This is a genomic window from Sulfitobacter sp. (assembly GCF_036961165.1).
In the GTDB taxonomy this organism is placed as follows: domain Bacteria; phylum Pseudomonadota; class Alphaproteobacteria; order Rhodobacterales; family Rhodobacteraceae; genus Sulfitobacter.
Genome location: NZ_JBALVJ010000032.1, coordinates 1 through 43,804 on the forward strand (window position 1 = coordinate 1; position 43,804 = coordinate 43,804).

Below are 43,804 nucleotides of genomic sequence, written 5' to 3' on the forward strand. Positions count from 1 at the left end.
TTCGGGTTGGATACATCTTAGCACGCTGTCCAATTTTGCCGGACCACTTCAGACATGGTTGATGCCGCTGACAACGCCACTGGAACAAATGCAGATAGCATCGTTGTGGGGGCCGGTAATGATACCGTGTTCGGGGGGCTGGACAACGACACCATCAGCGGCGGCAGCGGTGCTGATGTGCTTCATGGTGAAGAGGGCAATGACAGCATCATTGGCGGGACAGAAAATGACTCGCTTTATGGCGGGACCGGAGCGGATACGCTAATTGGCTCGGAAGGCGATGATTATCTGCAAGGTGACGCCGGCGCTGACTCGCTGATTGGTGGGGGCGGCAACGACAATCTTAACGGTGGTGAAGATAACGACACGCTGCTGGGTGGCGACGGCAACGACAATATGACTGGAGGCGCCGGAGCTGACAGTATGCTCGGCGGCACAGGCAACGACAGCATGTGGGGCGGAACCGGCAACGACACGATGGCTGGCGGAGACGGCAACGATGCCATCTACGCCGGCGAAGGCAATGACGCTGTCGTAGCAGGGGCGGGCGCCGACTATATTGCGCTTACGTCTGGCAACGACACTGTTTTTGGTGGCGATGACAACGATAACATCAACGTCATTGCGGGCAGCTATGCTGATGGCGGCGTCGTAACGGTTGATGGCGGCACGGGCGGTATCGACGACGATATGCTTAATCTTGCTTCATGGACCTATTACCGCGCACTGACCGAAACTCCGGATGTCGATGCGAACAGCACCTCCGGCAGTGTCGAGGTGCAGGACGCAGCCGGCAATTGGATCACCATCAACTTTGCCGAGATCGAAAACCTGATCCTGCCGCCTCCGGCGCCTGACTATATCGTCGAAGGCACATCGGGCGACAACAATATCAACAGCTCATATCTGGGCGATCCAGAAGGGGACATGATCGACAATAACGATGCCCTTGATGGCTCCAACGATGACAGCGTCGAGGCCGGTGCCGGCAATGACACGGCGTCGAGTGGCGCGGGCGACGACACTATTCTTGCGGGCGACGGGAATGACTTTGTGCTTGCCGGCGCAGGTGATGATCTGGTTCTCGGTGAAGCCGGTAACGATACGATGTTCGGTTTTGACGGTTCAGACACCCTCAACGGCGGGGATGGCAGCGACGTCATCAATGGCATGACCGGTGCTGATCTGATCGACGGCGGCGCTGATAACGACAGAATTGTTATCGAAGGCGCCTTTGGCGCAGATACTATCTATGGCGGTGAAGCTGTCACCACCGGCAGCGACTTTGACATTATCAGCCTGAATACGTCCTCGGTCGTGGACCCCGTGACGTTGACCTTTACGGGTAACGAAGAGGGTACGCTGAGTGATGGAACTGACACGTTGGATTTCCTCGAGATCGAACGGATTGAGCTGAGCGATAATAATGGCACCGTAAACGGCACTGCTACGACAAGCGGCATTAACGTCAGCACCAGAGACGGTGATGATAGTGTGCTGGGCGGCAGTGGCGATGACACCGTCGATGCAGGCAGCGGAGCCGACACAATTGTCGGTGGGTTGGGTGCGGATTCCGTAATTGCCGGTGCGGGCGATGACATCATTCAAGCGGCCCAAGGCGACACGCTCAGCGGTGGTGACGGCGATGACACCTTTACGCTGGTCGATCTGGGAGAGGCGGCCGCAGGCACGATCACGATTACAGGCGGCGAAGGCGGAGAGGCCGACGGTGATACGCTTGATCTCGCCGGGCAGGCAGACGCTCTACGCTCAACATCACCGTAGCAAGCGGTGAAGCGGGGGGCCAATCCGGTACGGTGCAACTGCTGGACGGCACCGTTGTCAGCTTCTCCGAGATCGAGAATATCATCTGTTTCGTGCCGGGTACGCTGATCGCCTACTCTCAGGTCTTCGAAAGATCGAAGACCTGAGAGTAGGCGATCCGGTTATCACCCAAGATAACGGCATGCAGAAAATTGGCTGGATTGGAAAAACCACGGTCAGCGGTCAGGGCCGCTTTGCGCCAGTGCATTTTGCAAAATCTGTCTGGCCCGGTGCAACAGGCGGCCTCACGGTGTCACCTCAACACCGGATGTTGGTGAAGGGCTATCAATCGGAATTGCTGTTCGGTCGATCCGAAGTGCTGGTTCCAGCCTTGCATATGATTGATGGTAAAAACATCGTGCTTCAACCATGCGAAAACGTGACCTACATCCACATCATGTTCGAACAGCACGAGATCATCTTTGCCAACGGCATCCCCGCCGAAAGCTTCCACCCTGCAAGTTACGGGGTTAGCAAGCTGGCACAGAATGCCCGCGAAGAACTGTTTGCCCTATTTCCCGAGTTGCGCAGCAACATGGGCGGCTACGGTGATACGGCGCGAATGTCGATCAATGCGAAAGAGGCAAAGGTGCTTAATGCGTTCTCGGCCACACAGATCAACGGGTTGCAGGGGATGGTTGGTTGAGGTTCCAGATTTGCCGACTGGTGCGGGGATTATGCCTTAAGTACCTCGACCAAAGCCCCCGGTGACCGGATGACATGCGCCGCTAAGGATGCGCCCGCGCGGATCGCCTGAGCGACGCTTTTTCCTTCAAGTGTAGCGGCCAAATAGCCTGCATTGAAACTGTCACCTGCGGCAGTGGTGTCGTGGGGATGCTCCACAATCTCCGGCTTGTGCCACGACGTCTCTGCGCCGACGCCGCCAAGGATCGGTTTCGCGCCATCTTTTACGATAACGTTGAGCACGCCGTGACTTACGTATCGCGCTGCGGTCGCCTCACTGTCGCGGTCGCCGAACCATTCGGCCTCATCTGCGTGGGATGGCAAAACCGTTGTGCTAACCGCAGCCGCCTGTGTGATGATATCGGTCATCTCTTGCGCGCATGTCCATAGTTGCGGGCGCAGGTTTGGGTCAAAGACGACCATGCCCCCTTGAGTGCGGAACGCGCCAAGCGTTTGCAGCAGGTTTCGGCGGTCTTCTTGTGATAGGATCGCGATGGTAATGCCCGAAAAATATACTACATCGGCATCTTTCAGCGCTCTTTCCAGCACGCCAATATCACGGGCAAGGGTGCGCGCCGCGCTTTGCTCCCGCCAATAGGCAAAGCTGCGTTCGCCCTGATCAAGCTGGATCACATATAGACCGACAGCTAGGTCTGCGCGCCGTTGGATGTGATCGGTTCCCAGACCCGATACGCGCATAAATTCGATCATCTGATCCGAGGTGCTGTCGCGCCCCACTGCTGTGAGATAATCAATGTCAAAGTGGGCGGGCAGCAGGCGCCGGAGACCCCGACCGGTGACATCTCGACCATGCATTCTCCGATCGAAACAATACGGGTCATGTCGGGATGTCCTGAAAAAAAACCGAGGTTCTTGCGCTGTTCTGTCGCGCTAGGCCGATCAGGGATAGGGGCCTTACAACCCTCGTCGGACTGAGTTACCGCCAAGTATGATCTTGTTGATCAGTACAGCAACCGCTTTATGCGTCTGAAGTTCGGCCGTTGATCCGCTTGCATTTTCATGCGCTGCGGCGGCGTCTTTAAGGATGCCGACGATCTCGCGCTCGGGTAGGATCTTCGCATCATTTAGCGCCAGCAGCATAGCTTCACAGATAGACAGAGCAGCCATCCCTGAATTTGTGTTGTGGTCAGACATATTATTCCAGCCTTTCAGATTTTTTACATGCCGTGACTTGGCCCGGCGCAGCGAATGAAGCAATGTATGCAGATTATTCAGTCATTCGCGCTGATCGAAATTAGTTTAGGCAGTCAGTTATTCGATAAGGAACACATATGGCGCAAAAAAAGGGGCACCTAATTCAGAGCAGATCACTTGCCCGTAAACTGGGGGCATTTGTTGCGCTCTCGGATGCGGAGCTGACCGTTCTTGACGGATTATATAAACGACGGCGCACCGTTTGCGTCGGGCGTGATTTGATGCATCAGGGGCAGTCGGAACAGGTCGCGTATATCCTCGTTTCCGGATGGGCGTGTTCGTATAAGATCCTGCATAACGGTGAACGCCAGATCGTAGATTTCCAGATACCGGGTGATTTTCTCGGTCTGCGCAGCATCCTCCTTCATATGTCTGACCACAGCATCGAGCCGGTGACCGATATCGAAGTGATCGAGGTTTATATCGCTGATCTTCTAGCTGTTTTTTCGGACCAGCCACGCCTTGGCACGGCCGTGCTTTGGGCTGCCTCGCGGGATGAGGCGATGGTCGTCGAGCATCTGGTCGGCATCGGCCGGCGCGGCGCAGCAGAACGTATGGCGCATTTTCTGCTCGAACTTGAGGCGCGGCTGGCTCTTATCAATATGGGTGGTAGAGACGGTTACGCCTGTCCACTGACCCAGTACCTGTTGGCCGATGCTCTTGGCCTTAGTGCGGTGCATGTTAATCGGGTGCTGCGCCAACTGCGCGAGGCCGGATTGGTCACGTTCCGCGACGGATTTGTCACGTTTCATGACTATGATCAGCTGGTCGAGTTTGCGGACTTTGAAAAGACATATCTGGATCAGGTCGGGCCACTGATGCTGTGATTGCGGTTTTCGCCCGGCCCCTAAGAGCCGAGCCCTTGTGTCACCCGCGTTCCGGCGCGCCCTTCCAGTATTGCGCGGGCATCCGTCAGCTGCCCTATGCCGCACAGCTTGCCGCCGCCCTGAACGAACACCGCGGCGGCATCCACTTTTGGTCCCATCGACCCCGCGGGTAAATCAAGCGGCTCAAGCTCCTGTGGTGAAATCGCGCCGATCAGGCTTTGCTCCGCAGCGCCGAAGTCGCGGTAAACGCCCGCCACGTCTGTCAGCAGCAAAAGCGCATCGGCATGAAGCCCCAAAGCCAAAAGCGCCGACGTGCGATCCTTGTCGATCACCGCCTCAACGCCTTCCATATCACCCGCCGCGTTGCGCATGACGGGAATGCCGCCGCCACCAGCGCAAATCACCGTGTGGCCAGAGTTCAACAGAACCTCTACTGCATCCAGTCCAATGATGCGCTGTGGCAAGGGGGAGGGGACAACGCGGCGCAATCCGCCGGTGGCTTCCTTCACCATCTCCCATCCGTGGGAACGGGTCGCCTCTGCCGCCTCTTTTTGCGAATAGACGGGACCAATGGGTTTGCTAGGCGCGTCGAAGGCAGGATCTTTGGCATCCACTTCGACACGGCTAAGCAGGGTGGCGCAGCGGCCTCCGTCGGGGAGCGCGTTCATCAGTTCTTGTTCTATCAGGTAGCCGATCATGCCATCGGTTTCGGCCCCCAGAACATCAAGAGGCCAGGGTTTTTCAGCGTCATACGCCGCCCCCTGTAGGGCAAGCAGCCCCACTTGCGGCCCGTTGCCATGCGCCACGATGATCTGATGATCCGACGCCAAATCCGCAAGCGCAGCAGCCGCAATGCGCACATTAGTGCGCTGTACGTCTGCTGTCATCGGCTCCCCCCTACGCAGCAATGCATTCCCGCCGAGGGCGACAACCACGCGCATATCAGGGCCCCATCGTGGCGACGAGAACCGCCTTGATTGTGTGCATCCGGTTTTCAGCCTGATCGAAGACGATCGAAGCACCGCTCTCAAATACTTCCTCCGCCACTTCCATACAGTCGATCCCGTATTTCTGGAACGTCTCCTCGCCAACTTCGGTCTCGCGGTTATGAAAGGCGGGCAAGCAATGCATGAACTTGGTATAGGGATTACGTTTTTTTTCCATGACCTTAGATGTGACCTGATACGGGGACAGCAAGGCGATACGTTCTTCCCAAACGCTGTCGGGTTCCCCCATGGAGACCCAGACATCGGTATAGATAAAATCCGCGCCCTCCAGCCCTTCGGCATGTTTTTCAGTGAGGGTAATGCGCGCGCCAGTGGTCTCGGCTATCTTCCGGCAGTGGGTCACAAGCTCCGCGTCCGGCCAACAGCTTTGCGGGCCGCACAGGCGGACATCCATGCCGATCAGGGCTGCCCCTGTTAGCAGGGAGGCAGCTGTGTTGTTGCCCACATCTCCCATAAAACACACCGAAATGTCGGAGAGGTGTTTATGGGTGAACTCGCGCATGGTCATCAGGTCAGCAAGGATTTGCGTTGGGTGGAAATCATCTGTCAGGCCGTTGAAAATTGGCACGCCAGCGAATTCGGCCAGCACCTCGGCGTCCTTGTGGCCAAAGCCCCGGTATTCAATCCCATCATAGAACCGTCCAAGAACGCGGGCGGTGTCCTTCATCGTTTCCTTGTGGCCGATGTGACTGCCTGATGGCCCAAGGTAGGTGACATGGGCGCCTTGGTCATAAGCGGCCACCTCAAAGCCGCTGCGTGTACGGGTACTGTCCTTTTCAAAGATCAGCGCGATGTTCTTGCCTTGAAGGCGGGGTTGTTCATATCCGCCAGTCTTGGCCATCTTCAGAGAAGCAGCAAGGCTCAGCAGGTGACGGATTTGGTCGGGCGAAAAATCGAGCAGCTTGAGAAAGCTTTGTCCGCGCAAGTTCTGTGGCATGGGATGGTCCTTAAATAGGGTCGCGGATCAATGGGCAGGTCATGCAATGCGACCCACCGCGTCCGCGGCCAAGTTCTGATCCGGGAATGGTCCGGGAATGGTAATGACTTCGACCCCTGCTTTACGCAGTAGGGTGTTCGAATAGACGTTGCGCTCGTATCCGACGACAACACCGGGTTCGAGGCACAGCAGGTTGTTGGCATCGTCCCACTGCTCGCGCGCGGCCTCATAGGAACCGCCGCCGGTGGGCACGGTGCGCAGTTTCTTAAGACCAAGCGCCGAGGCGACAACCTCAAGAAATGGCTTTGTTTCAACTTCTGCTGCTATGGTGTCGCCATCGCCGGGGCGCAGGCTGGTGCAGCGGATGGCGTCAGTTACTTCGCTGAAGACAGTGACTAGGTCGCGGTCACAGAAGGTAAAGACGGTATCAAGGTGCATCGCGCCGCGTGATTTTGGGAACTGGCAGGCGATGACCCGTGTGGCGCCGCCGCCTGCGATCAGGCCGCGTGCAATCTGACCAACAGCTTGCGGAGTGGTGCGTTCGCCCATACCGATCAGGACCACGCCATTGCCAATTGGCATGACGTCGCCGCCCTCTACGGTTGCGGGGCCGTGATCAAGGGTTGGATCGCCCCACCAGACCGGAAAGCCTGCATCTTTGAAATCGGGGTGAAAGCGGTAGATCGCAGCAAGGTTCAGCGTCTCCAGCCGCCGCGCAGGCCAATGCATGGGGTTCAGCGTGACACCGCCGTAGATCCAGCAGGTCGTATCGCGGGTAAAGATATGGTTGGGCAGAGGAGGCAAGATGAAATCATCAGGCTCAAGCATCGGGGCCAGAACACCTTTTGCTTCTACCGGTATTTCCGCCCGGCTCATCCCGCCGATCAGAATGGTTGAAAGAAGATCGGCGTCGATCTCCATCAGATGCGCCAGCAGGTCATCGGCAAGGCCGACGCCAACGCTGTTGTCATTGATCCGCGCCTCCAATAGCCAGCGGCGGGCTTCCATATCCTTGAGTGTCTCGGTCAGCATCTGACGCAGGAACACCACTTCGACACCTCGATTGCGCATGGCATCGACAAAAGTCATATGCTCGATCCGTGCCTGCTTGACCCAGATCACGTCATCAAACAGTAACTCCGCACAGTTCGCGAGGGTAAGCCGCGCCATCGCCGCGCCGGGTTTGTGGACCAAGACACTGCGCAGTTTGCCCGCCTCGGAATGAACACCGTAGGTGAGGGTCATGCGGGTGCTCCTTGTAAGTAGACGCCAATGCTGAGCGCTGCCATGATGATGAGAGTGAGATATAACAGGACTGGCCAGACGAAGCGCAACCAGCGTTCATAAGGGACGCGGGCGATCGCAAGGCCGCCCATCACAACCGCCGAAGTGGGGGTGACAAGGTTGACGACGCCCTCGGCTGATTGGAACGCTGTCACGATCAGGCTGCGCGCCACACCGGCAAAATCGCCAACCGGTGCAAGGATGGGCATCGACAGAACTGCAAGGCCCGAGGTGGAGGGCACTAGGAAGGACAACACCACTTCGATCCAGTACATCACATTGATGAAGAGAATTGCGTTCAGGCCGGTCACGCTGCCTTCGGCCCAGTGCAGGACGGTATCGGTCATGTGACCCGCGTCCATGATCACCACGATGCCACGGGCAAGGCCAATGATCAGCGCCACGCCAAGCAGGTCACGTGCACCGCCCACAAAAGCATCGGTCAGACCCTTTTCACCCAGACGGCCAATCAAACCAATACCAATGCCGGCAGCAAGGAAAAGCGCGCTCATCTCGGCCATCCACCAGCCGCCAAAGGACACGCCCCAGATCATCACCGCAAAGGTGGCGCCAAAGAGGGTTAGCACAAATTTGTGCAGGCCGGTGAACTCGGACGAATCGGATGTGCTGCGGAAATGCGCCTCGTTCGCTTCCTTGAGGTCAAAGACAAGCGAGCGGGAAGGATCGCCTTTACCCGGGCGGCATAGCGCATGACGTAGGCCACGGTTGCAACGAATGTCAGTACCAGAATGACAACGCGCAGCATGAGCCCGTCCGTAAAGGGGATACCTGCCGCGTCCGAGGCGATCACCGTCGAAAAGGCGTTTACGGTTGAGCCAAGCACACCCACGCCAGCCCCCAAAAGGATTACCGCCACTGCGGTCAGCGCATCATAGCCAGCCGCAATCATCACGGGCGTCAGCAGCACATAAAACGCCAGCGTTTCTTCGGCCATGCCTTCGGTCGTGCCGCCAAGGGCAAACAGACCCATAAGGATCGGGATCATCCATTTCTCGCGCCCCTTCAGGCGGACCATGGCGCGCTTTATCCCTGCATCAATGGCTCCGGTCGCGTTGACGACGCCAAGAAAGCCACCAATCATGAGGACAAACAGGGCCACGTCGATGGCGTTCGCGCTATAGCTGCCCGGATCATAGAAACCCGCGATGGGGGCGAGGAGGACGTCGAAAAACCCCTGCGGGTTCGCCTCGGTCAGCGCGTAGGTGCCAGCAACGGGCAACTCTTTACCCATCGCCTCTGACGCCACACGTTCATATTGGCCCGCGGGAACCACCCACGTCAGCGCGGCGACAATAACAATCAAGGCAAGCAGGATCGTATAGGCCGACGGAAAGTGAAAGCGAGAGGTGGGTTCGGGAGGAATCGATGCTGGATCTGCCATGTGCATAACCTTTGCCTGCGCAGCCCGCGACATGTGGCTGCATCGTCTAGACTTAGCTTATTCGGGGGCGACGGCGGGCGGACTGACCGAGGTTAGCCGCGGCGCAGAATTCCGCAGATATGCCCTAGGTTTCCTCGGTATCTGCTATCGGCGTCTGTTGGTGCATCATTCGCAGCCAGCCGTCTTCATCCTTCACATAGGTTGAGGTGCATAGCGCCTCATAAATCGCCTCGGCGTCCCGTTCGGCGGAGGCTTGATAGGCAAGAACAGCAATATTGCCCTTACGCAAATAATACCGATCACTCATCACGACCGAGCGCCAGCGTTGCGCCACTTCGGCCTCGCGCCATAGGTTGTTGCCGCTCAGAATGCCGACAGGGTAGGGGAACACGAACACCGCGCCTTTTGCGGTCATGCTGCGCGCACTATCCGCGCCTTGCGTCCAGAATTTCTCTTCTAGTTCCCAGAGGGTGGCCTCAGCAGTCATATTGGTTACCTTTCGGATAAGGGCTGTGGGGGTAGTGCAAGTCAGTTCACTTGTGCCAGTGACGTGACCCAGATGAAAAGAAGCACAGCAGCGACGCCCCAGAACATGACCATGCCGAAGGGCAGTTGACGTGACTGCACGGCACCCTCTTTGGCGGCTGTTTTGGTCTTGGGACGGCGTTCCGGCAGATGCGCCAGCAACGCCAGCGCCACGCGGCTGCGGTCAGTAACAAGGGTGGGTACGTCCTTAAAGCGGCCAAGCAGTGCCTCCAACCGTTTGCGCGCAGTTATTTCCTTCATGTCGGCCAGATCGCTCCAAGGATCAATCTCAAGTCGGGCAAGCATCGACAGAACGGAGACATTGGCACCGCGCTGGTCCTGTCCCATTTGGGCACCCAGAAAAGGTTCAAACTCCGGATCGCGGCTTAGCTTCATCGTAGAAAGTGTCATGGCAGCTCCTGTCATGCCGGAGCTGGGGGCACCGATCAGAAGCAGGTTAGCAAGTGTGGCGCTGGGCGGCGCTGACCTAGATCAGGCTCCGGCCGAAACGGTCAGCGCCTGAGTGGCCCGTGCGATGATGGCTTCCTCATCAGTCGGGATAACAAGAACGTCTATGATGGCCCCTTGCGGGCTGATATGCAACGCGTTCTGCGCATTCGCATCGGGGTCTAGATCAACACCCATCCATTTGAGGTGCGCGCAGATGTCCGCACGTGCCTTGGCCGAATTCTCGCCAATGCCGGCGGTGAAAACCAGCGCATCCAGCCCGCTGATGGTCGTCGCAAGCGAGGCTACTTCACGCGCTGCACGAAAACAGAAGAGATCAATCGCCTGTTGTGCATGTGGTGCGGTGCTGGTTTCCAGCACGCCCATGTCATTGCTGATCCCCGACACGCCCAGCAGACCGGATTCGCGATACAGCAATGTTTCGATTTCTGCCGCGCCCATGCCCTTTTCCTGCATCAGATATAGAAGGACGCCAGGATCAATCGCGCCGCAACGCCGACCCATCATCAACCCGTCCAAGGCAGTGAACCCCATGCTGGTCGCGACGCTGCGCCGGTCCTTCATGGCACACATGCTGGCACCGCTGCCCAGATGCGCCACAATCACGCGGCCCTCAGCTTTGGCTCCTATGTGTTCGGGCAGGACATCGGCCATATATTCATAAGACAGGCCGTGGAAACCGTATCGTATCACTCCCTCATCGGTCAGGTCGCGCGGCAGGGCAAACATTTTTGCAAGAGGGTCTTGGGTGCTATGAAAACTGGTGTCAAAGCAGGCAACTTGCTGCAGGCCGGGCGCCGAGGCCGCGACATATCCGATAGCCGCCAGATTTTGCGGCTGGTGTATGGGGGCGAGTGGCACCAATGCTTTGAGCTCTTCCAGCAGCGCATCTGTGACCAGCGCGGGCCCTGAAAAATGTAGGCCGCCGTGCACCACACGGTGTCCTGCCGCTTTGATCTTCAGTCCGGCAAAGTGGGTGTGCAGCCAGTCCAGCAACATTCGGATCACATCGTCAGATCCTGTCGCGCTATCCATCTGGGCAAAGCACCCCACAGGCACTCTGTTGCCCGCAGCATCGTGCGCTGAAAAAGTAGGCTCTGTAGCGATCCCCGCGACCTGACCGCGCAAGAGTGCCCCCGTTGAAAGCGATGCTTCAGGATAAACCGCAAATTTGAGGCTTGATGAGCCTGCGTTCAGCACAAGTATCGCTTTGGTCATAGGGTAATTCTGTCCGATATCTGATGAAACGCAGTGCTTTGCCGCGCAGGGTCCGCTGTGAGGTTGCATTATCGGGCCATCGGGTCAAGCTCCCGGGCTTTTGATCAACCAGCCACGCGTGGCAGGAACATCAGAAACTCGCCCGATTTAGCCGTCTTAACGCTGCATCACATAGGTGCCGGGCGCATCGCATAGTTGGGCATATTTGCCTGTTTTCGTGCCCATCGGTGGGGGCGCTACAGGTTTTGCGGACCGCGCCTCAAGCCAACTCGCGAAAGGTGTCCACCATGAGCCTTCTTCGACGGCGTTTTCGTCGGTCCAGTCACATGGGTCGCGGTATGTGGCATGCGCCGACGTTTCTGCAATCCGGAAGTGTCGGTTCGGGTGGCCCGGCTCTGAGACGATGCCTGCATTATGCCCGCCGCTGGTCAGCACAAAGGTCACGTCTGTGTCGGTGAATAGGTGGATTTTGTAGGCTGATTGCCAAGGTGCCACATGGTCGTCTTCGGTGCCGACGGCGAAAATCGGCGCGCGGATATCCGACACGGCAATCGCTTTGCCTGCGACACGATAACGCCCCTCGGACAGATCGTTGTTCAGGAACATTTTGCGCAGGTATTGAGAGTGCATGCGCGCAGGCATCCGCGTCGCGTCGGCATTCCATGCCATCAGATCAAACGCATCACCGCGATGGCCCAACAGGTAATCGCGGATCGCCGGTGCCCAGATCAGGTCACGTGCGCGCAGGAGGGCAAAAGCGCCAGCCATCTGCTCGGATGACAGATATCCTTTCCGCGCCATCATATCCTCGATCAGCGTGACTTCGCTATCATTGATAAACAGACGCAGTGGACCTGCTTCGGTAAAATCGACCTGAGCGGCGAGCAGGGTGACTGAGGCAAGGCGTAGATCCTTGTCACGTCCCATTGCTGCAGCTGCGATCGACAAAAGCGTACCGCCAAGGCAGTAGCCCACAGCGTGAAGCTGTGGCGCTTTGGTGACTGAAAGCGCTGCATCTATGGCCGCCATGATACCAAGATTGCGGTAGTTCTCCATGCCCAGTTCGCGATCCGACGCGTCGGGGTTTTTCCAAGAGATCATGAACACGGTGAACCCTTGCCCCACAAGGAACGCGACCAGAGAGTTATGCGCGGATAGGTCGAGGATATAGTATTTCATAATCCATGCCGGAACGATCAGGATCGGCTCTGGCCGGACCTGTCCTGTTGTGGGCGCATATTGGATTAGCTCGATCAGGTCGTTTCGAAAGACAACTTTTCCTGGCGTGACAGCCATATTGCGCCCGACTTCATAGGGCTGGGGGGCTGTCGGGGGCGTATTGTTGGTTTTGGCAACTACATCGTCGATCAGGTTTTTTGTCCCGCGCACGAGGTTCTGGCCTTTCTCTGCGAGAGTGGCTGAAACGACATCGGGATTGGTCAGAGGAAAATTCGATGGCGCCGTGGTATCCGAAACCAGACCTGCCACGAAGGCCAGCAGGTTTTCATGCTCGGGGGTTACGCCGTGGACGCCGGTCATGGCGTCCTGCCACCATTGCCAAGACTGCTGATGCGCCTGGCTCATCACGTTAAACGGATATTTCTGCCAGCCCTCGCCGGCAAAGCGGCGATCATCGGGCGTCTCTGGTGTCGTCATGCTAAGACTTGCCGACCAGAGTGTCTGGGCATTCTGCAAACACTGTTGCATCAACTTCAACCGTTTGCCCGGTGAGACAGCCAGATGGGTCGCCCAATCCATCCATGCTTCGGCTAACACAGAAGGCGAAAGACCAGACGTGGCCGTGGCGACGTTTGCGTGGGCGACACTGTCAATCTTGTCATAGATGTTGCTTGAGCCTGTATCAGTCTTTGATTCAGGCACTGTTTTGCTGGGGTGTTTGCTGTCCAAAACGATGGCTCCTTAGCTGGAGGACGGATCACCGCCCTGCTTCCGTTCCAATCTAGCTCTCCCGCTGCGGCGCTGAATTAATCTGGGTTAGTGTCGCGCAGCATTCGCACAAATTTATCGGCTATCGCGCTGGTTCTGCTGACGCCGTGCCGGTACCAAGCTCGATAATCTCTGCGGTGATGGCTTCTTGGCGCACGCGCCGCATTTTGGCCTGAAAGGTCAGCAGTTCGCTTGCGATTTGACTGCCAGCGGCGGTCATGGCTTCCATGCGGGCCTCATTCTCGGCGGCAAAGGCGTGCAGCGCTGACTTGCAGACCTGCGCGTTGAAATAGTCTTGTCCCAACGCGGCGATCAGCGGCTCTTCGGGCAAATGGGTCAAGGGATGAGTGGCGGTGGCCGGGGGCAGGTTCTCCAGATCGATCGGAAACAGCCGCTGCCGGACAAGCGCAGGGCGTCCTTTGATCCAACCGGTGAACAGGGTATCTAGGCAGGTGATGCGCCCTTCGGCAACAGCCTGATAAATCGCCGTTGTGATCCGGTGGGCCAGCTTTGGAATGCCGGGCGTGTGTGAGGGCAAAGGAGCCGTCCAATGCGGCTCCAGCCCGCGTTCCTGAGCAATGGTCGCACCGCGCGTGCCGATAAGGAACAACAACTCCGGTGCGCCCTCGGCCGCGAGAGCATCGAGAACCCGCTCGCTGAAAGCGCCGGCAAAGCCTTGCTCGGCCGTAAATACCAGCATCCCGCGTTTGTTCATACCTGTGTCAGAGCTGTTCTGTTTGCTCGTTGCCGTCGGATGCAGGACAGACGCCATTGCTCCTGCAATCGTGGCGGCATAGCGATCCACGGCCTGAACCTGACCGCGGGCGACATGCGCGCGCGCACCGGCAATCCCCTTCATTGCGTTAACCACTGCGCCCAGTTGGCGGATGCCCTCAATCCGCGCACTGATGTCGGCCAACCGCTCTGTCATGGTGCTTGGGGCGCGGTTGCGTCGCCAGTTAGGGTGGTGGCGAGTTGTTTGAGCGCCTCCAACACCTTTTCACGCATTTCATGCTCAAGCTGCCCAGTCTGGTCCAGAGCGACTTCCAGTTCGGGAACCTCTTTGTCCAGCGTGAGGGGAAGTGCCGCGCGAAAGGCGGGGATCACGCCAAGCGGCACGCTGTCCAGCACCCCTGACTGCACAGCAACCATGAGCGCGACCTCATCACTCAAGCGGTAAGGCGTATGCTGTGACTGGCGCAGCGCTTCTCTGATCCGCGCACCACGGGTCAGCTGTGCGCGCACGCGGCCATCGGGCATGCCACCAAAGCGGGTGAAGACTTCCAGTTCCAGAAACTGCGCATAATCGAGCCGGAGCGTGCCCGCTGCCTTTCGCAGCACGGGCGCTTGGGTTTTACCGCCCACACGGCTGACGCTGAGCCCGACATCTACTGCCGGCTTTTGGCCCTGATGAAATAGGGCGGAATCCAGTACGATTTGCCCGTCGGTGATCGAGATCAGGTTGGTTGGAATATAGGCTGACAGGTTTCCAGAATCCGTCTCGGCGATAGGCAGCGCGGTGAGCGAGCCGCCCCCGCGTTCTTTGGACAGCTTGGCTGCACGCTCCAATAGTCTGGCGTGGATATAGAACACATCGCCCGGATAGGCCTCACGGCCCGGTGACTGACGGGTTAGCAGCGCGATTTCGCGGTGAGTGGCGGCGTGTTTGGACAGGTCGTCGATCACGATCAACGCGTGCTGGCCCTTGTCGCGGAAATGCTCGGCCATCGTCATACCGGCATAAGGCGCGATCCATTGCAGGCCTGGCGCCTCGGCAGAGCCTGCGACAACGGCGATACAGCGTGCGAAATTACCCCGCGCCTGAAGCGCGTCTATGGCGCGTCGCACGCTAGATGTCTTTTGCCCGACAGCGACATAGACGCAGATCATGTCACTGTGTGCTTGCGCGATGATCGCGTCGATCGCAAGGGTAGTCTTGCCGGTCGAATGGTCCCCGACGATCAACTCCCGCTGACCGCGACCAAGTGCAAACAGCGTGTCCACCACGACGACCCCTGTCTGCACTGGTTCTGTCACCAGATCGCGCTCGATGATTGAAGGGGCCGGCTGTTCAATCGGATTGAACAGGTCGCTGTCAATGGGTCCTTTATTATCAAGCGGACGGCCAAGCGGATCCACGATACGGCCCAGTAACGCCTCACCGACCGGAACGCGCGTAATCTCGCCGGTGCCGAATACTGAATCCCCCGATTGCACATCTGTGACGGCATCCAGCAGGACACACCCGACCAGGTCAGCGTCCAGCACTCGGGCAAAGCCGACCTGACCGCCTTCAAAGCGCAGCACCTCGTCCAGGCGCACATTGCGCAAGCCCGAGATCATCGCCACACCGTCGCCGATTTCTTCTACCCGCCCGCGGTGCTCGGTCCGAGGACCGATTGCGGCACTTTGCAATGCCTTGTTGGTTGTGCTGATCCAGTTTGGGATGTCAGGTGGCATCGGTCACTACCTTTTGAACCTGCATCAGGTCGGCTTGCCAACTGTTGCGCAGGACGAAATGCGCGCTGCGCAGTTCAAGCCCGCCAAGCAATGCAGGCTCGACGACAAAGCGCACATCCGGTTTGCTTCCGAGGGCTTTGTGTACTGCTTTCACGATATTGTCCCGCTCTGCACTGGCATCCTGAGCGGTGACAATTTCGATGTCGGATTGAGCGTCCAACAAGGCCGCACGATCGGTGGATGGCATCTGGGTGATCGTATCGACAAGCTGGGCCAGAAAGGCAGCGTGCACAGCCGGCCCGTTCAACCGCTCCAACAGTTTGCCTGCAATCTTGAGCGACAGGTCAGCGGCTTCGACGGCATTGGCCTTTTGCGCGGACAGAGTTTGCTTATCGATGGAGGCTTTTGCCGCTGCACGCAGCTTTTCGGCGTCAGCCTGTGCGCTTGCCAACGTTGCCTTGGCTGCAGTTTCGGCCTCTGCCCTTGCAGCATCCAGCACTGCGGCGCGTTCGGCTTTGATGCCGCCGCGTGCCTTGGTGACCTCTGCCAAGGCGGCGTTGGCCTCGTCCTGTTTGGCTTGGGCTGTTTCCATCACCGCTTGGGCGGTTTCCTGACGTCTGGCGATGGCCGCAGCGACAGGGCGCCAGAAGACGCGGCTTAGCAGCCAGACGAGGATCAGCACGTTGATGGCTTGTAGCCCAAGCCCCCAGAAGTCGATTGTCATAGTTCTATCCCAGCAACGGGTTGGCAAAGAGCAACAGCAGCGCGATCACCAGACAATAGATTGCCGTGGTCTCGATCATCGCGAGACCGACAAAAAGCGTGCGTGAGATCGTGTTTGCAGCTTCGGGCTGGCGCGCGATGGCGTCCATCGCAGCAGCGACAGCACGTCCTTCGGCAATCGCAGGGCCAAGCGCGCCGAACGATACGGCAAAGGCGGCACCAAGAATGCTGGCTAGTGCAAGATAGTCCATTATATATCCTTTTGGTTTTCAGAGGGGGATTGCTCGGAAGAGCCATCGGTGACGGTGGAGGCGATGAACACCATGGCCAGAACCGCAAATATATAGGCCTGCACCAGACCCGTCAGCAGATCGAGTGCCATCAGCGGGATCGGTACCAGCAACCCCGCCAGCGAGGCGACAATGCCGATGATGAAAACGCCGCTCATGACATTGCCGAACAGGCGCACGAACATGGAAAATACCCGCGTCAGGCTTTGCAGGATGTTAAGCGGAATCATCACCGGATTAGGCGCAGCAAAAGATTTGAGATACCCGCCAACCCCGTCACCACGCACGCCGAACCAGATCACAGAGATGAAAACCAGCAGCGCAAGGGCGGCGTCGGTTTCCAACTGGGCGGTCGGCGGCTCTATTCCGGGGATGAGAGAGGACCAGTTGGCGGCAAGGATGAAAATGAACAGCGTGCCGATGAAGGCGCGGTAGGGGGCGGGCCGCGCGCCGGTTGTTTCGGTAATCTGGGCGTCGAGCGTGGCAACGATCAGCTCAAGCGCTGCCTGCCATTTCGTCGGGATTAGCGCCAGCTTACGGGTAAGCACAAAGGCCCCCGCGACCAGCACCGCCATGATCACCCAAGTCGTCAGCACCGCTTGCGTGATCGGCACAGGACCTAGCTGGAACAGGGCCACAGACTCCAGCGGGGAGTTCATGGCGCTTCCTTTCGCATCTGCCGCATCATCAGCGCTTTGGCACAGAGTAGGCCTGCCAATGCGGCCAGCAAGGGGGCACCGCCCGCAAGAACTGCGATGAAAAAACCGGTGCCCACCAGCGAGAGGCGGCCAAGCGTCAGGGCAAGCGCCTTGAGCGGCGCGCCTTCGCCAACAATCAGGTTGGTCGTCTCGCGCAGAGCGCGGAAATAGCCGTACCCGATGATGAGGCCGCCCAGAAAACCCGTGGGAAGGGTGACGGAAAGAGGAAGGGTCGTAAGATCAATCATCGTGCATTCATCCATTTCCATGCGGTCCAGCCACCAAGGCAAACACCTAGAAACATCAACGGCGCGCTCCAGAAGATACCGCTTTCAAAACGCGCATCAATCATTCGGCCCAGAAACAGACCCGCCAATGTCGGCACCACGAATATCCAACCCAGCACTCCGATCTGCGCCAACCGGCGGCCCACTGACATGTCGCCCTGACGTAACCACCGCGCGCGGCGGTCGCGGCGCAATCGTGTCTGTTTAACCAGCGGATCTTCGTCTGCGTCATCTTTGTGTTGGCGGGTCACCGGAACGCTCCTCCGTCGGCGCCTGATTTCAAGCGGCTGACCATGTGTCGGATTGCATTGAATTGTAGGCGCATTGTCTCGATATGTTCCACCCGCTCGCTATCGGCGTCTGCTTGAAAGCGGGCCAGGACATCGCTGTCCAACGTGCTGAGGTGCTCTCCTGTCACCGCCTCGCGGGTCGCGATTTTAATGTCGGAGGCATCCCCCACAGTCATCACGCCACCGCGCAAAGCGCAAAAATGCTCTGCGCTAGCGGTGCGCCAGCTCACGATGGAGATCGCAAGCGATGTCACAAACGGGGCATGGCCGGGCAGAATACCAAAGCCGCCGGTGGCATCCTCGGCACGCAGGCTGTCAATGTCTTCATCCACCACAACGGCCAACGGCGTATTTATCTTCAACCTCATGCCGCGTCTTCCTTGGCACTGGCAGCGGCCTCTTTCTTGCGCGCATCTTCTAGCGTGCCGACCATGTAAAGAGAGCTTTCTGACCAATCATCGGCCACGCCGTCCAGTATGGCGCGGCAGCCGCTGAGCGTCTCGGCAAGCGGAACAGTCGCCCCCGGCGTGCCGGTGAAGGCTTCGGTTACCATGAAGGGTTGGGTCAGGAAACGCTGTAAGCGACGTGCGCGCTTGACGATCAAGCGGTCCTCGGCGCCCAGCTCTTCAACGCCCAGCAAAGAGATGATGTCGGTGAGTTCCCGAAACCGTGCCAGCGCCTGCCGCACTTCTTCGGCGGCTTTGTAGTGCACATCCCCCACCACCAACGGATCCAACAACATTGAGGAGGAACCAAGCGGATCAATTGCGGGATAGAACCCCTCGGCTGCCTGTGCGCGGCTTAGCACGATGACGCAGTCCATATGGCTGGAAATAGTCGTGACAGCCGGATCGGTGAAATCATCGGCAGGCACATAGACCGCCTGAATGGCCGTAACCGCAGACCCCGCCACCGAGGCGATGCGTTCTTGCAGCCCTGCAACTTCGGTGGCGAGGGTCGGTTGATATCCCACGCGTGAGGGCAGGCGACCCAGCAGGCTGGACACCTCTGCACCGGCCTGCACAAAGCGAAACACATTATCCATGAGCAGCAGCACATTCTGGTGCTTTTGGTCACGAAAGTACTCCGAGATCGTTAGCGCCGTCATCGGGGCACGCCAGCGCGCACCAGGAGGTTCGTTCATTTGGCCGTAAACCATCACGGTGCGCTCAAGCACGCCTGAATCCTGCATCTCGGTCAGTAATTCATGTCCCTCGCGAGAGCGCTCTCCCACGCCGGCAAATACCGAAATACCCTCGTACTTTTCGACCATGGCGCGGATCAGTTCCATTACCAGAACAGTCTTGCCCACGCCCGCGCCACCGAACATCGCGGCCTTACCTCCCTGCGCCATAGGGGTCAGCAGGTCGATCACCTTGATGCCTGTCTCGAACACTTCGGTGGTTCGGGTCTGGTCGCTCAATTTTGGCGCATGCGCATGAATAGAACGTCGCGGGGTATCTTCGGGTAAATCGGGCCCATCGTCTTTGGGGGTACCCACCACGTCCAACAAGCGCCCAAGAACTGCTGTGCCGACGGGCACCGCAACCGGCCCGTCTGTCGCGCGGACGGCAACCCCGCGCGCAAGTCCGGCGGTTGATTGGAACGCCACGGCGCGCAGGCAGGTCAGGTCCTGATGACTATGAACCTCGAGAATCAGGGGGGTGGGGCGGTCCCATTCTACAATCAACGCTGTGTTGATCGCGGGCAAATTGCCACCAGCAAAGACCACATCCACAACCGCCCCCCTGACCGCGTGAACAACGCCGACGGACTGCTGCGTTGGATCGGGGATCTTGACAGGTTCTGGCATTTGTTCGGCGGGCTTTCTAAGTGGAATTGGTAGGACTATGTTAACGGTACTGCAATTTTCACGTACTGATCAGTGTTAGCACTGCGCGCTTTTCCGCAGGTTTTTATAACGGATGATAGGCCGCTAACCCCGATCAGTGCACCCAATGTTACAGTGGGAGAAGCTAATATTCGCAGTTGCCTTGCTGGCGGCGCTTTTTGAGGAGAGAAACATGAATGGATACTTTGGAAATATCGAAGAACTGGCCGAAGAGAACACCAATTTTCGGCAGGTGCTATATTCGGGGACCAAGCTGCAACTGGTTCTGATGTCGCTTGAGCCAGGTCAGGAGATCGGTGGAGAGATTCACGCAGACACCGACCAATTTTTTCGCATCGAAGAAGGCAAAGGTCGCTTTGTGATAGACGGCACCCCCCACAAGATTGGCCCCGGCGACGGGATCGTGGTTCCGGCTGGCGCGCATCACAATGTGTTCTGCACAGGCCATGAGCCGCTCAAGCTTTACACGATCTACGGCCCTCCACATCATGAGGACCAGCTTGTCCAGAAGACGAAAGCCGAAGCTGACGCCTCCGAGGAGAGTTTCGAAGGGCAAGCCACTGAAAAAACCGGGGGCGTGGTACAAGTATAAACGTCGCCGAGGAGCGGCGCAGTTTTCATTGTCGACTAAAAGTGCGCGCCGTCCGCTTGGTCAAGCGAGGCGCGCACAAGCAGGTCAGAGCGGCACATTGTTAAACAGGTCATCGTCGTCAGAGTCAGATTTGTTTTTTGCCGTAGCCGCTTTTTCCTGAGCGGGCTTTTTGGGATACGCCTTCGCTTGTTTTTTGATCTCCTCAGAGGATTTTGTTGAAGTGTCCTGTGCGGTTTTATCTGTATCTGTCATGGCAGTCTCGCTTCTGTCAAAAGTTGTAGGTCACCACCTTCCGGCAATAACTGTCCGCAAAGTAGCAGTGACGAATGTCATGCATGTGACACGCAGAAAGTCGGCGTATCGTTAGGGTGCGATCATAGCGTTTGCAGTCGAACGTGATCGCCGCAATGCCGTGATAAAGGAGGGCTGGTGTCCTCACACTGATTTAGTTTAGCTGGAATCGAGTTCGGCTGAAAGTACCTACAAGCGCAGCGGTTCGCCGGTTTTTCTCATTATGCGTCCTCTATCAGTGGTTCTGTGTGCAAAGTGCTTTTCAGACCCCCCGCAGAGCAACCGCGCAAACGATGCGGAAATCCACGTGCCGCAAACTAACATGGATCAGTGAAATGGCCGACGGTGGCGTGGCATTTAGGCGAAACAGGCCTTGTGCAGACAACAGGTTTTGCTGGTAGACTTAGGTCAAAGTGAAGGAATCCGAATGTCCAACGACCCATACGAAGCGCTTGGCCTGGCCAAGACTGCCTCGGCAGACGAGATCAAGAAAGCCTACCGCAAGCTGGTGCGCACCAGCCACCCCGATCTGCATCCCGATGACGCAGGCGCAGAGGCGCGGTTCAAAGCGATATCAGCAGCCTACGACATACTCAAAGACCCAGAAAGCCGCGCGCGATTTGACGCCGGAGAAATCGACGGGTTGGGGGCCGAACAGCCTCAGCGCCAGTACTACCGTGATTTCACGGATGCGCCCGAGAACAGATACCAGCAAAGCCACGGTTTTGGTGCGGATGCTGACCCCGCTGATATCTTTGCCGATATCTTGCGCAATCGCGCCCGTCAGGGGGGCCGTGAAGGATTTGATTCGCGCGGCTTTTCTGCTGCGGGCAGGGACGCAAGTTATACTTTGAGCGTGCCTTTTCTGGATGCTGTGCGCGGCGCTGAGACTGGCATCACCTTGCCTGATGGCGCGCGGTTGTCGGTGAAAATTCCGCGCGGCACAGAGGACGGTCAGACGTTGCGATTGCGCGGCAAGGGTGCGCTGGGTTTCGGCGGAGGGCCTTCCGGTGATGCGCTGATTACGATTTCCGTGCTTCCCCATGCCGTGTTTACCCGTGACGGGGACGATATAGTGCTGACATTGCCGATCACGATTGATGAGGCCGTTCTGGGCGGGAAGGTCACGACGCCGACCATCGATGGCCCCGTGGGGCTGACGATTCCTGCGAACGCCAGTTCGGGCCGGATACTGCGTCTGCGAGGGCGCGGGGTTGCACGGGCGGGCAAGAAGGCTCAGGGCGATCAGCGGGTGGAACTAAAGATCGTCGCGCCGCCTAATGCCGATGAAAGCTTGAAGGAATTTCTGACAGAGTGGCGCAAGTCCCAAACGTTTGATCCAAGGGCCGATCTGATGAAAGGAGCATCAACATGACAGAACGGTATTCTCAGGACGATGTCGTTGCGACCGTCACACGGCTGACGCACACGCAACTGGTGCGCTTTATCGACGGGGATCTTGTCAAACCGCGGCGCGAGGAGGGCGTATATGTCTTTCTGCCAATCGATATCTCGCGGCTGGAACTGTTGTGTGATCTGACGATAGACATGGAGATGGACGATATTGCACTTGGCGTTGTGGTCTCGTTGCTGGACCAGTTGCATGCCGCACGCAGGGATCTTGCCGATATGGCGCGCGCTGTCGATGGTCTACCAGCTGACGTGCAGGAGAATATTTTCGCAGCACTGAAGCAAAGCTAGATGAAGCCCACGTCTGTCGTGTTAGGGCCGCTGTTTCAGGACCGCCTGAAGGTCGCCCTTTTGGCTATCGCCTTGGCCGGACTTGTTATCGGGCTCTGTCTGTTGCTCGCCGGACTGTCAGATGTAGCCAAGCTGGTTTTCGCGGCGGGCGTTGTGCCCGTGCTGGTGGCGCTTGTCTTTGAGGTATTACGCAGTGTTGGACGCGGTGAGTTCGGGCTTGATATCGTCGCCGCCTTGTCGATGTCCGCAGCGCTTGTGTTTGGGGAAGCGCTGGCGGCGGCGGTGGTCGCACTCATGTACTCCGGTGGTACTTTTCTGGAAAGCTTTGCCGAAGGGCGCGCCCGCCGGGAGATGAGCGCTCTTTTGTCGCGCGTGCCCAGGACGGCTACGCGGCACGAAAACGGCGCACTCTGCGAGGTGCCGCTGGATGATCTTGCGCCGGATGATTTGATCCTGATCCGCCAAGGGGATGTGGCGCCGGTGGATGGAAAGGTTGAAAGCGATGCCGCGATGCTTGACCAGTCGGCCCTGACTGGTGAGGCGATGCCGGTGCGCCTGATGCGTGGCAATGACGTCATGAGCGGCTCTACCAATGCAGGGGATGCCTTTGATCTGCGGGTGACACGGGCCGCAGCCGACAGCACCTATGCAGGCATTGTGCGGTTGGTGGAAGCGGCACAGGCGTCCAAGGCGCCGATGGCGCGCCTTGCTGACCGCTGGTCGCTTCTGTTTCTTGTAGTCACCGTTTGTCTGGCATTTGCCGCGTGGTGGTTCACTGGCGATCCTATCCGGGCTGTCGCCGTTTTGGTGGTCGCGACACCCTGTCCCCTGATCCTCGCTGTGCCGGTCGCTTTGGTGGCGGGGCTGTCGCGGGCCGCGCATTACGGTGTGTTGATTAAGGGCGCCAAGCCTCTTGAAACGCTGGCGCGGATCAAAACCCTAATCCTCGACAAGACTGGTACGCTCACCGACGGGCGGCCGCAGATTGTATCAATCCAGACCTTTGGCGACTCGGGGGAAGGGGAAATACTGCTGGTAGCAGCCGCGCTTGATCAGGCGTCAAAACATCCGATCGCGCAAGCGATTGTCGCAGCTGCCCAAGCGCGTGGCCTTACCTTGCCCCCACCTGAAAACATGGTCGAGACTGCCGGCGAAGGGGTTACAGGCACTGTCAACGGACGCGCAGTTGCCGTGGGTGGGATTACCTTTGTCACAGCGCACACAGAAGTTGCGACACCTGATACTGACGCGCTTGAAGAAGGGGCCGTTGTTGTCGCAGTGGCCATTGAGGGGCGTCTTGCAGGGCATATCGTCATGGCCGATCCTCTGCGTGAAGGCACGGGCGCGCTGTTGTCCGGTCTGCGCCGTCTCGGGATTGTCCGCATCCTGCTGGCTACGGGAGACCGCCTTGCTGTGGCGAAAGAGGTTACAGCGGGGCTGGGTTTGGACGCCGTCCGCGCTGAGCTGACTCCTGACCAAAAGGTGTCACTTGTCCTGACGGAGCGCACTAACGGGCCGGTCATGATGGTGGGGGACGGTGTGAACGATGCACCTGCGCTGGCCGCTGCGGACATCGGGGTTGCCATGGGCGCACGGGGGGCTGCAGCCTCGGCCGAAGCGGCGGATGTTGTGCTGCTCGTCGACCGCCTCGACCGTCTGCTGCCGGGCATTGAGATCGCCATCGGCGCGCGCCGGATCGCGTTGCAAAGCGTTGTAGCAGGTATTGGTCTTTCGATATTGGGTATGATCGCCGCTGCGTTTGGTTATCTGACACCGGTGCAAGGCGCGGTTTTGCAAGAAGTTATCGACGTGGCAGTCATCCTGAACGCGTTGCGGACCCTCAGGATTAAACCGCAATTCTGACATCAAACAGGGCCAACTCTAGCGCGGCAGATACGCTAGGGGAATGATGGCATGACCAACGCCGCACAAAACACCTGAACACCCTGGAACGAAGCGACCCCTGCGTTTGCTATGCCGCACAACGCCGCAAGACCGCGGTGGAAAAAGGCTGATCTTGGTTTCCGGCCCGACGGATTTCACTCCGGTTCGCTGGTCGTCCTGCAAACAGCCGATGAAAAAAATCTGCCATGCCAGAGAACTGAAAGCCGGGTGGCAACGTTAGTCTTCTGACACCTGCCACACCCGAAGCCGCACTGGGCTGTGGGAGTGGCGGCCAGAACGGCATGGATTGGTGATTTCCCATCCGCGCCCTCGAACACCCCTGATGGCGGACTAATCCTGTCCGCCACGTCGTTGAAACTAAGGGAGCTTTTATCATGTCTACCGAAGTTAACAAAAACGTCGCCTCTCTGAACGCTGTGCTGGGTGAGACTTTTCGTCTTTATGTCCAGACACACGGGTACCACTGGAACGTTGAGGGCCCGAATTTTCGTCAGCTGCACGCAACCTTTGAAGCGCAGTATCAAAACCTCTGGGCTGCGCTGGACGAAATAGCCGAGCGTATCCGCGCGCTTGGGACCTATGCGCCGGCCAACGTGGCCGCATTGATGGCTTTGGCCGATCCGGAGGAGGAGGCAGCTCAATCAGCTGATGATATGGTTGCCAAGTTGATCAAAGGGCACGAGGCTTTGGCCAACACTCTTCGCAAGGCCATCAAGACGGCTGCTTCTGCTGAAGATGAAGTATCCGCAGGTTTCTTGACCGATCGTCTGGAATGGCACGAGAAAGAACTGTGGATGATGCGGGCCAGCGCGCGCTGAGCCTTCGATATTAACACATCAACGCGTTTGCCGTCCTAGAATGGGACGGCAGGAGCTGTTCTAGGAGAAAACCCATGTCCAACCCGACAGTCAAACCCTTCTGGGACGCGCCAACGGGAAGTTGGCAGTATGTTTTCCACGATCCCCAGACCATGAAAGGTGCCATCATCGACCCTGTGCTGGATTTTGATCCGCTTGCGGGGGCGACGTCGACTGCCAATGCAGAGCGCATTCTCACTTACGTAAAGAGTACCGGAATAGAGGTTGTCTGGATTCTCGACACCCACCCGCATGCTGATCACTTCTCGGCTGCGCATTGGCTGTCTAAGGAACTGGATGCACCAACGGCGATTGGCGCGAAAGTCACGGGCGTTCAACAGCTTTGGGCAGAGATATACAATCTGCCAGATGATTTCCCCGTGGATGGCAGTCAGTGGGACCAGTTGTTGGAAGACGGGGCGGAGTTCATGGTCGGAGAAGTGCCTGTCAGGGTCATGTTTTCACCGGGCCATACTTTGGCTTCCATAACTTTCGTCGCGGGTGATGCGGCGTTTGTGCATGACACGTTGATGATGCCCGACAGCGGATCATCCCGCGCCGATTTTCCGGGTGGAAGTTCGGAAGCGCTGTACCAGAGCATTCAGGACATTCTGGCGCTTCCGGATGCTACGCGAGTATATGTTGGACACGACTATTCGCCAAATGGTCGTGACCCTGCCTGTGTTGCCACCGTCGCTGAACACAAGATATCAAATATTCACTTCCACGATGACCCTGACAAAGCGACCTATTGTGCTCTGCGCGACAAGCGCGACAGCACGCTTCCATTGCCAAAGCTGATGCTGGCGGCTTTGCAGGTAAACATACGTGGAGGACGCCTTCCGGCACCAGAGGATAACGGGCGTGCGTACCTGAAACTCCCGATGAACTACTTCTTATCAAGATAACTGCAGTGCTCTTCTAATCGGGTTTGCGGAACCGCTGTTGTATTGGTCGCAGTAGGCGTAACATAGGGCATTGTGAATATGAATGTGCCCAATGTGCGCTGGCGCCGGACAATTTCGGTACGCCGACAGGATCAGATAGCAAATGAATGACGAGTCGAATGAAGATCTGCCGCTTGAGATCGTCAAGCACGGCGCGGACGGCCCCGCGAAGCCATCCCAGCGCCGTTGGTTCCACAAACGCTACCTTCTTGTTCTGTTGATTCCTGTCGTCTTGTTCACAGGGGCCGTGATCGGAATGTATTACCAGCCACCTGGATTGCAAAAGTTCTATGCGGTGACAGGGCTGCAACCGGGGGGCGGTTCCGGTTCGCCGATTGCTTTGCCGCCAGAGATCGAGCTGCCTCAGGATATGGTGGAAACCATGCGTGCGACCGATGTGATCGGCTTGGCTCGCCTTATGCCGCGCGGGGACGTGTCGATTGTTGCTGCACCTTACGGAGCCGGAGATGCCCGTGTGGCGGAAATTCTGGTGGTGGAAGGTGAGAGGCTGGAGAAGGGAACGCCGGTTGCGCGGCTCGATAACCACGAAGTGCTGCAAAGTGCTGTTTTGCAGGCCGAGGCCGCAGTTGCTATCCGCGAGGCGACGCTGATGCAAACCCGTACGGCTGTGCAGAACAGTCGCGACGAGGCGCAAGCGGCACTGGATCAACTGCGCAGCGCCGCAGCGGAGGCCGAAGCGGATCTGGCGCGGACAAAATCCCTGTTTGATCGCGGTGTCACCACCCGCGCAACGCTGGATACCCTTACTGCAGCTGCACAGCAGGCCGCGTCGGCCGTAACAAAAGCCGAGGCGACGCTGGCGCGCTACGCTGCGGTCGCCTTAGAGAAGCAACCAGATGTTATTGTAGCTGCCCGCAACCTTGATGCGGTAAAGGCCGATCTGAACCGTGCCCGCCGTGACCTTGCCCGTGCTGACGTGTTGGCACCCATCACAGGGAGGGTGTTGGATATCCATGCCACGCCCGGTCAGCGCCCGCCGGCTGAAGGCATCATGGAAATGGGCGACACCGATCAGATGATGGCTGAAGTCGAGATTTATCAGGACCGCATCGTTCAGGTGCAGCCCGGACAACCGGTGGAGCTGGTCTCGACCGCGCTGGGCCAGACGTTTCAAGGAAAGGTTGCGTTCATAGGCCTGACCGTGGGGCGACAAGGGCTTGTGTCGGACGACACCGCCGCCAACACTGATGCGCGGGTGATCAGGGTCATGGTGGAGCTGGACGCGGCGTCTTCACTGATCGCATCGCGCTTTACCAATCTTGAGGTAATCGCGCGCATCGACACCCATGAATTTGAACGCAAATGACCCGCCTTTTGCACGCACTACTGGGTCGCTTGCCAATCGGCTGGTTGCAGCTGACGCACAGCCGCCCGCGCTTTGCCGCCGCACTTGCCGGTGTGGCCTTTGCCAATGTGCTGGTCTTTGTGCAGCTTGGCATCATGAATTCGATGTCCACAGCGACGCTTAAACCCTACGAGTTCTTCACGGCCGATATCATGATCTCTGCCGGTGACGCGAATTCGATGGCCGAGGGCGGCAATGTTGCCCGCCAATGGCTGCTGCAAGCACTGGCGGACGCAGATGTCGAGGCCGGCATGGGCCTGTTTATCGGCAATGTATCATGGCAGCGTGCGAATAAGACGTTAGGCCTTACGACCTACGGAGTTGATCCGACCCAAGGCAGGTTCCTTTCGCCGGATATTGCGACCAAAAGTGCAGTGCTGCAGCTTCAGGGCGCAGGTCTGGTCGACCGTTTCAGCCGTGGCTTGCCGCGCGAGGAGGCTGCTTCGATCCGGCCACAGACGCCGCTGTCTTTCGAGGTCTCCGGCAATACGCTGACGCTTTATGACACGTTCGCAGGCGGCGGCGGGTTTGGCGGTGATGGTTATATGATGGTGTCTGACCAGACTTTTTTGACGCTCTTTGGGGCGCGCTCCTCTTCTGCGCCGGACCATATCTTGCTGAAAACAAGGCCGGGTGTTGATCCGGAAAAGGTGGCGGCGCGTCTGCGCACGTTGATCTCGGACAAAACGCTTAGGGTGCGTAGTTACACAAATGCAGGTCTTGAAGACTTATCTTATCAGCAGACCAAGCGTCCGACGGGAATCATCTTTGGCTTTGGGGTTATCATCGGCATTCTTGTAGGGCTCGTGATCGTCTATCAGGTGCTTTCCACGGATGTGTCCGACCACATGCGAGAGTACGCGACCTTTAAAGCGATGGGATATAGCCATTCGTTCTTTCTGGGGATCGTCATCGAAGAGGCTGTTATTCTGGGCGTCTTTGGCTTCGTCCCCGGCATAGCTGTCGGCACCTTTATTCTCACGGCTATGGCCGCAGCGACTACGCTGCCGCTGAAAATGACCATTGGCATGGCGCTGTCTGTTTTTGTCGGGACGGTCGTGGCCTGCGCTCTTTCTGGCGCGATTGCGACCCGGCGTCTGGCTGCTGCCGATCCGGCGGAATTGTTCTGAGGTGGTGATGCAAAATCCATACCCGATCGCAGCGCTAAATTTGAACCACTGGTTCGGAACGTGTGAGGCGAAAAAGCAGGCCTTGTTCGATATCAACGTTGAGGTCGAACGTGGCAGTCTGACTGTTTTGGTCGGGCCTTCAGGATCTGGAAAAACGACCTTGTTGACCCTGCTGGGCTGCCTGCGCGAAGTGCAGGACGGATCGGTTCAACTGCTTGGCCATGAATTGAACGGGGCGAATGGCTCCTTGCTCACGTCGCTCAGGCGGAGGCTGGGTTTTGTGTTTCAAGCGCATAACTTGCACAACAGTCTGACGGCGCGCCAGAACGTGGTGGTGGGGTTGCAGGTGCACGGCACACTCCCACCCGAACAGTCAGACGAGGCGGCCAGCCATGTACTTGGGCTGCTGGGGCTGGGGGATCGTTTGGACTACCTACCTGCCAATCTGTCGGGAGGTCAAAAACAGCGCGTTGCAGTGGCGCGTGCGCTGGTTGGCAATCCCGATGTGATCTTTGCAGATGAACCGACTGCTGCGCTGGACCGCGAAAGCGGCGGCAATGTCGTAGCGCTTATCAAGCGGCTGGGCCGTGAGCGGGGGACGACCACTGTAATGGTCACTCACGACAACCGCATTCTTGATCAGGCCGACCGCATTGTCACCCTTGAAGAAGGGCGTATCGTCGATAAAAGCAGCTGAACTTTCGGTCGATAAGGTGCGGTGGGGCGGGCGATACGTCAGTCTGCTTCCAGCACCTTTCGCGCAACGCGGAAGCATTCCAGTGCCTGTGGAACGCCGCAATAGATGCCAATGACATGAATGATCGCACGCAGTTCATCTTGAGTGACGCCATTATTGATCGCGCCGCGGCAATGGATTTCCCATTCGTGCATCTTCCCCAAAGCACCAATCATTGACAGGTTCATCATGCTGCGGGTTTTCGGGTCAATTGCATCGTCGCCCCAGCCAAAGCCCCAGCACCACGCTGTCATGGCCTCCTGAAACGGGCGGGAAAACTCATCCGCTGCGGCCAGATTTTTCTCTACGTATTCAGCGCCTAAAGTGGCCTTGCGTTGTTCTAGTCCCTTCAGGAACAAGTCTTCGTCGAATGCGCTCATGGTGGCTCCTTTCAGATGGATGGTCGATCAACCGCTGCTTGACCGCGCTTGGTTGACGCTGTTTCGGGTCGGCCTACAAACCATACTGCTTTGCGCCGGTTCCCGCGTCTATAGTTGGATTGGAATAGTCACCAAAAGCGTTTCAACGCCGCGATCAGACGGGTCAGCCGCCCGCGTAATGTCTCAGTTGTTTGCACGATCTGTGGCGGGTCATTCATCTGACTTGAGGGCGCGGGGCAGGGGCAATTTATTTTATTCTTCCAAATCCCCGTCATGAAGAACGGCGTTCCAATGAATTCCATAGAGATATCACGACAGACTTGTTGTTCCCGCCCCCATTGAAGCGGCCATCACGCGTGTTACTTGACCCATGAAAGTATGGAGTAAATTATGAAAATTTCCGCCGCAGCTACAGCACTCGCTTTGTCAGTTTCATTCAGCGCGGCGCAGGCCGAAACGCTCAACGTAGGGATGTCGGGTGGCTACTTTCCCTTCACCTTTGTCAAGTTGGACAAACTGCAGGGTTTTGAAGTTGATTTCGTCAACGCAATCGCCGCGGAAACCGGGGACGAAGTCAATTTCGTCACGATGTCCTTTTCCGGCCTTATCGGCGCACTGGAAATCGGCCGTATCGATACTATTGCCAACCAGATCACGATCACACCGGAACGCGAGGCAAAGTTCGCCTTCTCGCAGGCGTACGTCTTTGACGGGGCGCAAGTCGTGGTGAAAGCCGGCAACGAGGATACAATCGCAAGCGTAGAGGATCTGAGCGGCAAAACGGTCGCGGTCAACCTTGGCTCAAACTTCGAGCAATTGCTGAACGAACTTCCGAATGCCGGTGAAATTGACATTCGCACGTACGAAAGCAATATCGCGCAGGACACTGCCCTTGGCCGCGTAGATGCTTTTGTTATGGATCGTGTGTCCTCTGGCCAATTGATCGCTGAAAGCCCGCTGCCATTGGCGCTTGCTGGCAAATCGTTCAGCCAAATCCGCAACGCGCTGCCGTTCCGCAATGACGACAGCGGAGTCGAGTTGCGCAACAAGATCGACGCCGCCATTGTCACCCTTAAAGAGAACGGCACTTTGACCGAGATCTCTGAAAAGTGGTTCGGCACCGACATTACAGTCGCGGAGTGAATTGATGCGAGCACTGGACTTTCAATACATGTGGGACTTGCTGCCAGTTCTGCTGGGCTATGTGCCGTTGACGCTGTTCATGGCCTTGATTGGTATGTTTTTCGCACTCATACTGGCCTCAATCATGGCGGTTGAACGGGTGTTCCGCGTGCCAGTGCTTGATGTATTTGTGCGTCTTTTCATAAGCTTCTTCCGTGGCACACCGTTGCTGGTACAGCTCTTCTTGTTTTACTACGGCTTGCCACAGGTTTTGGCATTCCTGACCAACATCAACGGTGTCACCGCCACAATCATGGGGCTGACGCTACACTTTTCAGCCTATATGGCCGAAAGCATTCGGGCCGCGATCCTTGGTGTCGACCGCAGTCAGTGGGAGGCCGCCCAAGCGGTGGGCATGACCCAAATCCAGATGATGCGCCACATCATCCTGCCGCAGGCTGCGCGCGTGGCTGCACCAACGCTTGTGAATTACTTCATCGACATGATCAAAGGTACATCGCTGGCGTTTACGCTGGGGGTCACCGAATTGATGGGCGCGACACAGAAAGAGGCTGCGGGCAGCTTTCTTTATTTTGAGGCATTTCTGGTTGTCGCTGCCCTCTACTGGATCATGGTCGAGGCACTGTCATTCGCGCAGCACCATCTGGAGACCTATGTGGATAAGGCATACGCAAGATGACATCTAACGCCGCGATATCTGTGACTGGGCTGAACAAATCCTTTGGTGACACGTCCGTTCTGAAGAATATCTTGTTGGATATCGAAGCGGGGGAGCGTGTCGTTGTTATCGGTCCATCCGGTACCGGTAAGTCTACGCTGCTGAGGTGTCTGAACTATCTGGATCGCCCCGACAGTGGGTCTATCCGGGTTGGTGATCTTAATGTTGATCCTGCCAGCGCATCGCGGGCAGACGTTCTTGCGCTGCGCCGCCGCACGTCATTTGTGTTTCAGAACTATGCGCTTTTTGCCAACAAGACTGCGCGTGAAAACATCACGCAGGCGCTTATCACGGTGAAGGGCCAATCCGAAGCTGACGCCATCGCGCGCGCTGACGAGACACTGCGCGAGACCGGCCTGATCGACAAAGCCAACTCTTATCCGGCAGCCTTGTCTGGTGGCCAGCAGCAGCGTATCGGGATTGGTCGCGCCATGGCGTTAGATGCCGATTTGATGTTGTTCGATGAACCGACTTCGGCGCTTGATCCTGAGTGGGTAGGCGAAGTCCTTGACCTAATGCGCCGCGTCGCGGAAAAGCGCCAGACGATGTTGATCGTCACGCACGAGATGCAGTTTGCCCGTGAAATAGCCGACCGGATTATTTTCATGTCCGATGGGCAGATCGTCGAGCAAGGGCCACCCCGACAGCTTCTTGAAAACCCACAGGATCCCCGTACAAAAGCGTTCCTGCGCCGCGTCGGTAAAACCGGTTCAAGTGAGGGGTATTCCTGAGTGTAGGACGCCTCGGGAATTGTTCCTCATGAAAATACGAAGTGCCTCTTTTGTATTGGTGCCTTGATGAAATGCCGAGGTCGAGGGCAATGCAGCGATGGGTTCACGTGAACCGTTGAAACCGGCGCGGGCAGCGCGGATTGCTCCAAGTCTCGGTTCGTTCTCTCGTCTGCAGGTCTTTCTAGGTAATTGCCCTCTTCTGTTCACATCTTTGGGAGGTGTTGTAGGAGACTAATCAGGTAGGGCTTAGATCATATCTATGGCAGAGGCAAAAAAATCCGATCTAACGCGAAAACGCATTCTTGATTCAGGTCGTGCGCTTTTGCTTCGAAACAGGTTATCGGGCGTCGGGCCAGTGCGCATTCCAGCAGAAATTCAGGCTCCCAAGGGATCGTTCTATTACTACTACTTTGTGTCCAAGGAAGCCTTCGGCACCGCTCTTTATGCGGACTACGTTGAGAGCTATCTTGAACGCATCGATGTGCTGATCGCGGGCCCGGGAACGAGCGGCGAAAAGCTGGACAGGTTCTGGGATGCTTGGCCTGCTCAATCCGGTTCCGTCGGGACCGCGGGCGAATGCCTTGTGGTCAAGCTGGGCGCTGAAGTCGCCGATCTATCCAACAATATGCGTGACACTCTGGATCAGGGTGTTGATGCTTTGTGCGGTCGTATCGCGCGGTTGTTGTTGGGCGGCTCTAAGCACGGCCGTGTCCGCGTCTTTAACGCTCCGCAGGCGGCGGCATGTATGCTCTATCCCAAATGGCTAGGCGCTGCGGTGCTGGTCAAGCTTGCGAGTAACGACACGGGTCTGCGCAGGGCGCGGACCTAAACTTCTGCACAACTCTCCCCGAACGGGAATTAACCACGAACTGAAAGGGAGCAATATGTTTGCTGCTATCCACGACACATTTGGCGAGCCTGCCAAAATCCTCTCCCCACGCGATACCGACACGCCGACCCCTGCCGCTGGTGAGGCTTTGATCCGTATGGTGCTCTCGCCGATCCACAACCATGATCTTTGGACGATCCGTGGAAATTACGGCTACAAGCCTGAACTGCCGGGCGCGATCGGTGGCTCTGAAGCTGTGGGCATCGTTGAGGCCGTGGGGGACGGCGTCGATGCCGCCTTGGTCGGTCAGCGTGTTGTCGCTGCGGGTATTCATGGCACTTGGGCAGAGTATTTCACCGCCAGTGCTGCGGGTCTACTGCCCCTTCCTGACGCCATCCCCGACGAGGCAGGTGCGCAGCTGATCTCGATGCCATTAAGCGCGCTGTCGTTGCTGGAAACGCTCAAGGTCGGCAAGGGGGACTGGTTGATCCAGACCGCCGCAAACGGCGCGGTTGGTAAGATCATGGCCGGTTTGGTCAAAGCACGGGGCATTCACATCATTAACCTTGTTCGCCGTGACGAAGCCGCCGATGAGCTGCGCGCAGCAGGCATGGACAATGTGCTATCCACGTCAGATGCCGACTGGGCGACAAAAGCCCGCGACCTGATCGGCGAGGCCGGTGCCGTCTCGGCCATCGATTCAGTCGGCGGCGAAACGGCCGGTGAACTTGTGGAACTTCTGGGGCGAGACGGTGAATTGGTGGTCTTCGGCACCGCCACCGGAGAGCCGCTGTCCATGTCATCAGGCGAGCTGATCATGAAGCACATTACGGTGAAAGGCTTCTGGGGGTCGCGTGTCAGCAGTGAGATGGCACCCGACACCCGTCGCCGCCTGATTGGTGAACTTGTCCAGCTTGCCGCGCAGGGGCAGTTGCCGCTCGATACTGGCGGGACCTATCCACTGCCTGAAAGCGCCGATGCGATGAAGGCTGCCCTTGCGCCGGGACGTGGTGGAAAAATCATGCTGCGGCCCTGACGGTCGTTCGAAGATAAACGCAACGGCTTCGTTCACGCGCAGCCGTAGCTTCTGGGAGGGCATCAAAGGTGTAAGCGGCTTTCCATCTTTATCTAGCAACTTGATATTCTTTTTTCGCCAAACGGCGCCCGCCGCTGTTACGCCGATGTCGCTCATGCGAGATGGGCGGAATAGCAAGTTGGGCAAGGACGCTATGCACTCTTGTCATGAAGCCCGAAAGCCTGCAGCGCAGAAACGAACCAGATGGTCGGCTTGTGTGCCTTCCAGCTCAAATCCGCCCCCCAATGCCCCCATGCGATGCTGTGAAGTCAGCAGCGCGAGCATGGCCGAGACAGAAAAGACGAACCCCTCGGCGACCTGCTTTCTGGATGTCGCAGGGAGAAGTTTGATGATCTCGTTCAAAAAAACTTCTGCTACGGGATCGAAACACTCCGTAGAGATGTCACGCCAACGGTTATCGGCCGACACAAAGGCAACGAGGCGGGCATAGTTGCGCCAGCGAGGGTCCTCGGCTGACAAATCAAAAAACGGACGGATAAAGGCCGCAAGGACGCGCTCAAGCGTTTGATCCCCCTCGGATAGAACTTTCTTGAGCGCTTCGAGACGATCACACGACAAAGCTTCGGCACGGCGCGCAACAGTCTGATGAAACAGCGCTTTTTTGCCGCCACCATGGTGGTGGATGGTGCCCACGGGCTCGCCCGCTTTGGCTGCGATATCGCGGATCGTTGCCCCGTCGAACCCTCTTTCTGCAAAGACCTTTTCGGCGGCGTCGAACACGCGCGTTTTCGTTGCCAGCGCCCGCTTTGACGGGGCTCTTTTGTGCTTCTTCTCGGAGGGCGGTGTCAGTTCCATGAAAACAACTTGCCTTAACTCGAACACTTGTTCAAGTTAAGATCTGACATGGGAGGATGCGATGGGATAAACGCACAACCGGCTTGCCTTGATCGGGGCAGGGCCGATGGGCTTGGCGGCGGCAAAGCTACTGGCTGAACACGGGATAGATTTTCAGGGATTCCAGCTTAACTCCGGGGTAGGGGGCTGTGGGATATCGATGGCCCGCGCTCGACCATGTATGAGACGGCGCACCTAATCTCATCCAAGGAAATGACTGAGTTTGCGGATTTTCCGATGCGTGACGAGGTGGCCGAATATCCGTCACACCGCGAAATGAAGCGGTATTTTCAGGACTTCGCGGAGCATTTCGACCTGTGCAAATACTATAATTTCGGCGCTGAGGTGTTGTCGTGTACACCGCTGGGTCACTTAGGCGAGAGGTGGCGTATCACATGGCGCGATGACGCAGGCGAGTATGTCGAGGATTTTTCGGGGGTACTGATCGCCAATGGCACACTGAGCGCGCCAAACATGCCCACGTTCAAAGGCGTGTTCGACGGCGAGCTGATCCATTCCTTTCAGTACCGTCATGCAAGCCAGTTTGACGGTAAGCGCGTGCTGATTGTCGGGGCTGGTAATTCCGGCTGTGATATTGCCGTGGATGCAATCCACATGCTATTTCCACCGATCTGTCTATGCGGCGTGGGTATTACTTTGTGCCTAAATATGCGTTTAGCAAACCGGCCGATACCATGGGCGGGGCGATCAAATTGCCTATGGCGCTCAAGCGGATTGTGGATGAGACGATCCTGAGATGGTTCGTGGGCGACCCGCAAAAATATGGAGTTCCTAAGCCGGATTACAAGCTGTACGAAAGCCATCCGATCGTAAATTCGCTAGTGCTTTATCATGCGGGTCACGGCGACATTAAGATACGCCCCGACATTGATCGCCTCAGCGGTAAGACCGTCTATTTCAAGGATGGAACAAGCGCAGACTACGACATGATCCTAGCTGCGACAGGCTACAAACTGGACTATCCGTTTATCGACAGTACGCATCTCAACTGGCAGGGCGATGCTCCGCATTTTTATCTCAACTGTATGCACCCCGAACGGGATGATCTGTTCGTGCTCGGCATGGTGGAGGCGTCGGGCCTTGGCTGGCAGGGCAGACATGAACAGGCCGAGATGGTGGTGCGCTAAATCAAGGGATTGCGCGATGGTGCTGAGGACGCGCGCGTATTGCAAAAGACCAAGGCGCAGGAATTCGATCGTGCGACTGGCGGTATGGACTATATCGACCTTCCGCGCATGGCCTACTATGTCGACAAGGCGACCTACCGCAAAGCAGTGACTCGGTGGATCGTCAAACTGGGCGGGAGCCGAGCATGATTGACGATGCCGTGCTCAATTTCTCTGCGGGGTCGCTGACCCTTTTGAATGCTATTCTTGCGGTGGTGATGTTTTCCATCGCAATTGATCTGAAGCCAAGCGATTTCAAGGCGCTGGCAAAGGCGCCAAAACCGTTGCTCGTTGGCTTGGCCTCTCAGTTTATTGTGCTGCCTGTGCTGACCTTCCTGCTTGTGCTTGTCGCGCGGCTAGAGGCGTCTGTTGCATTGAGTTTGATACTTGTGGCGGCTTGTCCGGGTGGCAATATCTCGAATTTCATCACGCACCGTACGGGCGGGAATGCGGCGCTATCGGTTTCGATGACCGCCTTTGCCACTGTGGCGGCGATTGTGCTGACGCCGCTCAATATTGCATTCTGGGGGAGCCTTTATGAACCATCGGCCGAAATCCTGCGTACGACCGTGATTGATCCTGTCAGCATGGCGATAACAGTTGGCTTGATGCTGATCCTCCCCCTCTTTCTTGGCGTCACTCTAAACGCCCGTTGCCCAGATTTGACCTGCAAGCTACGTCTGCCGTTGCAATGGATATCGATGGCAATTTGCATCGCATTCTTCATCATAGCGCTTGCCGCCAATTGGGCATTGTTTCTGGCTTTTGCCGGTGGCATCGCGGGACTGGTGTTCGTTCACAACGCTCTTGAACTTGCCGGAGGCTACGCCACGGCGAGCCTTGGCGGCCTCTCTCCATTTGATCGCAGAGCAGTGACCATCGAGACAGGCATCCAGAATTCCGGTCTCGGGTTGGTTCTGATTTTTGGCTTCTTCGGCGGACTTGGCGGCATGGCGATTGTTGCGGCGTTCTGGGGCGTTTGGCATGCAATTTCGGACTGGTACTGGCCAGTATCATGTCGCGCACGGTGGCAAAGAGATGACCCGTATTCTGATCACAGGTGGCGCAGGTATGATCGGGCGCGCATTGGTCGAGGCACTACGGGGCCACGATATCGTCGTGACAGATCTAGCTCGTGCAGGCTTGCCGGATAAGGTGCAATTTCACCGTATGGATGTGACCGGTAGTGATCCCGACACGGTGATTGCAGAGCTGCGCCCTGATGTCGTCGTCCATCTTGCGTCCATCGTGACCCCGCCACGAGAGATGAGCCGGGAAGACGCGTTTGCAGTGGATGTCACGGGGACGCGCAACGTGCTGGAAGCTTGCAAAAAGCACGGTGTCAGACGGCTGGTCGTCACCAGTTCGGGTGCTGCCTATGGATACCACGCTGACAACCCTGTTCCACTGACGGAAGACGCGCCTTGTCGGGGGAACCCCGAATTCCCCTATGCAGACCATAAGCGTCAGGTCGAAGAGATGCTGGCAGCAGCTCGGCAGCAGCACCCCGAACTTGAGCAGGTCATTCTGCGCATCGGCACCGTACTGGGGGCGGGAACCGACAACCAGATTACTGCGCTTTTTCGTCGCAAAAGGTTGCTTGCAATTAAGGGGAGCGATAGCCCGTTCGTCTTCATTTGGACACGCGACCTTGCCCGTATCCTCAAACGCGCCGCTACTGAAGGTCCGGCCGGCATCTACAACGTGGCAGGGGATGGCTGGATGTCTATTGATCATCTGGCAGAGGCATTGGGTAAACCGGTTCTGCGCCTGCCTGCTTGGGCGTTGAAAGCTGCGTTGGCTGTTGCGCGGCCGTTGGGGCTGTCGCTTTACGGGCCAGAGCAGGTCCGGTTTTTGCAATATCGTCCGGTGCTGGACAACAACCGGCTCAAGTCCGTGTTTGGGTATTCGCCAGAGCTTAGCTCCGTCGAAGTTTTCGGTCTTTGGCGGCGTGAGGCGGGGCTATGAAGACTGCAGTTATCTCTGGTGGGAACGGCGGCTTGGGCCGCGCGCTGGCCGCGCAGTTGGAAGGGCAGGGCTGGCATTGCGTGCTGTTGGATGTGAACATCGCTGGCCTAGAGGCATCCAATAGCCGCACGTCGGCGGCTGTTGATCTTACTGATCTAACCGCGCTGGAACGCGCGACGTCGCAAATCATCGCAGCGCGTCCGTCTATAGACTTGGTGATTTACAACGCGGGAGTGTCGCAGATTGCCCCGTTTGAGGAGACGAACGCGGGCAGCCATGGGCGGGTCTTCCACATCATTTATTTCGCCGCAGTTGAAATGACGCGAGTTTTTCTGCACTCGATCCGTAAGAGCGGCGGAACCCATCTTGGGATCTCTTCGGTTGCTGGTTTTGCCCCTTTGCATGGCCGCACGGCCTATGCCGCATCTAAACATGCGATGCAGGGGTTCTTCTCATCTCTACGCTCTGAAGAGGCACCATTCGGTGTCCGTTGCTTGATAGCCGCGCCTAGCTTCATTGCCACCAATATTGGGAATGCCCAACGCACGGAGGACGGGATTTTGCGACCCGGGGCCGCGACGGATGGTATTGATTACATGACACCCGAAGCCGCTGCCAAAGTGATCCTTCGAGGGGTGGATAAAGGGCAAGAGTTCATACCAGTAGGTCGCGTGGCGCTACTTGCTTCGCTGCTGATGCGTGTGTCGCCCAAGCTCTACCAGCGCTCCATGCTTCGTAACCTGCGCGCTAAGTGACTGCAGAAATATGCGTATTTGGTGGTTCGCTCACGGGCGGCAGTTGATGCGCCGTACAGTTTATCAGGGCCAACCGTGCAAATTCCGTGGTCTTTTAGCAAATATCAATATTGAAGAATTGCTGTCTTTTGAGCCGAGGCACCGTCTAGAGCGCAAAATCTGTAAGCTCTATCTTGCCAAATCCGCTGGGGCTCAGACAACTTTGGCTGATGAAACCCTAACTCGTTGCAGCCGCTCCGACGCACTGGAAGATGCATCGGAGCGGGCATTTTCAGATTTTCGACTAGATCGGAAACTGCGGGTTCATCAGGAACTTCTCGCCCGTCTTCTTCGCACTGTAGCGCGCAACAACATCTGGCTGCAAAGCGTCCGAGAGGGAAATCTCATCCGAATATTCGTTTACAAAAGTCGTGGTCAGTTCTTTGACCACGCGCGCGCGCATGCGGCCTGCAACTTCTTGTCCGACACGGCCAAGGAAGTTGGGCAGCAGCCACCCGCCAACGCCCCATGCCATGCCGTATCCGCGCGTGAGTGTTGTTTCTGATGTGTTGAGACCACCATAGAGGTAGACCTGCTTGTGTTTTACGGAACCGTAAATGCTGTATGCGCCAGGGGTGCGCTCGGCAGCGGCCTCCATTGCGCTAAGGATATCAGATGCTAAACGCCCGCCGCCTGTCGCATCAAAGGCCAGCGTCGCACCTGTTTCGTGGATCGCATCAATCAGGTCAGCCATAAAGCTGTCTTTTGAGCTGTCTACGACATAGGTTGCGCCCATATCGCGAAGAGTTTTCTCTTGTGCCGCGGACCGCACAATATTGACCAGCTGCACTTCGTCTGCCTGGCAAATGCGGTTTAACATTTGACCCAAGTTGGAGGCCGCCGCCGTATGAACCAGCGCTGTGTGACCTTCCAGACGCATGGTTTCGACCATCGACAACGCAGTCAACGGGTTCACAAAACAAGCCGCACCATCTTTGGCTGTATGGTCTGGGCCAAGCGGCAAACACATGGCTGCTTTGATCAAGCGGTACTGGGAATACATCCCGCCGCCCATGACGCCGACGAGCTTGCCCATCAACCCTTGAGCATTCTCACCAGCGGCAACAACTGTTCCGCTGCCCTCATTGCCGATAGGAAGGTCTTGCCCAACACGGGCTTTCATGACCCTCATGCCCTGTTCTGAAACGGGTGCTTTTAGAACCGTAGCGGCCCCTGCGCCGGTTGTTGTGGATTTGTCCATTGAAGCCCAGCCAAACATCACACCCTGATCTGATGGGTTGATCGGCGCCGCTTCAACGCGCACCAGCACTTCATCGGGCCCAGGCGTTGGCATTTCTTTTTCAGCAAAATGCATCTGTAGTTCGCCGGTTTCGGTCAACGTGGACAGCAACTGCAGATAGGTCTGTGGCAATGACATAATAAATCTCTTTCGTTGGGTTTGTTCCGTACCACCATGTGAGACATGGACTCACAGTCCCTGCTGGCAGAGGATACGACTATTTACTGTCGAATGTTAGCATGGCCCAATCCAGAGGAAAGAGTAACCTAACGGAAAACAGTCTCAGACTTAAATGGGTAGTCCGCCACGGCCGCTAAGGATCGAAAGCGACATCCTTTCAGACGGGTAGATAGCGGACATTCGCAGCATTTAGTTTGCAAAGAAGCGCATGCAGCTATTCGATGATCTTGTTTCATAGACTGCCGTGGTGGGGGCAAGAGGACCCTAGTATCAAATCCGGAGCTCAGGCGTCAATAATAGCCAGCCTCACAACGGCGTCTCAGGACGCGTTAGCTTGTCTACGATGGCGCGGTAGTTGGCTATGTATGCCTCACGGGTATAGCGTTCCAGCCCGTTCACTACTTCACGCTGATAGCGAAGTGGATCCAGAAGCACGCGACGCATCGCCTCTGCAATTGCATCAATATCTCCGGGTAGCACGAGTTCGCCGTTTCTTCCGGGTTCAATCATTTCGCGGGGGCCATAATTAACGTCGTAGGAAATCACCGGGCAGTCATTGGAAAGTGCTTCGAGGATGGAAAGGCCAAACCCTTCGGTCGTCGTTGGATAGACAGATGCCAGCGCGCTTTGAAAAATTGCCAATGGATCGGTTGTGTAGCCTACTAATTTCACGCGATCACCACAGCCCAGCCGAGCGATTTGTGCTTCCAGTTGCTGCTGACCAGAACCTGTGCCGTAAATCAAATAGTCGACATCAGGAAACTCATCCATCACCTCACAAAAGGCCTCAATACACTCATGAATTGGCTTGCCCGTAAGCTTCAGCCGCGAAACGGTTACAAAGTGTTTTCGCTCTTGCCCGAGCGCTTGGCCGCGTTCGCAAAAATGTGGGATGACATGGACTTCGGAAGAGGGTGTTACGTCTTTTTCAATCTGCGCCTTGTGAACATTGGTCGATGTAATGATCGCCTCACCTTTGAAGTTTTCGATCAGATATTTTGATCGCGGAACGATCTTCCCATCAGGGCCACGGTGGTCTGCGTGCAAGAACAGGGCGCGCTGTCCTTTTGTCACGGGTGCAAGGTAGGCAGATGTGACACCGTCAAAGAAAACCACTGAATGGTCCCAATCAATCATTTCGAATAGATTTTGACCAAAGATACGCTCCATTCTGCAGATGGTGTCCGTAATCAGGTTCTTGCCGATCACAAACTTTCGGTCTTTTGATTTGGTCCATCTGATTGGCAGGGAATTCACAAAATCCGTCGTCTCAACTGTACCATCCGCGTTCCGCTTGATCAGTTGATGAAGGGAACCGTTGATAAGCGTATATAGAAGATTCCTGTCTTCATTTGTGACCGTCCGTTTGGTTATTGCACCGATCAAGGTTTGCTTTGTCCTGTCGATCATAACAGGTGCGCCATTTTGCGAGTAGATGGTCTTATTACCTTTGGTTTCGGTATGGCCATACTGCGGGAACCCGTTGAAGGGCTGAACCCCCGCTTTCAGTGCCGCGCTTTCACAGGCTTCGGGCACAGACAGGCAGCGAACATCCGAGCCAACTGTGCCATTGGCCTTAAGTTCGGCAAAATTGAGCTTTTGATGGGGGCTATGGTCGAGATTCAGGAGAACCGAGTCAAGATCAGCCATTTCGGAAAAGGGCATTCATGCGACGAATGACAGCTCTAACCTTGCCACCGCCACCAAGGCCGATCCTTTCGAAGATGCTGAAGACCCTGGTCAATCCGCTGCTCGCTTTGTCCTAATCCCAAATCCCATCAACGCTCTCCATGATCGCTCTTCACCAGTACAAGGGCAGGAAACGCTTTCGCCCGATGCGGAATATGCCATTCTTGATAGTATCGCACGAGTGCATCCAGAGAACATAGCCTTACATTTTAAAGCAGATTCCGTGAGGTTATGAGGCTCATTAATTGAGATATCTCTTCGGGGCCGTAGGATCGTTTCTTTTCAAGAATATCTGCTGTCGTGATCAAGTTGATTGGAGCTGCTGCGACAGCGATACCGCCTGATTGATCTTGTTTACCAACACCGCATATCGCGAATTGGTATCATCACTCAGAAAGGAAAACCATTTTGAAAGGATGACTTCGGTCTGGTTCTCGCCAATCGGTACATGGCTGCTTTTTATGTGGGGCATAGACATGCTTATCGGTTCAGAGTCGTGTCCATCAATCTTGATCGAGATGTATCCCATACCTGAATTGTCGACGACCGCCGGAAATCTTTTGTGTAAGGCATTATGACCAAATGAGAATATTGTGCGCTCCCCATGAACGCGGACTGCAGTCCCCATACTATTGAATGGCAGATTAGCTTGATAAACAAACATCTCTTTGTCTGCTTGGTAGTTGGTTATAACCAGCCCATTCGAGCGTGAGTAGCCGATCGGGACACGATCACTGAGCCGGATCATAAAGCTCCGCAGCTCTTGAATGTAGTCGTGTGATAGGCAATCATCGTCATCAATCCGGAAGTTGACTAAAGGCCGCCCCGCAACTGAATTCAATTCAGAAATTCGCGGCCATAACGCCTTGTGAACAGTTAATTCAGACGAAACCAATAGTTCGAGGTTTGGTTCAGCTACGCAGATGTCGTGCAATCGCTCAAGATAAACTTTTGGCATGATATCGGACGTCAAAATCAAGCAAATGAAATTTTTGTCAGATTGTGCTCTGAGCGAAGGTAGAAGAAAGTTCTCGAATAGAAAGAACCGCAGTTCCATCCGACTGGGTGCATAAAGCTGGGCGGCAACTTGGTCGCGCATGCTTTGGATTTCAGATGTGGTTTTGGCAGCGCGAGAAGTTTGCCAATCCCCTTTGCCGCAGAACGAAAAACGGCAAATACCAAGCGCGGGTTCGAACAAAGGCATCATGTCTCAATAACTCCGCACAATGACTGCGAAATCCTTGAAATTAATTCGTTGTTATCCATGACGGACCATCCGTGTGACGTCAGGATTTCTATCAGGGTCATAACTTTAACCAATCTCAGCCGCATGTGTGATGTCCAACAGCGGTTTTCTAGTGGCATCGTTGAAACAAGTACAGGCGCATCGAAAAGGGAGGCATTTTTTCGGTAACTGGACGCTGGTTCCGCGGCGAGATGGGTTTTTAGCTTTCACATTTCGGCTGTGGTGCGTTTTGAGAACTGCGCCACGCTAGCAGTGAAGTGGTCCGGCAAAATTGGACAGCGTGCTAAGATGTATCCAACCCGAACG

The 43,804-nt window shown here is 56.8% G+C and carries 49 protein-coding genes and 2 pseudogenes; 24 read left to right on the forward strand and 27 right to left on the reverse strand.

The annotated features are described in order from the left end of the window. The first annotated feature begins 54 nt into the window (after positions 1-54). Both V7730_RS13650 and V7730_RS13655 read left to right on the forward strand, forming a co-directional pair. Positions 55-1,785 (forward strand): calcium-binding protein, encoded by a 1,731-nt coding sequence (locus V7730_RS13650; protein WP_335748150.1) that lies wholly within the window; start codon positions 55-57, stop codon positions 1,783-1,785. An 85-nt stretch (positions 1,786-1,870) separates the two neighbouring features. Next, a complete protein-coding gene (locus tag V7730_RS13655) occupies positions 1,871-2,470 on the forward strand; it encodes a Hint domain-containing protein (protein WP_335748196.1) in 600 nt (199 codons plus the stop codon). Positions 2,471-2,499: 29 nt separating this feature from the next. On the opposite strand, the gene V7730_RS13660 is transcribed toward V7730_RS13655, so the two are convergent. Further along, a complete protein-coding gene (locus V7730_RS13660) occupies positions 2,500-3,324 on the reverse strand; it encodes a sugar kinase (protein WP_335748151.1) in 825 nt (274 codons plus the stop codon). A gap of 99 nt (positions 3,325-3,423) precedes the next feature. Next, positions 3,424-3,663, reverse strand: a complete 240-nt coding sequence (locus tag V7730_RS13665) for a hypothetical protein (protein WP_335748152.1) — start codon at positions 3,661-3,663, stop codon at positions 3,424-3,426. Between the two features lie 137 nt (positions 3,664-3,800). On the opposite strand from V7730_RS13665, the gene V7730_RS13670 reads away from it, so the two are divergent. Next, entirely contained in the window at positions 3,801-4,550 is a 750-nt protein-coding gene (locus V7730_RS13670; protein WP_335748153.1) for a Crp/Fnr family transcriptional regulator, read from the forward strand. Between the two features lie 20 nt (positions 4,551-4,570). On the opposite strand, the gene V7730_RS13675 is transcribed toward V7730_RS13670, so the two are convergent. From V7730_RS13675 to atpD, 19 genes and pseudogenes are all read right to left on the reverse strand, one after another. Beyond that, complete coding sequence (locus V7730_RS13675) at positions 4,571-5,491, reverse strand: carbamate kinase (protein ID WP_335748154.1); 921 nt, start codon at positions 5,489-5,491, stop codon at positions 4,571-4,573. A gap of 1 nt (position 5,492) precedes the next feature. Then, a complete protein-coding gene (argF, locus tag V7730_RS13680) occupies positions 5,493-6,494 on the reverse strand; it encodes an ornithine carbamoyltransferase (RefSeq protein ID WP_335748155.1) in 1,002 nt (333 codons plus the stop codon). Between the two features lie 10 nt (positions 6,495-6,504). After that, positions 6,505-6,582, reverse strand: coding sequence for an arginine deiminase family protein (locus V7730_RS22655; protein WP_443070225.1), 78 nt, complete (start codon positions 6,580-6,582; stop codon positions 6,505-6,507). Between the two features lie 62 nt (positions 6,583-6,644). Further along, positions 6,645-7,739: pseudogene (locus V7730_RS13685) on the reverse strand (arginine deiminase); the annotation flags it as partial. After that, entirely contained in the window at positions 7,736-8,515 is a 780-nt protein-coding gene (locus V7730_RS13690; protein ID WP_335748197.1) for a hypothetical protein, read from the reverse strand. The gene V7730_RS13690 and the pseudogene V7730_RS13685, both read right to left, overlap by 4 nt. Before the next feature lie 8 nt (positions 8,516-8,523). Continuing rightward, a pseudogene (locus V7730_RS13695) lies at positions 8,524-9,213 on the reverse strand (YfcC family protein); the annotation flags it as partial. Between the two features lie 91 nt (positions 9,214-9,304). Next, on the reverse strand, positions 9,305-9,667 hold the full coding sequence (locus tag V7730_RS13700; protein ID WP_335748157.1) for a hypothetical protein: 363 nt from the start codon (positions 9,665-9,667) through the stop codon (positions 9,305-9,307). Positions 9,668-9,708: 41 nt separating this feature from the next. Further along, a complete protein-coding gene (locus V7730_RS13705; RefSeq protein WP_335748158.1) occupies positions 9,709-10,116 on the reverse strand; it encodes a hypothetical protein in 408 nt (135 codons plus the stop codon). An 81-nt stretch (positions 10,117-10,197) separates the two neighbouring features. Then, positions 10,198-11,391 carry an acetate/propionate family kinase gene (locus V7730_RS13710; protein WP_335748159.1) on the reverse strand — a complete coding sequence of 398 codons (1,194 nt, stop codon included), beginning with the start codon at positions 11,389-11,391 and terminating at the stop codon, positions 10,198-10,200. 156 nt (positions 11,392-11,547) lie between these two features. Continuing rightward, positions 11,548-13,299, reverse strand: coding sequence for a PHA/PHB synthase family protein (locus V7730_RS13715; RefSeq protein ID WP_335748160.1), 1,752 nt, complete (start codon positions 13,297-13,299; stop codon positions 11,548-11,550). 121 nt (positions 13,300-13,420) lie between these two features. Next, positions 13,421-14,269, reverse strand: coding sequence for a F0F1 ATP synthase subunit gamma (locus tag V7730_RS13720; RefSeq protein ID WP_335748161.1), 849 nt, complete (start codon positions 14,267-14,269; stop codon positions 13,421-13,423). Next, positions 14,266-15,798 (reverse strand): F0F1 ATP synthase subunit alpha, encoded by a 1,533-nt coding sequence (locus V7730_RS13725; protein ID WP_335748162.1) that lies wholly within the window; start codon positions 15,796-15,798, stop codon positions 14,266-14,268. Before V7730_RS13725 ends, V7730_RS13720 begins: the two co-directional genes overlap by 4 nt. Next, the gene (locus tag V7730_RS13730; RefSeq protein WP_335748163.1) at positions 15,788-16,522 is read right to left on the reverse strand and encodes an ATP synthase F0 subunit B; all 735 of its coding nucleotides are present in this window, start codon (positions 16,520-16,522) and stop codon (positions 15,788-15,790) included. The genes V7730_RS13725 and V7730_RS13730 overlap by 11 nt, the downstream gene beginning before the upstream one ends. 4 nt (positions 16,523-16,526) lie before the next feature. Continuing rightward, positions 16,527-16,772, reverse strand: coding sequence for a F0F1 ATP synthase subunit C (locus tag V7730_RS13735; RefSeq protein ID WP_335748164.1), 246 nt, complete (start codon positions 16,770-16,772; stop codon positions 16,527-16,529). Then, positions 16,772-17,470 (reverse strand): F0F1 ATP synthase subunit A, encoded by a 699-nt coding sequence (locus V7730_RS13740; protein ID WP_335748165.1) that lies wholly within the window; start codon positions 17,468-17,470, stop codon positions 16,772-16,774. Before V7730_RS13740 ends, V7730_RS13735 begins: the two co-directional genes overlap by 1 nt. Further along, positions 17,467-17,757: an N-ATPase subunit AtpR gene (locus tag V7730_RS13745; protein ID WP_335748166.1), complete on the reverse strand. Its 291-nt coding sequence runs from the start codon at positions 17,755-17,757 to the stop codon at positions 17,467-17,469. Before V7730_RS13745 ends, V7730_RS13740 begins: the two co-directional genes overlap by 4 nt. Continuing rightward, positions 17,754-18,047 carry an AtpZ/AtpI family protein gene (locus tag V7730_RS13750; RefSeq protein ID WP_335748167.1) on the reverse strand — a complete coding sequence of 98 codons (294 nt, stop codon included), beginning with the start codon at positions 18,045-18,047 and terminating at the stop codon, positions 17,754-17,756. Before V7730_RS13750 ends, V7730_RS13745 begins: the two co-directional genes overlap by 4 nt. After that, the gene (locus V7730_RS13755) at positions 18,044-18,454 is read right to left on the reverse strand and encodes a F0F1 ATP synthase subunit epsilon (protein ID WP_335748168.1); all 411 of its coding nucleotides are present in this window, start codon (positions 18,452-18,454) and stop codon (positions 18,044-18,046) included. The genes V7730_RS13750 and V7730_RS13755 overlap by 4 nt, the downstream gene beginning before the upstream one ends. After that, on the reverse strand, positions 18,451-19,899 hold the full coding sequence (gene atpD / locus V7730_RS13760) for a F0F1 ATP synthase subunit beta (protein WP_335748169.1): 1,449 nt from the start codon (positions 19,897-19,899) through the stop codon (positions 18,451-18,453). Before atpD ends, V7730_RS13755 begins: the two co-directional genes overlap by 4 nt. 211 nt (positions 19,900-20,110) lie before the next feature. Here atpD and V7730_RS13765 point away from each other — a divergent pair, with 211 nt between their 5' ends. Beyond that, positions 20,111-20,530: a cupin domain-containing protein gene (locus tag V7730_RS13765; protein ID WP_335748170.1), complete on the forward strand. Its 420-nt coding sequence runs from the start codon at positions 20,111-20,113 to the stop codon at positions 20,528-20,530. 84 nt (positions 20,531-20,614) lie between these two features. Here V7730_RS13765 and V7730_RS13770 read toward each other — a convergent pair whose 3' ends face one another. Further along, positions 20,615-20,782, reverse strand: a complete 168-nt coding sequence (locus V7730_RS13770) for a hypothetical protein (RefSeq protein ID WP_335748171.1) — start codon at positions 20,780-20,782, stop codon at positions 20,615-20,617. 466 nt (positions 20,783-21,248) lie between these two features. Here V7730_RS13770 and V7730_RS13775 point away from each other — a divergent pair, with 466 nt between their 5' ends. The 8 genes from V7730_RS13775 (at position 21,249) to V7730_RS13810 (ending at position 29,424) form a co-directional block, all read left to right on the forward strand. Next, a complete protein-coding gene (locus V7730_RS13775) occupies positions 21,249-22,196 on the forward strand; it encodes a J domain-containing protein (RefSeq protein WP_335748172.1) in 948 nt (315 codons plus the stop codon). After that, positions 22,193-22,522 carry a hypothetical protein gene (locus V7730_RS13780; RefSeq protein WP_335748173.1) on the forward strand — a complete coding sequence of 110 codons (330 nt, stop codon included), beginning with the start codon at positions 22,193-22,195 and terminating at the stop codon, positions 22,520-22,522. Before V7730_RS13775 ends, V7730_RS13780 begins: the two co-directional genes overlap by 4 nt. Continuing rightward, positions 22,523-24,385, forward strand: coding sequence for a heavy metal translocating P-type ATPase (locus V7730_RS13785; RefSeq protein ID WP_335748174.1), 1,863 nt, complete (start codon positions 22,523-22,525; stop codon positions 24,383-24,385). Between the two features lie 416 nt (positions 24,386-24,801). Next, complete coding sequence (locus V7730_RS13790) at positions 24,802-25,245, forward strand: Dps family protein (protein ID WP_335748175.1); 444 nt, start codon at positions 24,802-24,804, stop codon at positions 25,243-25,245. Positions 25,246-25,319: 74 nt separating this feature from the next. Next, positions 25,320-26,192 (forward strand): MBL fold metallo-hydrolase, encoded by an 873-nt coding sequence (locus V7730_RS13795; RefSeq protein ID WP_335748176.1) that lies wholly within the window; start codon positions 25,320-25,322, stop codon positions 26,190-26,192. Positions 26,193-26,334: 142 nt separating this feature from the next. Next, positions 26,335-27,558 carry an HlyD family efflux transporter periplasmic adaptor subunit gene (locus V7730_RS13800; protein WP_335748177.1) on the forward strand — a complete coding sequence of 408 codons (1,224 nt, stop codon included), beginning with the start codon at positions 26,335-26,337 and terminating at the stop codon, positions 27,556-27,558. Beyond that, positions 27,555-28,727 (forward strand): FtsX-like permease family protein, encoded by a 1,173-nt coding sequence (locus V7730_RS13805; protein ID WP_335748178.1) that lies wholly within the window; start codon positions 27,555-27,557, stop codon positions 28,725-28,727. Before V7730_RS13800 ends, V7730_RS13805 begins: the two co-directional genes overlap by 4 nt. Before the next feature lie 7 nt (positions 28,728-28,734). After that, complete coding sequence (locus V7730_RS13810) at positions 28,735-29,424, forward strand: ATP-binding cassette domain-containing protein (protein WP_335748179.1); 690 nt, start codon at positions 28,735-28,737, stop codon at positions 29,422-29,424. Positions 29,425-29,462: 38 nt separating this feature from the next. On the opposite strand, the gene V7730_RS13815 is transcribed toward V7730_RS13810, so the two are convergent. Then, on the reverse strand, positions 29,463-29,843 hold the full coding sequence (locus tag V7730_RS13815; protein ID WP_335748180.1) for a carboxymuconolactone decarboxylase family protein: 381 nt from the start codon (positions 29,841-29,843) through the stop codon (positions 29,463-29,465). A gap of 390 nt (positions 29,844-30,233) precedes the next feature. Here V7730_RS13815 and V7730_RS13820 point away from each other — a divergent pair, with 390 nt between their 5' ends. From V7730_RS13820 to V7730_RS13840, 5 genes are all read left to right on the forward strand, one after another. Beyond that, complete coding sequence (locus V7730_RS13820; RefSeq protein ID WP_335748181.1) at positions 30,234-30,986, forward strand: amino acid ABC transporter substrate-binding protein; 753 nt, start codon at positions 30,234-30,236, stop codon at positions 30,984-30,986. A 4-nt stretch (positions 30,987-30,990) separates the two neighbouring features. Then, positions 30,991-31,665: an amino acid ABC transporter permease gene (locus tag V7730_RS13825; RefSeq protein ID WP_335748182.1), complete on the forward strand. Its 675-nt coding sequence runs from the start codon at positions 30,991-30,993 to the stop codon at positions 31,663-31,665. Then, on the forward strand, positions 31,662-32,435 hold the full coding sequence (locus V7730_RS13830; protein ID WP_335748183.1) for an amino acid ABC transporter ATP-binding protein: 774 nt from the start codon (positions 31,662-31,664) through the stop codon (positions 32,433-32,435). Before V7730_RS13825 ends, V7730_RS13830 begins: the two co-directional genes overlap by 4 nt. Positions 32,436-32,694: 259 nt before the next feature. Next, positions 32,695-33,264 carry a TetR/AcrR family transcriptional regulator gene (locus V7730_RS13835; protein WP_335748184.1) on the forward strand — a complete coding sequence of 190 codons (570 nt, stop codon included), beginning with the start codon at positions 32,695-32,697 and terminating at the stop codon, positions 33,262-33,264. A 55-nt stretch (positions 33,265-33,319) separates the two neighbouring features. Next, positions 33,320-34,300, forward strand: a complete 981-nt coding sequence (locus tag V7730_RS13840; RefSeq protein WP_335748185.1) for a zinc-binding dehydrogenase — start codon at positions 33,320-33,322, stop codon at positions 34,298-34,300. Between the two features lie 204 nt (positions 34,301-34,504). Here the strand turns inward: V7730_RS13840 and V7730_RS13845 are convergent, their stop codons facing one another. Then, positions 34,505-35,155 (reverse strand): TetR/AcrR family transcriptional regulator, encoded by a 651-nt coding sequence (locus V7730_RS13845; protein ID WP_335748186.1) that lies wholly within the window; start codon positions 35,153-35,155, stop codon positions 34,505-34,507. 106 nt (positions 35,156-35,261) lie between these two features. On the opposite strand from V7730_RS13845, the gene V7730_RS13850 reads away from it, so the two are divergent. The 7 genes from V7730_RS13850 to V7730_RS13880 are packed head-to-tail and all read left to right on the forward strand — an operon-like array spanning position 35,262 to position 39,104. Beyond that, a complete protein-coding gene (locus V7730_RS13850) occupies positions 35,262-35,393 on the forward strand; it encodes a hypothetical protein (RefSeq protein WP_335748187.1) in 132 nt (43 codons plus the stop codon). A gap of 14 nt (positions 35,394-35,407) precedes the next feature. After that, positions 35,408-35,950, forward strand: coding sequence for an NAD(P)-binding domain-containing protein (locus V7730_RS13855; RefSeq protein WP_335748188.1), 543 nt, complete (start codon positions 35,408-35,410; stop codon positions 35,948-35,950). Next, the gene (locus V7730_RS13860) at positions 35,914-36,342 is read left to right on the forward strand and encodes a hypothetical protein (RefSeq protein ID WP_335748198.1); all 429 of its coding nucleotides are present in this window, start codon (positions 35,914-35,916) and stop codon (positions 36,340-36,342) included. Before V7730_RS13855 ends, V7730_RS13860 begins: the two co-directional genes overlap by 37 nt. A gap of 39 nt (positions 36,343-36,381) precedes the next feature. Beyond that, positions 36,382-36,531: a hypothetical protein gene (locus V7730_RS13865; RefSeq protein WP_335748189.1), complete on the forward strand. Its 150-nt coding sequence runs from the start codon at positions 36,382-36,384 to the stop codon at positions 36,529-36,531. Then, positions 36,528-37,535, forward strand: a complete 1,008-nt coding sequence (locus V7730_RS13870) for a bile acid:sodium symporter family protein (protein ID WP_335748190.1) — start codon at positions 36,528-36,530, stop codon at positions 37,533-37,535. Before V7730_RS13865 ends, V7730_RS13870 begins: the two co-directional genes overlap by 4 nt. Next, complete coding sequence (locus V7730_RS13875) at positions 37,420-38,349, forward strand: SDR family oxidoreductase (RefSeq protein WP_335748191.1); 930 nt, start codon at positions 37,420-37,422, stop codon at positions 38,347-38,349. The genes V7730_RS13870 and V7730_RS13875 overlap by 116 nt, the downstream gene beginning before the upstream one ends. Further along, positions 38,346-39,104, forward strand: a complete 759-nt coding sequence (locus tag V7730_RS13880; RefSeq protein WP_335748192.1) for an SDR family NAD(P)-dependent oxidoreductase — start codon at positions 38,346-38,348, stop codon at positions 39,102-39,104. Before V7730_RS13875 ends, V7730_RS13880 begins: the two co-directional genes overlap by 4 nt. Positions 39,105-39,387: 283 nt before the next feature. On the opposite strand, the gene V7730_RS13885 is transcribed toward V7730_RS13880, so the two are convergent. The 3 genes from V7730_RS13885 to V7730_RS13895 all read right to left on the reverse strand — a co-directional run bounded on the left by V7730_RS13885 (position 39,388) and on the right by V7730_RS13895 (position 43,459). Beyond that, complete coding sequence (locus tag V7730_RS13885; RefSeq protein WP_335748193.1) at positions 39,388-40,521, reverse strand: zinc-binding dehydrogenase; 1,134 nt, start codon at positions 40,519-40,521, stop codon at positions 39,388-39,390. 348 nt (positions 40,522-40,869) lie between these two features. After that, complete coding sequence (locus V7730_RS13890) at positions 40,870-42,213, reverse strand: glycosyltransferase (RefSeq protein WP_335748194.1); 1,344 nt, start codon at positions 42,211-42,213, stop codon at positions 40,870-40,872. Between the two features lie 343 nt (positions 42,214-42,556). Then, a complete protein-coding gene (locus tag V7730_RS13895; RefSeq protein ID WP_335748195.1) occupies positions 42,557-43,459 on the reverse strand; it encodes a glycosyltransferase in 903 nt (300 codons plus the stop codon). Between the last annotated feature and the right edge of the window lie 345 nt (positions 43,460-43,804).

Excerpts from the sequence above, each read along its gene's own strand:
- V7730_RS13710 (WP_335748159.1), bottom strand. The coding sequence starts at position 11,391 with ATGACCAAAGCGATACTTGTGCTGAACGCAGGCTCATCAAGCCTCAAA.
- V7730_RS13880 (WP_335748192.1), top strand. The coding sequence starts at position 38,346 with ATGAAGACTGCAGTTATCTCTGGTGGGAACGGCGGCTTGGGCCGCGCG.
- V7730_RS13810 (WP_335748179.1), top strand. The coding sequence starts at position 28,735 with ATGCAAAATCCATACCCGATCGCAGCGCTAAATTTGAACCACTGGTTC.
- V7730_RS13785 (WP_335748174.1), top strand. The coding sequence starts at position 22,523 with ATGAAGCCCACGTCTGTCGTGTTAGGGCCGCTGTTTCAGGACCGCCTG.
- V7730_RS13725 (WP_335748162.1), bottom strand. The coding sequence starts at position 15,798 with ATGCCACCTGACATCCCAAACTGGATCAGCACAACCAACAAGGCATTG.
- V7730_RS13800 (WP_335748177.1), top strand. The coding sequence starts at position 26,335 with ATGAATGACGAGTCGAATGAAGATCTGCCGCTTGAGATCGTCAAGCAC.
- atpD (WP_335748169.1), bottom strand. The coding sequence starts at position 19,899 with ATGCCAGAACCTGTCAAGATCCCCGATCCAACGCAGCAGTCCGTCGGC.
- V7730_RS13895 (WP_335748195.1), bottom strand. The coding sequence starts at position 43,459 with ATGATGCCTTTGTTCGAACCCGCGCTTGGTATTTGCCGTTTTTCGTTC.
- V7730_RS13885 (WP_335748193.1), bottom strand. The coding sequence starts at position 40,521 with ATGTCATTGCCACAGACCTATCTGCAGTTGCTGTCCACGTTGACCGAA.
- V7730_RS13795 (WP_335748176.1), top strand. The coding sequence starts at position 25,320 with ATGTCCAACCCGACAGTCAAACCCTTCTGGGACGCGCCAACGGGAAGT.
- V7730_RS13665 (WP_335748152.1), bottom strand. The coding sequence starts at position 3,663 with ATGTCTGACCACAACACAAATTCAGGGATGGCTGCTCTGTCTATCTGT.
- V7730_RS13705 (WP_335748158.1), bottom strand. The coding sequence starts at position 10,116 with ATGACACTTTCTACGATGAAGCTAAGCCGCGATCCGGAGTTTGAACCT.
- V7730_RS13820 (WP_335748181.1), top strand. The coding sequence starts at position 30,234 with ATGAAAATTTCCGCCGCAGCTACAGCACTCGCTTTGTCAGTTTCATTC.
- V7730_RS13790 (WP_335748175.1), top strand. The coding sequence starts at position 24,802 with ATGTCTACCGAAGTTAACAAAAACGTCGCCTCTCTGAACGCTGTGCTG.
- V7730_RS13835 (WP_335748184.1), top strand. The coding sequence starts at position 32,695 with ATGGCAGAGGCAAAAAAATCCGATCTAACGCGAAAACGCATTCTTGAT.
- V7730_RS13740 (WP_335748165.1), bottom strand. The coding sequence starts at position 17,470 with ATGAACTCCCCGCTGGAGTCTGTGGCCCTGTTCCAGCTAGGTCCTGTG.
- V7730_RS13675 (WP_335748154.1), bottom strand. The coding sequence starts at position 5,491 with ATGCGCGTGGTTGTCGCCCTCGGCGGGAATGCATTGCTGCGTAGGGGG.
- V7730_RS13730 (WP_335748163.1), bottom strand. The coding sequence starts at position 16,522 with ATGACAATCGACTTCTGGGGGCTTGGGCTACAAGCCATCAACGTGCTG.
- V7730_RS13850 (WP_335748187.1), top strand. The coding sequence starts at position 35,262 with ATGGGCTTGGCGGCGGCAAAGCTACTGGCTGAACACGGGATAGATTTT.
- V7730_RS13700 (WP_335748157.1), bottom strand. The coding sequence starts at position 9,667 with ATGACTGCTGAGGCCACCCTCTGGGAACTAGAAGAGAAATTCTGGACG.
- V7730_RS13735 (WP_335748164.1), bottom strand. The coding sequence starts at position 16,772 with ATGGACTATCTTGCACTAGCCAGCATTCTTGGTGCCGCCTTTGCCGTA.
- V7730_RS13765 (WP_335748170.1), top strand. The coding sequence starts at position 20,111 with ATGAATGGATACTTTGGAAATATCGAAGAACTGGCCGAAGAGAACACC.
- V7730_RS13855 (WP_335748188.1), top strand. The coding sequence starts at position 35,408 with ATGACTGAGTTTGCGGATTTTCCGATGCGTGACGAGGTGGCCGAATAT.
- V7730_RS13830 (WP_335748183.1), top strand. The coding sequence starts at position 31,662 with ATGACATCTAACGCCGCGATATCTGTGACTGGGCTGAACAAATCCTTT.
- V7730_RS13780 (WP_335748173.1), top strand. The coding sequence starts at position 22,193 with ATGACAGAACGGTATTCTCAGGACGATGTCGTTGCGACCGTCACACGG.
- V7730_RS13775 (WP_335748172.1), top strand. The coding sequence starts at position 21,249 with ATGTCCAACGACCCATACGAAGCGCTTGGCCTGGCCAAGACTGCCTCG.
- argF (WP_335748155.1), bottom strand. The coding sequence starts at position 6,494 with ATGCCACAGAACTTGCGCGGACAAAGCTTTCTCAAGCTGCTCGATTTT.
- V7730_RS13875 (WP_335748191.1), top strand. The coding sequence starts at position 37,420 with ATGACCCGTATTCTGATCACAGGTGGCGCAGGTATGATCGGGCGCGCA.
- V7730_RS13860 (WP_335748198.1), top strand. The coding sequence starts at position 35,914 with ATGGCGCTCAAGCGGATTGTGGATGAGACGATCCTGAGATGGTTCGTG.
- V7730_RS13670 (WP_335748153.1), top strand. The coding sequence starts at position 3,801 with ATGGCGCAAAAAAAGGGGCACCTAATTCAGAGCAGATCACTTGCCCGT.
- V7730_RS13720 (WP_335748161.1), bottom strand. The coding sequence starts at position 14,269 with ATGACAGAGCGGTTGGCCGACATCAGTGCGCGGATTGAGGGCATCCGC.
- V7730_RS13870 (WP_335748190.1), top strand. The coding sequence starts at position 36,528 with ATGATTGACGATGCCGTGCTCAATTTCTCTGCGGGGTCGCTGACCCTT.
- V7730_RS13840 (WP_335748185.1), top strand. The coding sequence starts at position 33,320 with ATGTTTGCTGCTATCCACGACACATTTGGCGAGCCTGCCAAAATCCTC.
- V7730_RS13650 (WP_335748150.1), top strand. The coding sequence starts at position 55 with ATGGTTGATGCCGCTGACAACGCCACTGGAACAAATGCAGATAGCATC.
- V7730_RS13825 (WP_335748182.1), top strand. The coding sequence starts at position 30,991 with ATGCGAGCACTGGACTTTCAATACATGTGGGACTTGCTGCCAGTTCTG.
- V7730_RS13770 (WP_335748171.1), bottom strand. The coding sequence starts at position 20,782 with ATGACAGATACAGATAAAACCGCACAGGACACTTCAACAAAATCCTCT.
- V7730_RS13845 (WP_335748186.1), bottom strand. The coding sequence starts at position 35,155 with ATGGAACTGACACCGCCCTCCGAGAAGAAGCACAAAAGAGCCCCGTCA.
- V7730_RS13805 (WP_335748178.1), top strand. The coding sequence starts at position 27,555 with ATGACCCGCCTTTTGCACGCACTACTGGGTCGCTTGCCAATCGGCTGG.
- V7730_RS13755 (WP_335748168.1), bottom strand. The coding sequence starts at position 18,454 with ATGAGGTTGAAGATAAATACGCCGTTGGCCGTTGTGGTGGATGAAGAC.
- V7730_RS13745 (WP_335748166.1), bottom strand. The coding sequence starts at position 17,757 with ATGATTGATCTTACGACCCTTCCTCTTTCCGTCACCCTTCCCACGGGT.
- V7730_RS13660 (WP_335748151.1), bottom strand. The coding sequence starts at position 3,324 with ATGCATGGTCGAGATGTCACCGGTCGGGGTCTCCGGCGCCTGCTGCCC.
- V7730_RS13815 (WP_335748180.1), bottom strand. The coding sequence starts at position 29,843 with ATGAGCGCATTCGACGAAGACTTGTTCCTGAAGGGACTAGAACAACGC.
- V7730_RS13890 (WP_335748194.1), bottom strand. The coding sequence starts at position 42,213 with ATGGCTGATCTTGACTCGGTTCTCCTGAATCTCGACCATAGCCCCCAT.